Origin of the sequence: Proteus sp. PR00224 (assembly GCF_016238105.1) — a bacterium.
GTDB lineage: Bacteria > Pseudomonadota > Gammaproteobacteria > Enterobacterales > Enterobacteriaceae > Proteus.
In genome coordinates this window covers 57,672-115,342 of sequence record NZ_JAEHQU010000010.1, presented here as the reverse complement: position 1 = coordinate 115,342, position 57,671 = coordinate 57,672, and the positions used below count along the sequence as shown (strand labels likewise).

Sequence of the window (57,671 nt, the reverse complement as noted above, 5' to 3'; positions counted from 1 at the left end):
GAATTTGCTGTAACAGCATCGCCTCATTTAAACCAAGACGTACCGCTAATTCAGGAATAACGACTAAAGGGCGACTTTTTAGTAATAATAAACTCATCTTGCCACCTCATTACTTAATACGTGTGTACTTCTCTTTAAATCGTTGCAAGGGTTCACATTGCGGATCGTCACAACCATCCAGCATAAAAATGACTCGCTGTTTTTCTCTGTCATAACGAACAACATGAACAACGATACCCCTGTGATTTTTGTAGTAGCGATCAAGTTGGTTTGGGTTCTCATTGCTCATTGCCCCGCTCTCCACTTGAAAAATAAAAATCAGCCCATGCCTTTTTAAGAGACTGTCTATCTACCAAATATGCAGGTTTCTTGTAGTTGTCTGGTTGTTCGTCAGACGCTATGATTTCTACATAGCGAAATAACTGACTACCCGAGACAGGTAAACAACGGAATTGCTTTTTAGGTATTAAATGCGCTAATCTACTCATGCTAATTTCTCTTCACACAATTGAAATTTGCAAACCGAAGCCAGAGGCCGTACACCTTTGGCTTCACCCTTTCTGGATATAGCCATCTTTAATTTCTCTTTTGATGTAACGAAACAAACGCATTCATAAATGTGCGGATCTGCGAAATTAATCCATCCAGCATCATTTTTATTTTCTGTTCCTCTTCGTTATCAATAACGCCATCAGCCAAGCTATCTTTCATAAATAACGCTAAACGCCCCTGCATTTCGTCAACACCGCTACGCAGTACAAACAATTCCGTTTCGTCCAGTTCCGCAGGACTAATTCTGTCAACGAGTAAACGATTTGATTCACGAGCGACAAATTCAGCAAATAAAACGGTCTTAGAAATATCTTGCATCGCTAACAACTCGTTTAAATCAAATGAGCGACAACCGTTTTTCTCATAAAGCTTGTTGTTGAATGACGTTAAAGACAGACCAAGTGCTCCAGCCATTGCCTCGCGTCCACCAGCTGTTGCCTCACACATTTCTTTCACTACCTGTTTTATTGATTGGTTACTCATTTCCTACCACCATTGATAAATTCTTGTAGTTAACTGCTTTAAACGGTTTTGTTATTGTTTTGGTAGACCATCGGTTTTATTTGGGTAGAGATCAGGTCGTAGTTGATGCGGTGATACAACCCAACCACCTAATTCACATAGTTGGATCACTCGCTCTGCTGGTACTTTGTTATTTTTAATCCAGTTAAAAACTGACTGAGGGGAATTAAAGCCAAACATTCGAGATACAGCAGATGGCACCCCGATTGTTCTAATTGCTTTTTCTGTATAATTTTCTTGGTGCATAGATGCCTCTCCTTAAGTAATACACTAATACTACTTAAAGTAGACAAATAAAACAACTTAAAATAGAAATGACAAGGGTGAGATTGGTGGATAGAATTCTACTTATGGTAGAAAATAACAAATACGATAGTTTCGCTAAACGACTAACTCAGCGAATGAAAGAGGTTAATGTAGATATTCGGCAATTGTCCGAACAAGTTGGTGTGTCTTATGAAATGGCACGTCGATATACATTAGGCACAGCCAAACCTAGAGATGATAAGATGGAATTAGTTGCTAAAACCGTTTTTTCAACCCCCGCATATCTTGACTATGGTGTAGGTCTACAAGCTGATCCGCAAAACGAATTTAATAAAGATACAGCCACAGTTAGACAAATCGAGGCTTTTGCGTCAGCAGGAAATGGCTATATTAATAATCCATTTCCAGAAGTAGTTAGATCAATAGAAATACCACAAGAACGTATTTATGAGTTATTTGGTCGTAGTAATCTAGACGGCGTAATGATCATCAATGTGGATGGTGATAGCATGACTCCCACACTGAACCCTAAAGACTTACTTTTTATAGATACCAAAATAAATCAATTCAATGGTGATGGTATTTATATCTTTAACTTTGAAGATTCTACCTTTATTAAACGATTGCAACGCGTTAAAGGTAGGAAGTTAGCTGTAATATCAGATAATGATTTTTACCCTCCATTTTTTATTGATGATCATGAAATACATGAAGTTTATTTTCATGGAAAGCTTATAAGAAGCCTACCAATGTCATTTAAACAATTCGCATAAACATTAAAACCAACTAAAAGTTGGTTTTTTTACGCCTCTGCTTTCTACTTTTAGTTGTTGACAATATCTACTTTTAGTTGCATTCTATTTCTAAAGCGAAATATACTGTGTGAAGAGAAACAATGGCTGGCTGAGTCTTAAACCATTAACGGGGGTGTGGTGATAATGTTCTGCTCAGTCAGCCATTTTTATAAAGTTAGTTTTATAACCAAAGAGCATGGGCGTGAAAAAAAGTAACCTGCAGTCAGCTAGAAATCCGAATCCCAATCGGGCTGATGAAACCACAGGTGGTCCGCTCTTTTTGATTATGACTCTAACAATAAGTAAGGGTGCTGGCATTCATCCATGACAGTCCATATCAGGTATCTACTGTAGCTAGTGCCCTTTCTTATTGTGTGAAGTGTAAATCCATTTTTATTAGCAACACCAGGGAAATGTAATCTCGATTAATTCGAGAGGGATTTTTATTACCTAAAAATTGTGTGGAGAGAATAATGTCTTATATTGCAACAGCAACAAATAAACATTTCTATTACCTCGATGTACGGATCGAAGATATAGATATTCAAGATATTGCCAGTGGTCTTGCTAATGAATGTCGTTTTAATGGTCAGATTGATAATTTCTATTCTGTTGCTCAGCACTCGGTATATGCAAGTTATTTAGTTGCACCTGAATTTGCACTGGAGGCCCTACTTCATGATGCCAGCGAAGCTTATGTCAAAGACCTGTCATCACCACTTAAAAAGCTATTGCCTGAATATAAATTAATTGAATTACGTGTAGAAAAGATGATCCGCAAAAAGTTTGGATTACCCGAATCTATATCTGATGCAGTTCATTTTGCTGACTTAATGATGTTAGCCACAGAAAAGCGTGATTTAGAAATTGATGTAGGTAGTAACTGGTTAATGCTTGAAGGTATTCCACCAAGTGATTTTGTTGTTAATCCACTAACACCGCCACAAGCAAAAGCCTTATTCCTCCGCCGTTTTAATGAACTTTATAAGGGAACTGAAAATGGCTAACGGATCAGTAAACAAAGTAATTCTTATCGGCAATTTAGGGCGCGATCCTGAAATTCGCTACCTGCCTTCTGGTGGTGCTGTTGCCAATTTAGCTGTGGCCACATCAGAAAAGTGGAGAGATAAACAAACGGGTGACAACCGAGAAAAGACAGAATGGCACCGTGTCGTTCTGTTTGGAAAACTCGCTGATATCGCCAGTGGCTATTTGTGCAAAGGCTCTCAAATTTATATTGAGGGCCAACTACAAACGCGCGAATGGGATGATAACGGTGTTAAACGCTATACAACTGAAATTGTTGTAAAAGTTGGCGGTTCGATGCAGATGCTAGGTGGTGCAATTAAATCGACAGCTTCACAGACTACACCACTATCACAAACACCCGTAGGTTTTGATGATATTCCATTTTAAGTACAGTAAGTAAAAGCGATAACAAAGACAACGATGGTTACAATAAAAACTAGTGATATACCAACTACTAAATCAAGTAATGTACTAGATATTTTTTCTATTTTATCTAGCTCAAAATCATCATTTAAATCTTTGTTTTCTTTTCCATTACCAAACATATATAAATTTCAATTAGAGTTAAATTTACATTTTGTCTAAATATCTTAGTTAATCAAGCGAATTATTCACCTTAAATTAAATTATTAAGATATGTAAGCAACAAATAGCTACTAACTATTAGCATCAACTAATATCTATTTAAACTGTGTACGGACAGTGTGGAGAGAAAAATATGCAAATGTTGACTTTAGAGGAGTGGGCGCAAGAAAGATATAAAAGTCGCCCACCAAAGTTAGGAACGCTACAACGATATGCTCGTGGTGGCCTGTTCTACCCACCAGCAAGGAAAGAAGGTGGCATTTGGCGCGTGAGAGAAGATGCCGACCTTGTCGGTAATTTGACATCACCGGTTATCAATAACAACGATAACCCTATTTTACAAAGGATCCTCAAAGATGGCTGCCAGACCTCGTAAAAATAACGTCAATATCCCGAATCTTTACCCATTATTTAGTCGTAAAGCTAACAAGGTTTATTGGCGTTATCGCCATCCTGTAACAGGTAAATATCATGCCCTCGGTGATAATGAAGCCGAGGCGAAAGCAATCGCTATTGAGGCTAATACAAGGTTAGCGGAACAACGTAGCCGACAAGTTATGGCTATTGGTGATCGGGTGGCAAAAATAAAAGGTAAAGAAATCACGGTTAATACTTGGTTGGATAAATACTGGATTATTCAAGAAGAGCGTTTAAAAGAAGGTGATATAAAACCGAATACTTATAAACAAAAAAGGAAGCCAGTAGATTTAATGAGGCAAGCCTTATCCATGAAATCGTTACCTGCTGTTGATGCCAGAGATATTGCTGAAATTCTGGATGAATATAAATCTAATGGCCAACACAGAATGGCACAAGTTATTCGCTCTGTTTTAATTGATGTATTTAAAGAAGCGCAACATGCAGGTGAAGTTCCTCCCGGTTATAACCCTGCCCTCGCTACTAAACAGCCAAAACGAAAAGTAACTCGCCAACGTCTTAATTTTGATGAATGGAAAAAGATATTTGAGATTGCTGATAAACAACATCGTTATGTCGGAAATGCCATGTTGCTTGCACTTATTACAGGCCAACGATTAGGTGATATTTCGGCAATGAAGTTTAGTGATATTTGGGATGACCATTTGCATATTACTCAAGAAAAAACGGGTGCTAAATTAGCTATTCCATTATCACTACGTTCTGAACAATTAAATATGTCATTACGTGATGTCGTTGCTCGTTGTCGTGATCGCGTTATTAGCCCTTATCTTATTCATTATTTTCATACCACTTCACAATCTAAACGTGGCGAACAAGTTACTGCAAATACGCTAACGACTAACTTTAAAAAAGCGAGAAATAAAACGGATATTGATTGGGGAGAAGGAACACCTGCAACATTTCATGAACAGCGTTCTTTATCTGAAAGGTTATATAGAGCACAAGGTATAAACACTAAAGATTTACTCGGTCATAAGAACCAAATTCAAACAGATAAATACCATGATGATCGAGGGAAAGATTGGATAAAAATCGTGATTTAATTGCTCAAATTTCAGGTGGTTTTGATAATTCGTTTTGATAACTTTTTGATAACCGTTTCAAGATTGACAATAAAAAACGGGAACTAATAAGCTCCCGTTAACTATTTATCAAATCAACAATTACATATGTTTGATAATCGCGTCACCAAACTCGCTACATTTCAGCAGTTTAGCGCCTTCTAACTGACGTTCGAAATCATAAGTTACGGTCTTAGCGGCAATCGCGCCTTCCATACCTTTAATGATTAAGTCAGCGGCTTCTGTCCACCCCATGTGGCGTAGCATCATTTCTGCGGAAAGAATGATCGAACCTGGGTTAACTTTGTCTTGGCCTGCATATTTTGGTGCTGTGCCGTGTGTTGCTTCAAACAATGCACACTCATCACCAATATTTGCACCTGGTGCGATACCAATACCACCTACTTGAGCTGCTAATGCATCAGAAATATAGTCGCCATTTAGGTTCATACATGCGATAACATCATACTCTGCTGGGCGTAACAGAATTTGTTGTAAAAATGCGTCAGCGATAACGTCTTTAACGATAATCTCTTTACCTGATTTTGGATTCTTGATTTTGACCCAAGGACCGCCATCTAATAATTCACCACCGAACTCCTCGCGAGCTAACTCATAACCCCAGTCTTTAAAGGCACCTTCGGTAAATTTCATAATATTACCTTTGTGTACCAATGTGACTGAATCGCGATCATTATCAATAGTATATTCAATTGCTGCACGAACTAAACGCTTAGTACCTTCTTCTGAACAAGGCTTAATACCAATACCGCAATCTTGTGGGAAGCGGATTTTAGTAACACCCATTTCAGTTTGCAGGAATTTAATCACTTTATCTGCTTCTGCTGAGCCCGCTTTCCACTCAATACCAGCATAAATATCTTCTGAGTTTTCACGGAAGATAACCATATCGGTTAGTTCTGGCTGTTTAACAGGGCTTGGAGTGCCTTTGTAATAACGTACTGGGCGTAGGCAAATATAGAGGTCAAGTTGTTGGCGTAATGCAACATTTAATGAACGGATACCACCGCCAACTGGCGTAGTAAGAGGACCTTTAATAGAAACTCGATATTCACGGATAAGATCTAAGGTTTCTTCTGGTAACCAAACATCTTTACCATATACCTGCGTTGATTTTTCACCGGTGTAGACTTCCATCCACTCAATCTTACGTTCTTTGCCGTAAGCTTTCTCAACTGCTGCATCAACAACTTTTAACATTGCTGGCGTAACATCGATACCGATACCATCCCCTTCGATATAAGGGATAACCGGATTATTTGGAACAACAAGCTTACCTTTAGCATCTAGTGTAATTTTAGCGCCATTAGCCGGAACAACTACTTTGCTTTCCATTTACCTCTCCTTTCATGTAAGCGCACGCTTTGTTAATTTTTTGTAAGAGACCTGTCAATACTACTTGATTATTCAGCTAACGCCAATCGCTTCTCTTTTAAGGTATAATCAATCTCCCATTTTTTACAAAAATTAACTATGGCAAATCAACTTAAAAATAGCGCTAAATCGAGAAAACATCACACGCCACTCGCACAAAGAAAGCCAGTGCGCCCAAGAGGTGAGCGTAAAGTCGTTATCTTCAACAAGCCCTTCGATGTTCTTGTGCAATTTACAGACGAAAATGGCAGAAAAACACTAAAAGATTTTATTCCTATTCGTGATATTTATGCGGCAGGACGTTTAGATAGAGATAGTGAAGGACTTTTAGTCTTAACAAATGATGGGAAGCTACAAGCACAATTAACACAACCGGGTAAAAAAACAGGAAAAATCTACTATGCTCAGGTTGAAGGCATTCCAAGTGCTGCCTCATTACAACAATTTAGAAATGGATTAGAGCTTAAAGATGGCAAAACATTACCTGCACAAGTCGAAATAGTTGAACAACCCGAATGGCTATGGGAGAGAAATCCGCCTATTAGAGAACGTCAAACTATCCCGACAACTTGGTTAAAAATAACGTTATTTGAAGGTAAAAACCGTCAAGTGAGACGAATGACGGCGCATATCGGTTATCCAACATTGCGTTTGATCCGCTTTAGTATGGGAAATATTACATTGGATAATTTATTACCCGGTGAATGGAAGGAGATTGATTTTGTTTAAACCTAATGTGACTGTCGCGTGTATCGTTCATGCAAAAAATAAGTTTCTCGTTGTTGAAGAAACGGTCAATGGAAAAGCGACGTGGAATCAACCCGCTGGACACCTTGAAGCCAATGAAACACTTATTCAGGCGGTTCAACGTGAATTATGGGAAGAAACAGGGTTAACACTTCCTGTTCAACATTTTCTAAAATTACACCAATGGATTGCGCCTGATAAAACACCTTTTCTACGTTTTCTTTTTCTTATTGAAGCGCAAGAGCAATATGAAACTCATCCTCATGATAGTGATATTGATTGTTGTCACTGGGTCAGTGCCGATGAAATTATTCATAGCCAACAATTACGTTCACCTTTAGTCAGAGAAAGCCTGCTATGTTATCAACAAGGTGAACGTTATCCCCTATCTCTATTAAGCAGTTTTGGTGTTCCTTTTAATTAAATAATATTAAAGGAAAAACAAAGCATCAAAAACAGAGTAAGACATGATGCACCTGTGTCAGTGATATGGTAAAGTATGGCGCTTATTTTTCCGCAGTGAGATCCAGTCATGTCAGATAACAGCCAAAAAAAAGTCATCGTAGGAATGTCCGGTGGCGTAGATTCATCCGTCTCAGCCTATCTTCTTAAGGAACAGGGATATCAGGTCGTTGGTCTGTTTATGAAGAACTGGGAAGAAGACGACGATACAGAATATTGCTCAGCATCTACCGATCTTGCCGATGCGCAAGCTGTGTGCGATAAACTTGGCATTGAACTTTATACCATCAATTTTGCTGCTGAATATTGGGATAATGTTTTCGAACATTTTTTATCTGAATATAAAGCAGGTCGTACCCCTAACCCCGATATTCTTTGCAATAAAGAAATAAAATTTAAAGCATTTTTAGAATATGCAGCGGAAGATTTGGGTGCTGACTTTATCGCAACAGGTCACTATGTTCGTCGTCGTGATGTTGATGGCAAAAGCCAATTGCTTCGCGGTGTTGATAACAACAAAGACCAAAGCTACTTTTTATATACGTTAAGTCACGAGCAAATTGCACAAAGCCTTTTCCCTGTGGGTGAAATGGAAAAACCTGAAGTGAGAAAAATTGCTGAAAAACTTGATTTAGCGACAGCAAAGAAAAAAGACTCAACTGGTATTTGTTTTATTGGTGAACGTAAATTTACCGATTTCTTATCGCGTTATTTACCTGCTAAACCTGGTCCTATCATCACGGTTGATGGAGAAACCATTGGTGAACACCAAGGGTTGATGTATCACACATTAGGTCAACGTAAAGGGTTAGGTATTGGTGGAACGAAAGACGGTGGCGATGACCCTTGGTATGTTGTTGATAAAGATGTTGAAAACAATATTCTTATCGTTGCTCAAGGTCATGAACACCCAAGATTGATGTCTGTAGGTTTGATTGCTCAACAATTACATTGGGTATCAAGGGAACCTATTACTGAGGCTTTCCGCTGTACTGTTAAAACACGATATCGCCAACCTGATATTGCGTGTACAGTAACACCATTAGGTGAAGACAAAATTGAAGTCCGCTTTGATTATCCTGTTGCAGCAGTTACCCCGGGACAATCAGCCGTCTTTTATCAAGACGAAGTCTGTTTAGGTGGCGGTATTATTGAAACCCGTATTCAGGAGTAGACGTGGCTAAAGATTTTCGTGATATAACACTTGCATTGGCAGGCATCTGCCAAGCAAGTCGTCTTGTTCAACAAGTTGCTTACCAAGGCAATGCGAACGAGAATGATGTTGAAGTGATGGTTAACAGTGTTTTTAACCTCAATCCGACTTCAACACTTGATGTTTATGGTAATCAAATCAGTCACCTAAAATTAGGCTTTCAAACATTGAAAGCCATTCATCAAGCGGTAAGAAGAGAAAAGTTAACGCTTGAATTAATGACTTACCAACAAGGTTTAATCAACCTAGAGCGTATTATCAGCAGAAATGATAATTACAGCTTACATTTATCGCAAAAAATTTCTCAATTAGAGCGTCAAAAAAGTTATTTTGAACCCATGTCCGAAGGTGTATTTAATGCCCTTGCTGGCGTTTATGTTGATGCAGTTAGCCCTGTTGGCCCTCGCATTCAGGTTCATGGCTCGATTGATCTATTAAATACCCCTATTATTCAAGCTAAAGTTAGAGCGTTATTACTGACTGGCATTCGAAGTGCTGTGCTCTGGCGTCAAGTCGGTGGTCGTCGTTTTGATTTTTTACTGCATCAAAAGGCTATCCTACGACAAGCTGATGATTTTCTCGCTCAATGTTAATACTTTAAATTCAACCTGGGAGTTGCCAACAATGGAATTATCTTCGCTGACAGCGATTTCACCGATTGACGGTCGTTACGGAAGTAAAACCTCGTCGTTACGTTCTATTTTTAGTGAATTCGGTCTTCTGAAATTCCGTGTACAGGTAGAAGTTCGCTGGCTACAAAAGCTGGCATCTTGCGCCGACATTAAAGAAGTTCCAGCCTTTGAAAAAAACGCAAACGATTACCTTGATGCGATTGTTGCTAACTTCAATGAAGAAGATGCAGCACGTATTAAAACTATCGAACGTACCACTAACCATGATGTAAAAGCCGTAGAATATTTCTTAAAAGAAAAAGTGGCGACTATCCCTGCTTTACATCAGGTTTCTGAATTTATTCACTTCGCTTGTACTTCTGAAGACATTAATAACCTGTCTCATGCCATTATGCTGGAAACAGCACGCCAAGAGATCTTACTGCCTGCATGGCGTGAAATTATTGATACCATTAGCAAAATGGCTCAAGAATACCGTGATTTGCCATTACTTTCTCGCACACATGGTCAACCAGCAACACCATCTACAATTGGCAAAGAGTTTGCTAACGTTGCCTACCGTATGGAGCGCCAATATCGTCAACTAACACAAGTTGAGATCTTAGGTAAAATCAATGGTGCAGTAGGTAACTACAATGCACACTTAGCTGCATATCCTGAAGTAAACTGGCATCAATTTAGTGAAGAATTTGTAACTTCATTGGGTATTACATGGAACCCATACACAACTCAAATTGAACCACACGATTATATTGCGGAGCTTTTTGATTGCATTAGTCGCTTCAACACTATCTTGATCGATTTCGACCGCGATATTTGGGGTTACGTAGCACTGAACCACTTCAAGCAAAAAACAATTGCAGGTGAAATTGGTTCATCAACCATGCCTCATAAAGTGAATCCAATTGACTTTGAAAACTCTGAAGGCAACTTAGGGTTAGCAAATGCAGTAATGGGACACCTTTCTAGCAAGCTACCCGTTTCACGTTGGCAACGTGACTTAACAGACTCAACGGTACTGCGTAATTTAGGTGTTGGGATGGGTTATGCGCTGATTGCTTATCAATCAACTATGAAAGGTCTTAATAAACTTGAAGTGAATGAAAACCACCTTCGTGAAGAATTAGACTGTAACTGGGAAGTATTAGCCGAGCCCATTCAGACTGTAATGCGTCGTTATGGCATTGAAAAACCTTACGAAAAGCTAAAAGAGCTTACTCGCGGCAAACGAATCACTGAACAAGATATGGCAGTTTTCATTGATGGTTTAGAACTACCAGAAGATGAAAAAAAGCGCTTAAAAGCAATGAAACCTGAAAGCTATATTGGTTTTGCCACTCAACTTGTTGATAAATTAAACTAATTTATCTTTCTAAAAAGGCAGATAATCTCTGCCTTTTTTTATATCAAAAAATTAGAAAACTCTCTGTAACTTAAACACTTTACCCGCTACGGTATTTTTTAAGTGATAGATTGACTATGATAACAATATATTTTTTATCTTATAGGATGACATTCATTTCCTATATTTATTTTACAACAGTGAATTTTTGCTGATTGTACTCAAGGTGGAATAATGCGGATCTTAATTATTGAAGATAATATCCTACTTCGCCATCATTTATCTGTGCAATTTCGTGATGCTGGGCATCAGGTTGATGCGGCAGAAGATGCCAAAGAAGCAGATAATTTTATTGCAGAAGGTACACCTGATGTTGCCATTGTGGACTTAGGATTGCCGGATGAAGATGGCATTAGTCTTATTCGTAGATGGCGAGAAAATAATATTACCCTACCAATAATGGTCTTAACGGCACGAGAAAGTTGGCAAGAAAAAGTTTCAGCGTTAAATGCAGGCGCTGATGATTATGTGACAAAACCCTTTCATTTTGAGGAAATTGTCGCACGCATTCAGGCATTAATGCGAAGAAACATGGGAATTGCGTCACAAACACTCGTCATTGAACCTTTTGAGTTGGATTTGTCACGTAAAGAGTTCATGATTTCAGGAGAGCAAATTAAGTTAACTGCATTTGAATATACGATTTTAGAAACATTAATGCGCAATCAAAACAAAGTCGTTAGCAAAGATGCATTAATGCGCCAGCTATATCCTGATGCTGAACTCAAAGAAAGCCATACTATTGATGTACTTATGGGACGACTACGTAAAAAAATCTTAGAAAAATATCCTGATGATGTGGTGGTTACCGTACGTGGACAAGGCTATCGTTTCGATATGAAACCTTAATATGCAAAAAAAACAGCGCTCCCCATTCTCATTACGAACACGCTTTTTACTTGCTACCAGTGCCATTATTTTGGCACTCACACTCTCATATGGGTTAGTGGCAATTGTTGGTTCGATTGTGAGTATAGATAAAACCACATTTATGCTAATGCGTAGCCAAAGCAATCTTTATTACAGCTTAGCGCAGTGGAATAAGGGAAAGCTGAACATTGAATTTCCAACTAATCTCAATAACAACAATACCTCGCTGGTGATCATTTTTGATGATAAAGGCGGTGTATTGTGGATGCCTCCCGATCTCCCCAAAGCCATTCCCGATAGCATTAAACATAAATGGCGTCATGAAGAAGGCTTATTTGAGATCTCAGTTGATATCAAAACAACACGGTTAATGTTAAAGCAGTTACCGCAATATCGTGTTTATCTCAAACGTCTTGAGGAATACTCTAGTAATGAGTTTTTGACTCACTCAGTTGTGATTAATCATTATCCTGCGGCTGACAATATGCCTTATATGGCGATCGCGGTTATCGATCCTATTCCTCAGCGTATGCAAAAAGTCAGTCAAGTTTGGGATTGGTTCTTATATATCATTCTTGCAAATCTATTTTTGGTTATACCCTTAATTTGGTTAGCTGCACATTGGAGTTTAAGACCGATAAAACAAGTTATTGAACAAATTAGTGCATTAGAAAAAGGGACTCGCAATGATTTGGATGAAAACCCGCCAACCGAGCTAAAAGGCTTAGTCCGAAATTTAAATGTGTTATTGCGTAATGAACGCAGTCGTTATAGTAAATATCGCACAAGTTTATCTGATCTTACCCACAGCCTAAAAACACCACTTGCCGTGTTGCAATCAACATTACGCTCTTTACGTTCGGGCAAACAGATGACGATAGAGCAAGCTGAACCTATCATGCTCGATCAAATAGAACGAATTTCGCAACAAGTCGGTTATTATCTGCATCGAGCATCCATCCACGGTGATCACGATATTACCACGCGAAAACTTCATTCACTGTCAGGATTGCTAGATAATCTTTGCAGTGCATTGAGTAAAGTTTATCAGTCAAAAGGGGTTGATTTAACACTCAATGTTTCACCTGAAATCATGTGGTTAGGTGAGAAAAATGATTTTATGGAAGTGATGGGTAATATTCTTGATAACGCCTGTAAATACTGCTTAGAATTTGTTGAAATCAATGTTAGCAATAATGAAAGTAGTGTAATGATTATTGTTGATGATGACGGCCCAGGCGTCAGCCCTGAAAAAAGAGAGGCCATTTTCCAACGAGGAACAAGAGCAGATACTCTGCGTCCTGGGCAAGGTTTAGGATTATCTATCGCGGTAGATATTATTGAACAATACAGTGGTGAAATTACTATTACCGATAGCCCGTTAGGAGGCGCTCGCATCACTGTGACATTTGCTGAGCAACAACTCACTACAGAACGCGAATAACCCTTATTTATAAAAAAACCTCTCTTTTTAAAGTTATCGCCAAATATACGGCGTTATGTATGATATCTGTTCAGTTGTTATCGAGTTACTCGCTATTACTCACATTGCTCAAAGGAATGTTTAGCAGGAAGTTAGAATTCATTATACTATGGCTTCAGGCTTCCCGAATTCAGGATATACACAATGGACTATAAACTTAATTTAGATTGGCAATCATTCCTCGAAAGCCATTGGCAAAAACGCCCTTTATTAATTAAAAACGGCTTCTCTCGTTTTGTTGATCCTTTATCTCCTGACGAACTTGCTGGTCTTGCAATGGAAGATGAAGTAGATAGCCGTCTTGTTAGCTGTCAAGACGGACAATGGGGAGTCAAACACGGGCCTTTCGAGCACTTTGAAGGACTTGGTGATAAAGATTGGTCTTTACTTGTACAAGCCGTCGATCACTGGCATTTTCCTAGTGCGGCATTAATGAAGCCATTTCGTGTGTTACCCGATTGGCGCATTGATGATTTAATGATCTCTTATTCTGTTCCCGGTGGTGGTGTAGGCCCACATCTTGATCAATATGATGTCTTTATTATTCAGGGACAAGGTCGTCGTCGTTGGCGTGTGGGTGAAAAAATCCCAATGAAACAACACTGCCCTCACCCTGATCTGCTTCAAGTTGATCCTTTTGACGCAATTATTGATGAAGAATTAGAACCGGGTGATATTCTTTATATCCCACCTGGATTCCCACATGAAGGATATGCGATTGAAGAATCGCTAAACTACTCTGTTGGTTTCAGATCACCTAATGCTCGTGAACTTTTCAGTGGTTTCGCTGACTATGTGTTAGCAAATGATTTAGGCAGCTATCGTTATAGCGATCCTGATCTAACTCCGCGTGAAAACCCAGCATTAGTGCAACATCAAGAGTTAAATAAACTTCATGACATGATGGAAGATCTACTTGCTCAACCAGAAGTATTCCGTCATTGGTTTGGTGAGTTTATTTCTCAATCTCGTCATGAGCTTGATCTTGCAGTGCCAGAACCTTTATACGAAAACGCAGAAATTCATGATTTGCTGCAACAAGGTGAACAACTTCACCGCTTAAATGGTCTTCGTGCGCTACGTGTTGGTGATAGCTGTTTTGTTAATGGCGAGTTGATAGATACTGATTATATCGAAGCTGCTGATGCGCTTTGTCAATATGATTATATTGATAAACAACACTTAGGTGATGCATTAACCGATCCCAAATTTGTACGTTTATTAACACACTTGGTAAACCAAGGTTATTGGTATTTTGAAGATTAATTATCAATGATAATTTATAAAGCCCTGACATATTATTGCAGGGCTTTTTTATTACTAGAAATATTAAAATAAGTCTTATTTTAAAATCTAACGAATTAAATAAATTATCGACTCTTTTAAAAGTACTCTTGTATTACGAAAGAAAAAAGGAATCACAACAAAAAATGTACTTTGTAAGAAAAAAAGTAATAATGTATGTTTGCTATTTGTCACATAAAGAGAAAATGAGATTAAATAAGTGATTAGAAAATAACTAAAAATAATAATAAATGATTGTTGCTCAGATTTTTTAATCACTTTCTTTTTATGAGAGCTTAGTTGCTCTTCTATTACAGGTTTTAATAATTTTCCTGTTATGGTTTCCATTCAATATCCTTATATTATATTTATTTCTCTTTAATTATAAGGGAAATTCAGGAAACTCAATTTATCAAAGAGTTATTAATATTAAGCCTATATTAAAAGCTTAATAATAAACAATATGTTAGCCCATTATTATAAAATCACTCTATTTTTAATTAAGTAAATTTTTTCATTAATATCTCGTTTATTTTTCAGCCGTTTCTCCTATTTTATTTGATCAATTGCCCCTAAGATAAAATTAGATTTTTACTTCTTTTTTCGACAATGGAGTCGTCTATGAAAAAATTTATTGTTTTAATCGCTGCTTTTATTTTACCGACCGTGGTATTTGCAAAAACAGTAGAAACAGCAAATATGAAGGCACCACCAGCACAAACGGATATCATTTTTGTGTTAGATAAAAGTGGCTCAATGCAAGGGTATGAAAAAGATACTATTGGTGGATTTAATACTATTTTAGCAGAAAATAAAAATCGCCCTGAAAAAGTCTATATCACCACTATTTTATTTGATAGTCAGGCTAAAAAGTTACATAACCGTATTGATATTAATAAGATAGAGAATTTAACGACTAACGATTATTTTGCATCGGGTAATACTGCACTGTTAGATGCTGTGGGAAATGCGATCACTGAAGGAAATAAACCAAATTCACCCTATAAGAATGTCATGATGGTGATCATCACCGATGGCGAAGAAAATAGTAGCCGTGAATATTCGCTAGAAAAAGTAAAATCATTAATTAATTCAGCAGAAAAAGAGAAAGGTTGGGAATTTATCTTTTTAGGTGCCAACATTGACGCAATAAGTGCGGCTGAAAGTATTGGCATTAAATCATCCAACTCAACTCAATATATCCAAGATGCTAAAGGCTATGAAAATGCCTATGAGTCTGTTAATAAAGCCGTTCAATCTAAAATTGAAGGAAAAGAGTTAAATCAAGATTGGAAATCTTCTGTTGAACAAGATTACGAAAAACGTAAATAAACAAACTTAATATATTCTTTTTACTAAAAAATAATAGCCGAGATTTCGGCTATTATTTTTCATTTCGAAGCTCAATAAGCGATTAGCTAACTACTTTAGCCTTTTCTCTTTCAGCCGTTATTTCAGCAATGCGCATAATGACACTCACCGCCGCTTCCATGCCTTCTAAAGAGATAAATTCATGCTTACCATGGAAATTATAACCGCCTGTGAAAATATTAGGGCAAGGTAATCCACGGTAAGAAAGTTGAGCACCGTCTGTACCACCACGAATAGGCTTGATATTTGGCTCAATATCACAATCAATCATGGCTTGTTTGGCTATTTCAATGATGTGAGGGAATTGAACAACTTTATCATGCATATTGTAATAGCTATCATCAATCGTTAGCTCAATATAACAATCAGGATGCAGGCCTTTACCCACTCTCTCTGCAATCGCAATCATATTCTGTTTGCGTTTTTCAAATAAGTTACGATTAAAATCACGGATAATATAATGCATTTCCGCTCTTTCTACCGAGCCTTTGATACTTTGCAGATGGTAAAAACCTTCATAACCATCGGTATTTTCTGGTGTTTCGTCAACAGGTAATTCTTGATGAATACGTGTTGCTAATCCTAATGCATTAACCATCACCCCTTTTGCACTGCCTGGGTGAACATTGTTACCTACAATTTTGATATTCACGGATGCGGCATTGAAGTTTTCATATTCCAGTTCGCCAACACCACCACCATCAACGGTATAAGCCCAGCTTGCACCGAATGCTTTTAAGTCTACATAATGCGCGCCACGCCCGATTTCTTCATCAGGAGTGAAAGCAATGCGAATATCCCCATGAGGTCGATTCGTTTCTTTTAAGCGCACCATCGCAGTAATAATTTCAGCAATACCTGCTTTGTCGTCCGCACCCAGTAATGTTTTGCCATCAGTAGTAATTAATGTCTTACCAATCATTGAATGTAAGATTGGGAACATAACTGGCGATAACACTTCATCACCAATACCTAAAGCAATATCACCACCACGATAATCTTCAAGCACTTGTGGTTTTACATGTTTTCCTGAAAAGTCAGGAGATGTATCAAGATGCGAAATAAAGCCAATAACTGGCACTGGCCAAGATACATTGGATGGTAAACTTGCCATTACACATCCCTTGTCACTGAGCATTACATCGGAAAAACCCAGCTTTTTTAATTCTTGAGCCAATGCCTTGGCAAGTTTTAATTGTCCATCACTGCTTGGTGACATTTTTGAAGATGGTTTTGATTGTGTATCAAAATTAATATATTCAAAAAAACGTTCTAATAATTTATCCATTTTGCCCCCTAAGATCTCTCTAAGAACAATAATAGGGAACTCTATAAAATAATTATTGCGTCAAATCAGCTTTAGGATCATTAATTAATTCAAACAATTTATGAACATATTCATCAACTACCTGACTTGCAGGGCCATAATGTTTCTCTTCAAACTGACTTTCAACCAAACTGGGTTCAAGATTTAACTCAACAGTATGAGCGCCTGTTAATCGAGCTTCATGGACAAAACCAGCTGCTGGGTAAACATTTCCAGATGTACCGATAGAGATAAAAATATCAGCCTCAGCCAAAGCGTGATAAATCTCTTCCATACCAATTGGCATTTCACCAAACCAGACAATATGTGGGCGTAGTGGCGATGGGAATTGGCAGCAATGACAACGATCGGTTGTTTCTAAGTCCCCTTTCCACTCAAATACTTGACGAGATTGAGGGCAACGCACTTTTAGCAATTCACCATGCATATGCAAAATATGTTTACTACCTGCTTTTTCATGCAGATTATCAATATTTTGCGTAACGAGTAAAAAATTGTCTTTACCTAAACGTTGCTCTAGTTTCGCTAATGCATAATGCGCTTCATTAGGTTGAATAGAAGGTTGTTGCAATTGGCGGCGACGTTCATTGTAAAACTGCTGAACCAATTGGGGATTGCGTTGATAACCTTCAGGTGTTGCAACATCTTCAACGCGATGTTCTTCCCACAATCCATCTTCTGATCGGAATGTTTTAATTCCTGATTCAGCAGAAATGCCAGCCCCTGTTAATACGACAACTTTGGGTAAATTCATTTCATGTTCCGTTTTATGGGTGAGATGAAAATAACGACAACGTGAATGCTGCCTACGTAAATTTTTGATCTTACGAAACTTCCTAAGCCGACGATGACGAAGTTTAAGTTTCATCATTACAATCCTTGGTTTTCAAATTTAAATATCGCGTTTCTTATCTTCACTAGTTTAAGCGTTTTTTCTTCTTTGTATGTCAATAAACTTATTGTCCACTTAAAATTCTTGCAGGATCTAGTTTAGTGGCTCGGCGTGCAGGATACCAACTTGCAATCAGGCTTAAGATCACAGTGGTAATAAATACAGAGAAAACGTCAATTAAATGAACTTCTGAAGGTAGAAAGTCGACGAAATAAACATCGCCTGACAACACACTGTGTCCCGTTAATGATTCAATAACAGACACTAATGGCGTTAAATTATAAGCAACCAATACACCAAATATCACACCAGCGACACAACCAATCATGCCTGATAATAAACCGTACCATAAAAAGATATTACGAATATGGCTATCTCGTGCACCTAACGTTCGTAAAATAGCAATATCACTACTTTTATCTCTTACCGCCATAATCAGCGTTGAGACAATATTAAAACAAGCGACACCAATCACTAAGATCATCGATAAATACATAATGCTACGGATCATCTGAATATCGCTATACATATAGCCATAGTCACTTATCCAGCTTTTCGCATAAACATATTCTTTACTGTTTAAACCCGCATTATGAATAATTTCATTCGCGAAAAAAGGATCTACTGTTTTCACTTCAATCCCTGTAATGCCTTGCCCATAATCCATATATTGTTGAGCATCTGATAAAGGAATTAACGCTAATTGGTGATCAAGCATTCCACTGAGTTTAAAGATACCACTCACTTGTAAGCGAATACGTTTAGGCTGTAAAAGCTTAGTAGGATCATCATTATTAGGAATTAATACCGTCAGCCAATCACCTTGTTTTATTTTCAACGCATTGGCAACACCTTGTCCTATAATAATTTGTTGTTTACCTGCCTTAAAATTTTGCCATGCATTGTTTTGTACATATCGAGGCAACAGGCTGATATCACCTTGTTTTTCAGGTGAGACCCCCATCACTTGCACTGCCTTTAACTCTGTTCCTTTTTCTAACAATCCAGTGAGTAAAATATAAGGAGCAGCAGCGACAACACCTTGGGTATTTTCAATACGAGGTAATGCTGATTGCCATTGTACAAATGGCTGTTCTACTGAATAAATTTGTCCGTGAGGCACAACTGATAAAATACGGTTTTTTAATTCACGCTCAAAGCCATTCATGGCACTTAAGCCAATAATTAAGACAGCAACACCCAGCATAATGCCCAGTGTTGAAATAACTGAAATTAAAGAAACCATTCCCGCACGTTTTCGCCCTCTTGAAAAACGTAATGCGGTCACTAATGCAAGTGGCAATTGCGCCATTATTTCACTCCTGAAATTGCGTTTTGTGACTGTAGTTGACCATCTTTCATTTCAAGTTGGCGCTGAAAACGAGCCGCCAGTGACAAATCATGCGTTACGACCAGAAAAGCGGTTTGTTTTTCTTTGTTTAACTTAATCAACAATTCAAAAATCCCTTCTGCATTTTTCTGGTCAAGATTACCCGTTGGTTCATCAGCAAGGACTAATGCAGGATCGTTCACTAATGCTCTCGCAATCGCAACGCGTTGTCTCTCACCACCCGAAAGCTCTGAAGGACGGTGATGAGCGCGATCTTTTAACCCAACAGCTTCAAGTAAAGACATCGCTTTTTCTTTTGCAACAGAAGCGCTCGTGCCGCCAATCATCAGTGGCATAGCAACATTTTCAAGTGCGGTGAAATCAGGTAATAGATGATGAAATTGATAAATAAAACCCAATTGGCTATTACGTAGATCAGCCTTTTCAGAAGAGGATAATTTATTAAGTGATTGCCCTTTAAAAAAGACTTCACCTGATGTGGGAGAATCTAATCCACCCAGTAAATGTAATAAGGTACTTTTTCCTGAGCCAGAACTCCCCACGATGGCAAGAAAATCGCCCTTATCCATTTTAAAAGAGACTGATTTCAGCACTTGTGTGGAAATAGAACCATCTTGGTATTGTTTACATAGGGCGTGGCAATCCAATAAACCATCTTTATTAATGTGTATTTGTTTTTCTGATGCCATTGGTTGTTTATTCAAAGAAGAATTACTCATAACGTAGCGCCTCTGCTGGCTGAATAGCCGCGGCCCGCCAAGACGGGTATAAAGTGGATAAAAGGGAAATGATAATAGCGGAGAAACCAATCATAAAGACGCGTCCCCAATCAAGTGTTGCGGGCAATTCCACACCTTGAGGGATAAGTCCTACCGCTGGCATAATAACGTTTAATTGGCTTGAGAGTAATGCGCCTAACAAACCACCAGCTACCGCCCCTAAAATACCTGCACCTGCACCTTGTAGCATAAAAATGGACATAATCTGAGAGCGTTTTAAACCCATAGTTTGCAAAATAGCAACTTCACCTTGTTTTTCCATGACCAACAAAGAAAGTGAGGTAATAATATTAAAAGCTGCCACTGCTATAATTAAGCTTAATAATAATCCCATCATATTTTTTTCCATTTTTACAGCTTGGAAAAATTCACCTTTACGTTCGCGCCAATCTCTCCAACTTAGATTTTTATCTAAAGATTGTGCACTGTATTTTTCAATATTGAGAGGATCAGTAAAGAAAAGACGCCATCCTGTAATATTACCCGGCTGATAACGCATTAAACGTGCCGCATCTTGCTGATTAACTAAGATTTGTGAGGCATCTGCATCGCCACCACTTTGGAAAATACCTTTAACGGTAAATAACCGTTGGCTAGGTAATCTTCCCATTGGTGTTAATTGGCTTACGCTTGGCACAATAAGGCGGATGTTATCGCCTTCTTTTGCTTTTAACTGTTTAGCAAGGCCACTTCCTAAAATCACACCATAATCACCCGCTTTCAGCATAGAAAAATCGCCATAACGAATATGTTTCGTTAAAGGTTCATCTTGCTCTTTTTCTATACCCAACATGACACCAACGCTGATATTGTCTTTACTTTGCAAAACAACATCGCCTTCTACTAAAGGGGTAACGTTTATGATACCTTCACGCGTCAGTAATCTTTCAGCTATATTTGAATCTCGGGGTAATTGCCCGTTAGGTGATGTCACGATGGCTTGTGGAATATAAGCAAGAATGCTTTCTTGCAATGAACGTTCAAAGCCATTCATGACAGAAGTCACTGTAATCAGTGCCGCTACACCTAACATAATCCCTAAAGCGGATAGCCATGAGACGAAGCGACCGAATTTATCGACCGCACGACCCCGCATATAACGGAGCCCTATATAAAATGAGACAGAATTGTACATGAAATCTGTGCTGTTCCTGTTGCTAATGCGAAGTGTTCAGGGATAATAAAGGGTAGTCTTACTGAATGGAACCACTCTATTCCCAAACTGTGGTTTTTTCTTTTATCTTAACCTGCCCGCCAGTTTAAGCTTTAGCCATTAAGCTAAAGATGTGTTGGGAGTTAACTACAACAAAGAGTTCACATTACACGCTTATGTCCTCAGAATATCGTTATCAACTTCCTATAAAACAAGGGGATACTCGTCAGCTAGGTCAACTGACTGGTGCCGCTTGTGCTCTAGAATGTGCCGAGATCATCAAACGTCACTCTGGATTAGTCGTTCTTGTTACTCGTGATATGCAAAATGCATTGCGTTTACAAGATGAAATCCGTCAGTTTTGTGATTATCCAGTAGAGACATTATCGGATTGGGAAACGCTGCCATACGACAGTTTTTCACCTCACCAAGAAATCATCTCAAACCGCCTTTCTACGCTATACCGTATTCCATCACTTCTCAAGGGAATTTTAATCTTACCTGTCAATACGTTAATGCAGAAAGTCTGCCCAACGGATTATCTCGCAAGTCATGCGTTGGTAATGCAAAAAGGAGAGATACTTTCTCGTGATAATTTACGTAAAACATTAGATGAAGCGGGATATCGCCATGTCGAACAAGTATTAGAACATGGGGAATACGCAACGCGTGGTGCATTATTAGATTTATTTCCTATGGGAAGTGAATTTCCTTATCGTATTGATTTTTTCGATGACGAAATAGATAGCCTGCGTACTTTTGATGTCGATACACAACGGACATTAGCTGAAGTTGATCAAATTAATTTACTGCCTGCACATGAATTCCCAACAGATGCAAATGCGATAGAAACTTTCCGTAGCCAATGGCGTGAACGGTTTGATGTAAGACGTGATCCTGAACATATTTATCAGCAAGTAAGTAAACACATATTGCCAACGGGAATTGAATATTGGCAATCCCTGTTTTTTGAACAGCCTTTATCTAACTTATTTGCTTATTTCCCTAAAAACACATTGATAGTGACGCAAGATCTACAAGATTTTGCAGAAAAATTTTGGCAAGACATTAATCAACGTTTTGAAAGCCGTCGCGTTGATCCTATGCGACCACTGTTACCACCAGATGATATTTGGCTGAATGTTGATAAATTTAATAAAGAGTTAAAACAGTGGCCTCGTATTCAACTTAAAACAGAAACGTTGCCAGAAAAAGCGGGACAGACCAATTTAGGCTATCAACCTCTTCCTGATTTATCGATTAACGCTCAAAGCAAATCACCTTTAGATAACTTACGCCGATTCCAAGAACAATTTTCAGGTAGTGTTATTTTCTCTGTTGAAAGTGAAGGACGACGCGAAACCGTACAAGAGCTTTTATCGCGGATAAAAATAGCACCTAAGCAAATCATTGAATTATCTGATGCTCAAGAGAAAGGTTTTTACTTTATAATTGGTGCTGCTGAACATGGATTTATTGATAACCATCGTCAATTAGCCATGATCTGTGAAAGTGATATGTTAGGTGAACGCGTTAATCGTCGTCGCCAAGACAATCGTCGTGCTATTAATACAGATACCTTAATTCGCAACCTTGCTGAATTAAGCATAGGACAGCCCGTTGTTCATCTTCAACATGGTGTTGGTCGCTATCAAGGAATGACAACACTAGAAGCTGGTGGCGTTAAAGCTGAATATTTGATGTTAAGCTACGCGGGTAATGACAAGCTTTATGTTCCTGTTTCATCACTGCATTTAATCAGTCGTTATTCTGGTGGCGCAGATGAAAATGCCCCACTACATAAATTGGGTGGCGATGCATGGGTAAGAGCTCGCCAAAAAGCTGCTGAAAAAGTACGAGATGTCGCAGCAGAGTTATTAGATGTTTATGCTCAACGCGAAGTAAAAACAGGCTTCGCCTTTAAAATGGATAAAGAGCAATACCAATCATTCCGCCAAAGCTTTCCTTTTGAAACAACACCTGATCAAGAAATGGCTATCAATGCTGTGCTTAGCGATATGTGCCAAGCCATTTCAATGGATAGACTCGTCTGTGGCGATGTCGGATTTGGTAAAACAGAAGTGGCGATGCGCGCTGCATTTCTTGCCGTTAACAACAATAAACAAGTCGCTATTTTAGTACCAACCACCCTATTGGCTCAGCAACATTTTGATAATTTCCGTGATCGTTTTGCTAATTGGCCCGTTAACATTGAGATGATCTCACGTTTTCGTAGCGCAAAAGAGCAACAGCAAATCACAGAAAAACTGGCCGAAGGTACAGTTGATATTGTCATTGGCACACATAAATTGCTTCAACCAAATATTCAGTGGAAAGATTTGGGGCTATTAATTGTCGATGAAGAGCACCGCTTTGGTGTTCGCCATAAAGAGCGAATAAAAGCCATGCGTGCTAATGTCGATATATTAACGCTAACAGCAACGCCTATTCCTCGTACGTTGAATATGGCAATGAGCGGTATGCGTGATCTTTCTATTATTGCAACACCACCAGCACGTCGCTTATCGGTGAAAACCTTTGTGCGAGAATATGATGACTTAGTGGTGCGCGAAGCTATCTTGCGTGAAACATTGCGTGGCGGACAAGTTTATTACTTGTATAACGATGTTGAGAATATCGAAAAAGCCCGTGAGAGACTGGCTGCACTCGTTCCTGAAGCACGTATTGGTATTGGTCACGGACAAATGCGTGAGCGTGAACTTGAACGTGTGATGAATGATTTCCATCACCAACGTTTTAATGTGTTACTTTGCACCACAATTATTGAAACAGGTATCGATATACCAACCGCGAACACCATTATTATTGAACGTGCAGATCACTTTGGTTTAGCGCAATTGCATCAGTTACGTGGTCGCGTAGGTCGTTCTCATCATCAAGCTTATGCTTATTTGTTGACACCTCATCCTAAAGCAATGACAAAGGATGCTCATAAACGTTTAGAAGCGATTGCTTCACTGGAAGATCTGGGTGCTGGTTTTGCATTAGCCACTCATGATTTAGAAATTCGGGGCGCGGGAGAGCTATTAGGTGAAGAGCAGAGCGGTCAAATGAATACCGTTGGCTTCTCTCTTTATATGGAATTGCTAGAAAGTGCAGTAGAAGCGCTTAAAGAGGGTAGAGAGCCATCACTTGAAGATCTCACCAATCAACAAACTGAAATTGAATTAAGAATGCCAGTCTTGTTGCCTGATGATTACATTCCTGATGTAAATGTCAGACTTTCATTCTATAAACGAATTGCCAGTGCGATCGACTTAACAGAGCTTAATGATCTAAGAGCAGAGTTAATTGATAGATTTGGTAAGCTGCCTGATGCAGGGCGTTATCTACTGCGTAATGCTGCTATTCGCTTAAGTGCAATGAGCTTGGGTATCACTCGAATTGAAGCTCATGATAAAGGCGGATTTATTGAGTTTGGTGAAAAGAATAAGGTTGAACCAGGATATTTAATCAGCCTACTTCAAGAACAACCTGCTATTTTCCGTTTAGATGGTCCATCAAAACTGAAATTTATTACAGATCTCACTGAGCGTGAGAAACGACTCACCTTTATTGATGATATGTTAAGTGCGTTCGATGATCATAAGATCAAATAACCACATATTTATGATTTTTTGAATCAGTAAAAAGGCGTAATTGAAGTGGTTTCACTCCTTCATTACGCCTTTTTTATTCTTTAGATTTAATCTTTACGGCAAGGTACTTTTTCATTCATAGAACAATAAGGTTCTTGTTCTAAAATCAGCCTACCATCAGAATCTAATGCGATAATTTCACCAGGTTTAAACGTGGTACGTACTTTGCCCGGTGTTCCATCGATAGTATAAAGCACATCATAACCAACAATTCTACGCTCTTGACGATAAATCGGGATGCACTCTTTAAATTGAGGATAAGGGAAATTAGCAATATTGCTGTTATTGAGTGCTTCAATCATATAAAACACTCGACACTCTTGCTCTGCGGGATGAAATCGTGACAATTTTTCTGGTGTAAAAGGTGTAGGTAAGCCAATTCGATGACAATACTCTTCTGTTACAAAAACAGTCGATTTAATAGGTGTAGCCGAAACGACATGAGCGTATTGAGGCTGGGGAAATACCCACCTCCATGCAATAAATGAAAGAATAGCTAATACAATGATTAGTCCTATTAGTGTGTACTTTCTGACATTAACACCCACTTTTACCCCTTTTTATTTGTTTTATCCTTAATTGCCACAGATACGTAATAAAAGCCACGGTTTCACTCTAACTGGCTAATATATTTACTATTCAATAAATGAATTCTCTAATCTGATAGCTTAATTCAACATCCATGCTGATTAACATAATAAGTAAACCACGTATTTATGACATGTTAAATACACCACTTATTTCTGTTTTAATTACTTAATTAAATACTAACTACATTCTTAGGACTTACACATTATATTAAGATAGATCTTAATTTATTAAGCTGAAAAAATAAAAATCGTCATGCTACTTATGATACATCATTATGATAACACTAAGTTAACAAATGTCGCCTAAAAATAGACGATATTCCATATTTAACGCATATTATAAAATTTACTTTTAAGATTTGTAAAATTATTTTACCCATTTAAATACGAGTAAAAATAACAAGTTAAGCTTATTTCTAATAATTTTCACTTATTATCTTTCTAATACAAATCTACGAAACACCATAACATTTTATTTGATGAATTAATGAATTAAACATCATTTTTTATTTAAGAAAAGTCTTAAATAATTTAGCGTAATAAATAAAATAAATGTTATCTTTAATATTACAAGTTTAACCTTAATAATAAAATTATATTTATCATTACTCTATTGAGCTTTAGCGTTATCGGTTATTTCTGATATAGGCAGACAAATCATCTAGTGCTTTATGCTATGTTTATTTATTTTATTTGGATATTCTCATTTAATTATTTAATTTAAAATAAAAAATAGATAAAAAACCCTCATAAAATATGAGGGTTTAAAAAAGTAACTTTTGTCTTATCTGTAAAGCAAAAGATAAATTAATGAAGTTTTAGTTTAGGTCTAATTACTCGGTTGATTGATCCGACTAACATCATAAGTCCAGTTTTGATATAACCATGCAACGCTATTTGATGCATTCGATATAAAGAGATATAAACAATCCGCGCTATGCGCCCTTCGATCATCATGTCCCCCTTCATCAAATTCCCCATCAAACTCCCCACGGTACTAAATTTAGAGAGTGAAACTAATGAGCCGTGATCGGTAAACACATAATCTTTTAGCGGTTTATCTTTTAACATTGCTAAAATATTGCTGTAACAACGACTTGCCATTTGATGTGCGGATTGTGCTCTTGGTGGAACAAAACCGCCTTCTTTTCTTGGACAAGAAGAACAGTCACCAATTGCAAAGATAGACTCATCTAAGGTTGTTTGTAAGGTAGGTTTAACGACCAACTGATTAATACGGTTAGTTTCTAGGCCAGCAATCTCTTTCATAAAATCAGGCGCTTTAATACCTGCTGCCCACACCATTAAGTCAGCATCAATATGCTCACCATCTTTGGTGTTTAATCCACCTTCATCTGCGCTTGTGACCATGGTTTTGGTCATCACTCGCACACCTAATTTGGTTAATTCCTGATGTGCAGCACTAGAAATACGCACTGGTAATGCAGGTAAGATACGCTCTCCAGCTTCAACCAAAGTAATATTTAATGCTGAAGGTGCTAATTTTTTTAATCCATAACTATTAAGCTGACGTACTGCATTATGCAATTCAGCTGAAAGTTCAACACCCGTTGCACCACCACCCACAATCGCAATATTTACCTTACGATTTTCTTCTTGTGCATTGGTATCTGCTGAGTATTTTAAAAATAAATTTAACATTTCGTTATGGAAACGATGTGCTTGTTGAGGACTGTCCAAGAAAATACAGTTCTCTTTAATACCTGGTGTGCCAAAATCGTTTGATTTACTGCCTAACGCCATCACTAAAATATCGTAGTCTAATGTACGTTCAGGTACGAGCAATTCTTGCTCTTCATTATAAATAGCAGCCAATGTGATATTTTTTTGCTCACGATCAAGCCCTGTTAATGAGCCTAATTGGAAATTAAAATGATGGTTATAGCCGTGTGCTAGATAACTTAAAGCATCAACACCATCATCTAAAGAGCCCGTTGCTACTTCATGTAAAAGGGGTTTCCATAGATGACTGTTGTTGCGATCCACTAAGGTGATCTCTGCTTTTTTGCTGCGTCCTAATTTATTGCCTAATTTGGTCGCCAGTTCTAAACCACCAGCGCCGCCACCGACAATAACAATTTTTTTTAATGACATTTAACGTCACTCCATAAAGATATTTACTGTTGTTATTTAAATAGCCTTAGTGAAATCTACTTAAATAATGACAGTTAAATCGTTTCTGCTGTTATTTTTGTTCTTAAGCAAGTTAATTGGAAAGATGGTCATACCAAAGTTGATTTATATCAAAAATATTTGAATATTCATATCTATTTTTTGAAGAAAATAGTTGTTTTTGCCTTTTAGTGACAAATAAATCACCATTTAAAACATAGGGATATTGGTTTTATCAATTAATACAATGAACTAGAAAAATAAGCATAAAAGGATTGTTAAAATCAGTCGTGATCATTGAGGTGATAAAAATAAGGGGTCGGAAAAATGTTGAAAAGAGATAGATAGAGAGGACGGTATGAACGTTTTAACTACGTTAGATAAAAAAATGGATGGAACAAACACCATCCATTTTAAACATATGACTTTAGTCTTACTCTTTACGATTAAACGCTTTAATTTTAAATAGATGCTCAGAGAGGCTCTTAAATTTATGCGTTTGCACTTCATCCCAAATTACGGAGTAATAAGGTGATAATTCATCAGCAGAACGCTGATTATCTAAAACCTCATCATTACGAGATAAAATCACTAAAGCGTTATCTTTGTTTTTAGAACGAAAATCTTTAATGCATTTCGTTGAGATATCTAAATATTCTTCAGGTCTGTCGATTTTGTCTGTCATGTTTTCGTAAGGAAAAAGATTAGGATTAATCATTACCTGACGAATATTACATAAGAAACCAATACGCTCTGCCCAATATCCACCTAATCCTACGCCGCAAATTAATACTGGCTCTTTCGTGGATTTAATCACTTTATCCGTTTCTTTCAGTAAGTGTTGCATGTCATGACGAGGATGCAACGTACTGTAGCTTAAAAAGCGGACATCAGGATCAATAAACTGTAGCTGTAAAACTTTCTCATGATTTCCAGGACTTGTGGAATCAAAACCATGTAAATATATAATCATGCTCGCTCCTGCCATTGCTCCTGTAATTGGGTCAGCAACTGATTCGCTTTTTTCCAACGATCAGAGGTTTGTAGCTCACTCAATGTGTAACGACCTCGGTGATGGTACAATGTGGAAATGCGTTCTGCTTTGACAGAGGACAGGTTATCTAACACACTCACCGCCCCTTTTCGGTTATTACACACTAAAAGCATATCACAGCCAGCATCTAGCGAACGTTGTGCTCTTTCTGCGTAACTTCCCATAATAGCTGCCCCCTCCATCGATAAATCATCAGAGAAAATAACGCCTTGGAAGCCTAATTGTTCACGTAAGATGGATTTCAGCCAGTACGATGAGCCACTTGCCGGACGCTCATCAATCTGAGAATAAATGACATGAGCTGGCATAATGGCATCTAATAACTGGCGTTGAATAAAATCTTTAAAAATGGACATATCATGTTGGCGAATATCATCTAAAGAGCGATCATCACGAGGCGTTTCTTTATGAGAATCAGCCCTTACAGCACCATGTCCAGGGAAGTGTTTTCCTGTTGATTTCATGCCCGCAGAGCGCATACCTTTGATAAAGCTCTCAGCCATTGTCATGGCAATTTCAGGGGAATCATGGAAAGAACGCTCGCCAATGGCGATACAGTTATGACCTAGGTCGAGCACAGGTGCAAAACTGATATCAATATCCATGGCAATCATTTCTGATGCCATTAACCATCCCGCTTCTTGTGCTAAATGACTCGCTTGATAACCTTCATTTAGTGCCGCATAAGATTGAGCCGCAGGCAATCGTGTAAAACCATCACGGAAGCGCTGTACACGTCCCCCTTCTTGGTCTACTGCAATCACAAGGCGCTCATGAGATGCATCACGAATTTGGCGAACTAATTCATTTAATTGTTCAGCATCGTGGAAGTTGCGGGTAAAAAGGATTAATCCACCGACAAGAGGATGCTTTAAAATTTCACGCTCTTCACTATCGAGTTCATATCCTTCAACATCAAGCATTACCGGACCCATAACATTCCTCTCTTTGTAATTGTGACAAGATAATGTCTTTAATTCGTCAGACTGAAATAGCGACGTAAAGGTTCAGACATTATTAAAAATGATCCATCTTTTGTTTGTTGCCAACGGACTTCATACCACATTAGCATCATATAAAAAATGAATGGCTCTCTTGATAGAATACGCTTTCTCAATTCCTTCACAGAATAAACATCCGTCTCTTTGGATTGAGCATAATGACAATGATACGAATAATAATAATCCAAAAACGTATTTTGTTGCGCTTCATTGAGTTGGTTTGTTGCAAAGAACGTCATCAATGAATCCGCTGTATCAATATCGGCCGCATATTCCCAATCAATAAATTTTATACCCGAATCACTAAGAAGAATATTCTCAACATGTAAATCCATGTGAGCAGGCGCGTATTTTATGAAATTGCATCGCGGTTGGCGTAAAAAATGTTGTTGTAAGCGTAACCATTTAGCAGATAAACGTTTTCTATCAATACTCTGCCAATAAATTAATAATTCATGATTTAGGTTAAGAGGAAAACCTAACGGTGTGTGTTGATGAAGTATGGCTATTTTTTCAGCCAACGGTTTTAAATAAGTACTAAAAAGTGATTGGTGAGTAAGATGCTCGCCCTGTAACCAATAAAGAAAAAACCACTCTTTATAACGTGTGGCAACTTTAGGTGATAAATTAGATCCTGATAGCTGTTTTAAAATGGCGTATTCTTTTCTTCCATGTACATAAAGCGCTTTTTTTTCATCGCCATAATAGCGAGCAACCCAGTCAATATCTGCACATTGCACGCGAAAAGCACCACCGCCAGCGCCTTCTAATGCTGTGATTTTCCATTTGCTTAATGCCGTTGCAGGGAAAAGCGCTTGCAAGGCATTAAGCAAACTTGAGTAATGCAGATCACTCAACCTTATGGCGCCCGTTCCAAAGAATTTCACCAGAAGAAACCGACATTAACTGCATACTGATCACACGGTTATCTTTTTTACCATCAACGGTTGAGAATAAAATATAATCAGCTTTCAAATAGCGGGCCAAGCCAATCGCTGCACTACGAAGACCTAGGCTATCTTCACCAGATAAACCAAGGGCTTTTCGTGCTGACATCATTTGCGTGTAAGGCACGGTTTGTAACGCACTAATACTATTAACTGATTCGATAATCGTATTGGTTGCATTTACCGCTTGGATGTTTCCACCCGAATTATTTTTAACATTATCAACAACGATAAGCTTACCTGCCTCTAAATCACCAGTAACCGCCATTTCTCTAATTAAAGGAGTGACAGCAACATTCCAATTAATACTCGTGATTTTAGGTGGCGTTGGCACAACTTCAATTGGTGGCTCTATCGGTTTAGGTGGCTCTACTGGCTCTGTAGGTGTCACAGGCTCCACAGGTACAGGCGGTTGTTGTGGCAACATAGATGGACAACCCGCTAATAAAAATACAGACATCGCCACAAATAGAACTCTTTTCATGCTCGTGTTACCTTATCCTAAGTAAAGAGATAAACTCTGACATAACTAATGGTTTTATCTGGTATATCACCACTAATTTCGGCATCACCATCACCAAGAATAGTCACATCATTTACATTCCCAGCAGGAGAAACTTCAAGTCCTTGTTCGTTATACCAATAAAAACGATAGCGAATAGAAACAGGGTAAGATTGTGTATTTGATAACATGACTGTCGCTTTTGTGCCATTAGCATGGTGTTCAATGGTTGGCTGGCCAGCAACAACGCCTACAACTAATACCGAAGGCTCCATAATAATAGCCTGCTGACGATTGAAATAGAGTTTATTATCTGAATGAGATGATAAACATCCTGAAAGCAATGTCGTCATAAATACAGCGATAAGTAATGAACAAATGGCCTTACCTTGTCTTATCATGTATTACTTCCTGTTATCCTGCTGTTAGCATCACATCCATTACTGGCTTAATAATGGCCCTAATGGTTTTCCGCCAAGCAAATGCATATGAATATGGAAAACTTCTTGTCCACCATGTTTATTACAGTTCATCACTAAGCGGTAACCGTCTTCAGCAATGCCTTCTTGTTGTGCAATTTTTGCCGCAACTACAAAAAGGTGTCCTAATACTTGCTCATCTTCCGCAGTAACATCATTTACAGTAGGAATAAGTTTATTAGGAATAATTAAAATATGAGTGGGTGCTTGAGGTGAAATATCACGAAATGCAGTCACAGTATCATCTTGAAAAACGATATTGGCTGGGATTTCACCACGAATAATTTTACTGAAAATTGTTTCTTCTGCCATTTCCATCACCTTATTATTTATTTTAATTCCTGATTAATTCTATTAAGCAGGTAAGTTTTGAATATGAAAGAGCTTAGCAAAATTGCGTGTTGTTTGTTGCGCTAACTCTTCAACACTGACGCCTTTTAAGACAGCCATATATTCTGCAACATCACGGACATAAGCTGGTTGGTTTTCTTTTCCGCGATGAGGAACTGGCGCTAAATAAGGGGAGTCTGTTTCAACTAAAATTCTATCAAGAGGAACAATGCGAGCAGCTTCTCTAATTTGTTCAGCATTTCTAAATGTTACGATGCCAGAAAAAGAAATATACATTCCAAGATCAAGTAATGCTGTTGCAGTTTCTTTATCTTCAGTAAAGCAATGCAGAACACCGCCACAATCTTGAACTTTCTCTTCTTTTAAAATGGATAAAGTATCTTCTCGAGCACTGCGTGTATGCACAATAACGGGTTTATTAACTTGGCGTCCAATACGAATATGCTCACGGAAAATTTCACGCTGTAAAGCCGCATTTTCTTGTTGGTAATAGTAATCTAGCCCTGTTTCACCTAAAGCCACAACATCAGGGGCAGCGGCTAAACGTGCTAATTCTTCAATATCATGACCTTCATCTAAATTTAAAGGATGGATCCCACAAGAAAAGGCGATATTGTCACGTTTACCGATTAGCTCACGCATACTCTTAAAGCCCGGTAATGTGGTTGCCACTGCTAACATATATTGAACATCACGCTGCTGTGCTTTTTCGACAACATCATCAATATTTTCATGTAATTTTTCATAATCTAAGCAGTCGAGATGGCAGTGTGAATCAACTAAAAACATAACTTACTCTCATTTATCTGGTACGACTTATATACTCGTCATCCTTCAAGTTGCAGGGGTGTTGGCTACGCTCAGCTACCCGAATCACACACATGAGTATGCTCATCGGGATATCTTTGCTTGCCCCCTACCTACAACTCGAATGATTTAGAATATAGGTGTTTTTTATTACAGCTAAATCATAATTAATATATAGCTAATTAATTTTTTGTGGCTAGCTGATTTTCCCAATCTAGCAGTTGCTCTGCCAGTAATAATTCTTTATTTAAGGCTGGAATAGTCATTAACTGATAGCGACACTGTTTCCATCCATCAATAGTGGATAATAAAATATCCGAAGGCCATTGTGATAACGCCATAATCAATGCTTGCTGGTCTTGATTCACACAATACACTTGTGCATTGGTTTGGTATTTTAATGCATCAAGCAGTAGTGATAATAACCAATACAAGCGGCGTTCTGCATTATCTTGATTTAATTGTGGTAAAAATGCATATAAATCACGTTGTTGGATGCTTGCATATAAAGCTTGGCAAAAAGCCTCTCTTTCTTTCCACTCATCTTTCAATAATGAAAGCGCTAAAACGGGGGCATTCTGAGATAAATTTAATGCTGTCACACTATTTGCATAAGGTATGTTTGGTAATTGTTGCTGTAACCAGTGCGTTGCGTGTTGGATATCTGGCGTTGCCAAATGGTAATAAAAACAACGGCTACGCAATGTCGCTAATAAAACCTCTGGTTGCTGACAATTCAGTAAAAAATAGGTGTTTTTAGGCGGCTCTTCTAACGTTTTAAGCAATGCATTGGCTGCCGCTTCAGTTAATGCTTCAACGTCTTTTATCCAAACAACTCTAAAACCACTTTGCTGAGCATGATGCTCCAGCTTTTCAGTCACTTTTCTTACTGCTTCAATACCAATCGAGGACTTACCCTTTTCACTCTGCAAAACATGCCAATCAGGATGTGTTTCAGCAAGCATCAATCGACAGCTATGGCATTCATTACAACTTTTTAATCCCTGTTTATTCTGGCACATTAACCAACGACTTAACCCATAAGAGAGTGCTTCTCCTCCCATGCCTTCTATCGCATGTAAAAGCAAAGCATGATGACCTCGCCCTTCTTGATACATGCTAATAAGTTGTCGATATGCCTGATTTAGCCAAGGATACCAATTCATAGTGATTTATTTTCCTGCTGAACTAGCCACGTTGTTAATGTTTGACGGATATCTGCTTGTACTTTTTCAATAGCTTGAGATGCATCTATTGTGATAATAGAGTCATCACCTTTGGCTAAGGCCTGATAACGTTCACGAGTACGATAAAAGAAATCCATTGATTCTTTTTCAATTCGGTCTAATTCGCCTCTAGCACGCGCTCTGGCAAGACCAATAGCCGGATCTAAATCAAGATATAAGGTTAAATCAGGGCGAAAATCACCAAGAACCGTATTACGAAGTGACAACATAAGATCTTTATCTAAGCCGCGTCCACCACCTTGATAAGCTTGTGAAGAGAGATCGTGTCTATCCCCAATCACCCATTTACCTTCTGCAAGCGCAGGTTTTATCACGTTCTCAACAAGCTGAACACGCGCTGCATATAGCATTAAGAGCTCTGCTTTATCTGTCACTTTTTCGCCATCAATACCTTGCTTGATGAGTTCACGTAGTTTTTCAGCAAGCGGTGTGCCACCCGGTTCACGGGTAAAAGCCAGATTGGTGATACCTTGTTCTTTTAATGTATCAATAACCGTTTGAATTGCGCTGGTTTTTCCAGCGCCTTCTAATCCTTCAATTACAATAAATTTGCTGTTGTTCATAATTATCTTTGTTGTAAGCGTCGGTATTGCGCGACGGCCTTATTGTGTTCATTGAGTGTGGTTGAAAATTTATGACCACCCGTTCCATCCGCAACAAAATAGAGATAACGTGTATCCGCTGGATGTGCAGCAGCTCTAATTGAAGCAACACCAGGCATTGCTATTGGTGTTGGTGGTAAGCCATCAATTTGATACGTGTTATAAGGTGTATAGCCATTTAAATCACTACGGTAAATCGTGCCTCTATATTTATCACCTAAACCATAGATGACTGTTGGATCAGTCTGTAATCGCATATTAGTTTTTAATCGATTGACAAAAACAGACGCAACCTTTGTTCTTTCAGCATCAATACCCGTCTCTTTTTCAATAATTGATGCCATGATAAGCATTTCATAAGCCGATTTATACGGTAAGTCACTATCGCGTTTAATCCACTCTTCTTCTAATGTTTTTTCCATTTGTTGGTAGGCACGCTTTAAAATTGCGACATCGGTCGTACCCGCAGTGTAATGGTATGTATCTGGCGCGAACCAACCTTCTAGATTAGTAATTTCAGGTTTTATTCCTATTTCTTGGCGTAATTTATCAGCGTCCAGAGTATGTGCAACAGTTGTTAGTTGAGGCGCTTGCTCAAAAATAGATTGCCAATCTTTTAAACGGCTTCCTTCAATAAAACGGATTGTAAACTGTGCCTCTTTACCACTTTTGATAAGCAGTAAAACATCACGTAACGTCATACCCTTTGTTAAGCGATAAGTCCCCGCTTTAAATTGGCTTAGCTCTGGCTTTGCTTTTAGCAAAATTTGGAAATAATCTCCTTCATTAAGCAGATTATTTTTTATTAGCAGTTGCTCCATGGCAACACGCCCCGTTCCTGCTGGAACAGTAAGTAACATTTCATCTTGTTTTACAATAACATTTTCTTCTAAGCCTCGAATATGCTGCATCACATACAACGCCATTGCACCAAGGCTAATTAATAAGGCAAAAAAAACTATCCATACTATTTTTTTTATCTTCATTTATAACTCATTAAATTCTATTTAAGTGACAAACTGTGTTGTAAAACAACATGATAATAATCCCTACTAGGATATTGATAGCACTTATCATCTGAAAAAGTGATTTGTGAAACGGGGATCACTGGCATCAACGCATTTGTTAACCATATTTCATCAGCTTGATAAAGTGTTTCAGGTTTTTCTCTCACAATATCAATTTCCCAATAATTTTTTTGAGCTAATTGAAAAATGGATTGACGCATAATGCCATTTACCCCTGAATTAGTCAGATTTGGTGTAAAAAGCCTATTTCCTTTGCGCCAAAAAAGATTTGCTGCATTAGCTTCAACTAAATATCCTTCATTATCACACACTAAAACATCATCAAATTCTGTTTTTTCTAAATGATATTTGATAAGGACTTGTTCTAAGCGATTGAGATGTTTTATCCCTGCCAACAAAGGATTTTGCCCTAAGGTAACAGGACTTATACCAAGCGATACACCTTCACTTTGCTGGTGGAGATAATGGGTAGGATAAGATGATAGTGATATTATTACTGTCGGCGTTATAAATCCATTGGAGGAATATCCTCGTCCACCATAGCCACGACTAATGATAACCTTAATAACACCTTTCGTTTGAGTGTCTGAGGCAATATCTATAATGTGCCTTTCTAAGTCAGACCAATTTGGATGTGGTAGAAAAAGCGCATCACAACCTTGTTTTAAGCGATTGATGTGGGCAGGTAACAAAATAGGGTTGCCATACTCAACGGCAAGCGTAGTAAAACAACCATCACCAAACTGTATTGCGCGGTCGCTTGCATCGACATTTTGTTGCTGTTGTCCATTTACCCAATACATCTAACACACCCTACATCTATGTTATTGATATCAATCTGTACATGATAAAACAACTGGCAGTAAAAGGACAAAATAAAAGACCCAGAATAATCCTGGGCCTTTAGGTATTTTTCAGTTTTCTACAAAAAACGGGTTATACGCGCTTAAAGAGAATTGAACCGTTAGTACCACCAAAGCCGAATGAGTTACACAGAGCATATTCCATGTTCTCAACTTTACGTGCTTTATGTGGAACGAAATCAAGATGGCAGTTTTCGTCTTGATTATCTAGGTTTATTGTTGGAGGTACAATTTGGTCACGTAACGAAAGGATTGTAAAGATAGACTCAATTGCACCCGCAGCACCTAATAAGTGACCTGTCATAGATTTTGTTGAGCTAACTAATACATCAGTGCCTTTGCCAAATACGTTTTCCACTGCTTGTGCTTCAGCAACATCGCCTGCATTTGTTGATGTACCGTGTGCGTTGATATAACCCACTTCTGATGAGGCAATACCCGCATCTTTCAGTGCATTTGTCATAGCCAGCGCACCGCCTTCGCCATTTTCTGCCGGTGAAGTCATGTGATAAGCATCACTGCTCATACCAAAACCAACCACTTCAGCATAAATTTTAGCGCCACGGTTTTTAGCGTGTTCGTACTCTTCAAGAACAAGAACACCCGCACCATCACCTAATACAAAACCATCACGATCTTTATCCCATGGGCGACTAGCCGCTTGAGGATTATCGTTACGTGTTGATAATGCACGAACAGCACCAAAGCCACCCAAACCTAATGGTGTGGTTGCTTTTTCGGCACCACCTGCCAGCATTGCATCTGCATCACCATAAGCAATAATACGAGCAGCATGTCCAATATTATGAACACCTGAAGTACACGCTGTTGCAATAGAGATTGTAGGGCCACGAAGACCATACATAATGCTTAAATGCCCTGCAACCATGTTAATGATGGTTGAAGGTACAAAGAATGGGCTAATTTTACGAGGACCACCATTCATCATAGATGTATGGTTTTCTTCGATAAGGCCTAAGCCACCAATACCAGAACCAATAGCAGCTCCGATACGACTTGCATTGGCTTCTGTTACTTCAAGACCTGAATCCGCAATGGCCTGCACACCTGCTGCAATACCATATTGAATGAAAAGATCCATCTTACGCGCGTCTTTACGCGAAAGATTATAATCTTCGTGATTGAAATCTTTTACCAATCCAGCGAATTTAGTCGCATGATGACTGGTGTCAAAATCTTCGATAAGGCCGATACCACTCTGTCCGGCACACACTGCTTCCCAAGAAGCTTCTGCGTTATTACCGACAGGAGATAACATGCCTAGTCCGGTCACAACTACACGACGCTTAGACACGCTTATCCTCCAAGGAGGGAAAAAGTTTAGGATTAAAAATATAGGCGGTCGAGTGACCGCCTAGATTAGCAAGCTTATTTACCTGCGTTTTCAACGTAATCAATAGCAGCTTGAACTGTAGTAATTTTTTCTGCTTCTTCGTCTGGGATTTCGATATCGAATTCTTCTTCCAGAGCCATTACCAGCTCAACTGTGTCAAGAGAATCAGCGCCTAAGTCATCAACAAATGAAGCTGAATTTACAACTTCTTCCTCTTTAACACCCAGTTGTTCAACAATGATTTTCTTAACGCGTTCGTCGATAGTGCTCATACTATTAAATTTCCTATCAAAACTCGCTTGCGCGATGATTTTCTTAGTTTATAAATACAGGAAAAGATCTAACCAATCCCGACTGTGTGGACTACTTTATTTGCTATATTTTGCATTATATTGTACGCAAAAAGCAAATATAAAGACGTCCCCATAATTAGATCATGTACATGCCACCATTGACATGCAATGTTTCACCCGTGATATAGCTTGCTTCATCAGAAGCTAAGAAAGCTACAGCACTGGCAATCTCTTTGGCATCACCTAAACGGTTAGCAGGGACTTGAGATAAAATACCTGCTCTTTGGTCGTCTGTTAATGCTCTAGTCATATCAGTTTCGATAAAACCTGGAGCAACAACATTCACCGTAATGCCACGGGAAGCAACTTCGCGTGCTAATGATTTACTAAAACCAATCACACCCGCTTTCGCCGCCGCGTAGTTTGCCTGTCCTGCGTTACCCATGGTTCCAACAACAGAACCAATCGTAATTATACGACCATAACGTTTTTTCATCATAGCACGCATAACTGCTTTAGACAGACGGAAGACTGATGAAAGATTAGTGTCAATGATATCTTGCCACTCATCATCTTTCATGCGCATCAACAGGTTATCACGAGTAATACCTGCATTATTGACCAAAATATCAATTTCGCCAAATTCAGCGCGCACATCGGCTAAAAATTTTTCGATAGAGTCGTTTTCTGTGACATTTAACACAAAACCCTTACCCTTACCGTTTAAATATTCGCTGATAGCTTTCGCACCGTTTTCACTCGTTGCTGTACCAATTACTGTCGCACCGCGTGCAACTAAATCTTCTGCAATCGCACGGCCAATACCACGGCTTGCACCAGTAACTAGCGCTATTTTTCCGTCAAATCCCATGAGATCCCTCAGTCATTTCCTAATGCAACATCTAATGATGCAATATCATTAACTGCTGCAGCGTTCATTTCTTTAGAAATACGTTTTGTTAAGCCAGTTAATACTTTTCCTGGCCCGATTTCTAATAATTGTGTGATACCTTTTTCAGCAATAAGTTCAACCGTTTCAGTCCAGCGAACTGGATTATAAAGCTGGCGAACTAATGCATCACGGATTGCATTTGCATCAGTTTGTGCTATCACATCAACGTTATTAACGACCTGAATTTCAGGTTGTTTAAATTCGATTTCTTGTAATGCAACCGCTAGCTTATCAGCAGCCGGTTTCATTAAAGCACAGTGAGAAGGCACGCTTACTGCTAGTGGTAAAGCACGTTTAGCACCCGCTTCTTTACATAACACACCAGCACGTTCTACGGCTTCTTTGTTACCCGCAATAACAACTTGACCCGGTGAGTTAAAGTTTACAGGTGAGACAACTTGTCCTTGCGCTGCTTCTTCACAGGCTTTTGCAATAGCGTCATTATCTAAGCCGATAATCGCATACATTGCCCCCGTACCCGCAGGTACGGCTTCTTGCATCAGTTGACCACGTAATTCTACTAATTTAATTGCCGCAGCGAAATCAATAACTCCCGCACACACTAAAGCAGAATACTCGCCAAGACTGTGACCTGCCATCATTTGTGGCATTTTGCCTTGTTTTTCTTGCCATACACGCCAGATAGCAACAGAAGCTGCTAATAATGCTGGCTGTGTTTTCCATGTTTTGTTTAGCTCTTCTTCTGGTCCATTCTGAACTAAGTCCCAAAGAGAGTAACCCAATACATCAGATGCTTGAGCAAATGTTTCAGTCACTATTGGATATTGCTCTGCAAGTTCTGCAAGCATTCCAACAGATTGTGATCCCTGTCCGGGAAAAACCATTGCAAAATCAGTCATGTTTATTTTCCTGATAATATTAAAAACGGATAAGTGCAGAACCCCAAGTAAAACCGCCACCAAACGCTTCCAGTAAGATTAACTGACCACGTTGAATGCGATTATCTCTTACAGCTTCATCTAATGCTGTTGGGACTGATGCTGCTGACGTATTGCCGTGGCGATCTAATGTCACCACTACTTTATCCATTGTCATATCCAGCTTTTTCGCTGTCGCTGAAATAATTCTTAAATTTGCCTGATGAGGCACAAGCCAGTCCAGTTCAGATTTATCAATTTTGTTAGCTTCAAGTGTCTCATCCACAATGTGGGCAAGCTCACGAACTGCGACTTTAAAAACTTCATTTCCTGCCATAGTCACGTAAGCAGGTAAATCGTCATTTTCTCTACTCTGATAAGGTAGTGCTAATAGATCACCAAAACGGCCATCAGAATGTAAATGGGTAGAGATAATGCCTTCTTCTTCTGATGCGCCAACAACCACAGCACCTGCCGCATCACCAAATAGGATAATCGTGCCACGATCTTCTGGATCTAAAGCGTGAGATAATCTGTCAGCACCAATAACCAGTGCTTTTTTAACAGTGCCCGCTTTAATAAATTGATCCGCAATACTTAATGCATAAACAAAACCTGAACATGCAGCCGCAACATCAAAAGCAATACAATCACTAATACCTAATGCATTTTGAATTTGGCAAGCCGCACTTGGAAATGCATGAGAGCCAGATGTAGTTGCAACAATAATCAATCCAATGTCTTGCTTATCAATACCTGACATTTCTAATGCTTTTTCGCCAGCACCCGCACCCATCACGGCAACAGTTTCTTCTTCTGCTGCAATTCGACGTTCATGGATACCCGTTCTGGTAACAATCCACTCGTCAGATGTTTCAACCATTTTTTCTAAATCGGCATTAGTTCGCACTTGTACAGGCAAGTAACTACCAGTACCTAAGATTTTTGTATACATTCTATCAATCGCTCTTGGGTAATACTGTTGTCAGTCGTGAAGCAATTCGCTCTGGAATTTTTCGCTCAACGGCATGAACAGCCTGTTCTATTGCTGCTGTAAACGCGCTTTCATTTGCGCCACCATGGCTTTTAATGACGATACCGCGTAATCCTAACAGAGAAGCACCGTTATACTGGTCGGGGTTCATATGTCCAAAACGCTTAATTAGCCGCTTTTGTAACCACTTCTTCAATATTTTCATCCACCACGACGTTTTTTTATTTTCGGTAGTAGAAGATTTAATCAATGAAAGGAAAACTCTAATAACCCCTTCCATCGTTTTAAGGGAGACATTACCTGCGAAGCCGTCACACACCAATACATCAGTTTTGCCTGTCAGTAATTCATTACCTTCAACATAACCAATATAATTAATATTCGGTGTCGATTTTAATACCGTAGCAGCTTCGCGGATATTATCTAATCCTTTGCTCTCTTCTTCACCAATATTTAAAAGCGCCACTTTCGGTGAATCAATCTCTGCTATCTCTTCGGCCATAACTGCGCCCATTACCGCAAACTGCACCAGCATTTTGCTATCACAGTTAACGTTAGCGCCTAAATCAAGAACAACCGTCTTGCCTTTTTTCTGATTAGGTAATACCGAAACCAGTGCAGGACGTTCAATTCCATCAATCGCATTAAGTCGAAGTTTTGCTAATCCCATTAATACGCCAGTATTCCCTGCACTTACACAAGCCTGTGCTTCCCCTGTTTTCACGAGATCAAGTGCCACTCGCATTGATGTACCTTTACTTGCTCTAATAGCTTGTGAAGGTTTGGCATCATTGGCGACAATATGTTCTGCGGGTATAACTTGTAAACGGGAGATTAGCTCAGCATTTTGATTTGCAAGCAGAGGAGATATAGAGTCTGGTTGACCTACCAGCAATATTTTTAAATGAGGATTAGATGCCAGCGCCCGCAAACAAGCAGGCACTGTGATGCGAGGACCGAAGTCCCCGCCCATCGCATCTAACGCTATGGTTAGATTTGTCAAGGTATCAACGAGCTATAAAGCTAATTACTTGTTGATAACCTTGCGGCCACGGTAGTAACCGTCAGCAGTTACATGGTGACGCAGGTGAGTTTCACCAGAAGTTTTGTCAACAGAAACTTGAGTTACTGTCAGCGCGTCATGAGAGCGACGCATACCGCGTTTAGAACGAGTTGGTTTGTTTTGTTGTACGGCCATTGACCTTACTCCTTAGTACTTTTCTTTAAACTGGCTAATACGGCAAATGGATTTGGCTTCTCTGATAATTCTTCAGGGAGTTCACCAAACACCATATCCGCGTCGGACACTTCACAGTGTTCAAAATCATGTACCGGAACCACCGGCAAGTTGAGGATTATTTCATCTTCAATCATTGCCAGCAAATCTATTTCACCAAATTCGTTTACATAAACTGGTTCATATTCTTCCGGTAATGTCTCGGCCCGTTCATCACTGACAACAGGGCTAAAACAATATGTTGCGTGAACATGATACGGAAAATGGCCACCACAACGTTGACATTCTAAAGTCACATCCACATCGGAATGTCCTTTAATCACGGCAAGACGTTGATGGTCAATATCAAATGATAAAGCCACATCAATATTACTGTCCACACTGACCACCGATTCAGCTAAGCGGCTTACTTGCTCTGGAGAATAATGACCGTCATAGTCTAAATTCTTTTGAGCTGCTCGCAGCGCATCAATGGTCAGGGGTAATTTTACCTTTTGCATAAGGCGCGCATATTATCTTTGTAATGGAATATAGTCAAAGAAAAAGGCGGGTTATCTACACCTTTCCACCAAAATTCGCTTTATCAGCGGCGCATAGTTTAGAATGTCAGGCATCATTTTGCTACGGATTTTAAAAAAAATATGTTGCCACTCGTCCTTGCGTCTACTTCACCCTTTCGAGCTCAGTTGCTGAAAAAGCTTGGAATGCCCTTTATACAGGCATCTCCAGAGATTGACGAAACCCCGATGCCCACAGAGTACGCTCAAGATCTTGTCAGTCGCTTATCCTATGAAAAAGCCAGCGCTTTACAAGCAAAATTTCCACATCACCTTATAATTGGCTCTGATCAAGTTTGTGTACTGAATAAAAAGATCACGGGAAAACCCCATAATTTTGATAATGCCTTTGCACAATTAAAACAAGCTTCAGGACAATGTGTCTCGTTTTACACCGGATTAACTGTATATAATAGTCTAACGTTAGAACATCAAACTCATTGTGAATTATTTCAAGTTTACTTTCGTCATTTAACTGATGAAGAAATTATCAGTTATTTAAATAAAGAAATGCCTTTCAATTGTGCTGGAAGTTTTAAATCTGAGGGACTAGGCATCACTCTATTTGATAAACTTGTCGGCGATGATCCAAATTCTTTAATTGGTTTACCACTTATCCGATTGAATAAAATGTTACTCTCGCAAAGAATAAACCCATTATTTTTCTCTGATGATCACAAATGAATCTGGTCATCTTATTTTTTAATCTTATGTAGCGATAAAGCGTATTATGAATAAATTAGCATCAGTCTTAACAGCTTTAGTGATGGCAACAGCATTAGTGGGTTGTTCTGATGAAAAAGACACTGAAATTTCAACAACAAAAGCAACTAACACGACAAATACTATCCAAGACGGTGTGATTTCAGACAAAAAAGATGACAGCAAATCCTTATTTAAAAAGAATTTCGTCAGTAGCTGCATATTAGGTTCGGGCATTACTGATGATGCGCTAATTCCTCAAATTGCCGAAGTGTGTGAATGTACTTACGACGGCATTATTAAAAATTACGGAATTAACGAATTTATCCGTGTAGATATGGAAATGCGCAAAAACGGTTCAATATCACTGCCTAAAGAGTGGGATATTGATAAAATTGTTGAGCAATGCATGACAAAAGTGGAAGGTTAATTCTATTTTCCACTCACTTTCTTAGTGGTTTAAGAAAAGCAATACGCCCAACAAACTGGGCGTATTGAGTATTCGGATTTTCTGTTGAAATAAAAATTTTCGACTTAAGATTTTTGACTACGTAATACTTGCAAACAATGGCGTAACTGATTATCCATTGGCGCTTCAATTCGCATTTGTTCACCCGTTGAAGGATGAGTAAATGTCAAAGAACTAGCATGTAAAAATAGGCGATTAAGTTTAGTTCCTACCAATTGTGAATCAAAATCACGATCACCATAACGATCATCAAATGCAATAGGATGACCTGCATGTAATGTATGCACACGAATTTGGTGTGTTCTTCCTGTCACAGGGCTTGCTTTCACTAATGTGGCAAATTCAAAGCGCTCTTCCACTTTAAAACGCGTTTCAGAAGGCTTTCCTTCATTGCTTACTTTAACCACTCGCTCACCACTTTGAAGAATATTTTTCAACAACGGTGCCTGAACAACTTTAGTGTGAGATTGCCATTGACCACGCACTAAGGCTAAATAATCTTTTTGCATCTGTTTTAAGCGTAATTGCTCATGCAAAGCACGTAATGCTGAACGTTTTTTTGCAATTAGTAAAACACCCGATGTATCTCTATCAAGACGATGTACAAGCTCTAAAAAACGCGCTTCTGGGCGCAATGCACGTAAACCTTCAATCACACCAAAACTTAACCCACTTCCCCCATGTACAGCCGTACCAGAAGGTTTATTGATGAGCATTAAATGGTCGTCTTCATATAAAATACAATTTGACAATGCAGCGACTTTATCAAGCTTTGGTGATACCGCGACTTCTTCTTTTTCCGATACTCGCACAGGAGGTATACGGATGCTGTCACCCGCATTGAGTTTGTATTCAGGTTTAATTCGCCCTTTGTTAACTCGAACTTCCCCTTTACGGATAATTCGGTAAATCATACTTTTTGGTACACCTTTTAAGCGTGCCAGTAAAAAATTATCGATACGCTGGCCTGCTTCATCGCCATCAATGGTGACGAACTGAACTTGATTAAATGATTTCATAGTGGCGATTCTTTGGCTCTCTTAAAATAAAAATAACAAACAACTTTGTGGTGTACAAAATAACATCAAATCTGTCGTCTATTTTAACCTGAATAATGGGAAAAAGACGAAACATTAGCTAATCTCTCATATTTATACAGAAAAAGTCACCAAAGCAGAAAAGTCATCTTGCTATAACCCTAACACCAATGGAATAATGCAGACTCTCCTGATTATGTTTATCAGGTATATTTATGAAAATTTTGTTTGTTTGATTTTCAAAATGCAGCAATGGCGTAAGACATAGTCGAAAATCAAACAATTTAGTATGCCATAAATACATCGCTTATTGAGTTGAAACATCGTGTTCAATTAAAGAGTGCTGAATTTTTGAACTAAAAATCAGACTCACCGACATATTGCACCTCTATACAATCGACAACCGTGAGGTTGACGCATTTGTAAAAGACACGAGGTCATCGGTTATCAATAGTGTAATTACGTATGTTAGTGGCACATTATAAAACGTGAAAATAACGAGTAAGTCACAATATGAAAAGAATGTTAATTAACGCAACTCAGCAGGAAGAGTTGCGTGTTGCCCTTGTCGATGGGCAACGCTTGTACGATCTGGATATCGAAAGCCCCGGTCATGAACAGAAAAAAGCGAATATCTATAAAGGTAAAATCACTAGAATTGAACCCAGCTTAGAAGCCGCTTTTGTTGATTATGGTGCGGAACGCCACGGTTTCCTTCCTATCAAAGAAATAGCCCGCGAATACTTTCCTAGTAATTATCACTCCCATGGTCGTCCTAACATCAAAGATGTCTTAAAAGAAGGCCAGGAAGTTATTGTTCAAGTTGATAAAGAAGAGCGTGGTAATAAAGGTGCAGCATTAACCACTTTTATCAGCCTTGCAGGAAGTTATTTGGTATTAATGCCAAATAATCCTCGTGCAGGTGGTATTTCTCGCCGTATTGAAGGTGAAGACCGTACTGAACTCAAAGAAGCTTTATCAAGCCTTGAAATCCCAGATGGTATGGGTCTGATTGTACGTACAGCAGGTGTTGGTAAATCTGCCGAAGCACTACAACAAGACTTAAGCTATCGTCTAAGACACTGGGATGCTATTAAGAAAGCGGCTGAGAATCGCCCTGCGCCATTCTTAATTCATCAGGAAAGTAACGTAATTGTTCGCGCATTCCGCGACTACTTACGTCCTGATATTGGCGAAATTTTAATTGATAACGCAAAAGTCGTTGAAATGGCGCGTAGCCATATTGAAGCGATTGGTCGTGGTGATTTTGCTAGCAAAATTCGCCATTATACAGGTGCAGTACCTCTATTTAGCCATTACCAGATTGAATCACAGATTGAATCTGCTTTTCAGCGTGAAGTTCGCCTTCCTTCTGGTGGCGCTTTAGTTATTGATACAACTGAAGCATTAACAGCGATTGATATCAACTCTTCACGCTCAACCCGTGGCGGTGATATCGAAGAAACTGCGTTCAATACTAACTTAGAAGCGGCTGACGAAATCGCACGCCAATTACGTTTACGCGACTTAGGTGGTTTAATTGTTATCGACTTTATCGATATGACGCCTGTGCGCCATCAGCGTGAAGTTGAAAACAGAATGCGCGAAGCTGTTCGCCAAGATCGTGCTCGCATTCAAATTGGACGCATCTCTCGCTTTGGTTTATTAGAGATGTCTCGTCAACGTTTAAGCCCTTCATTAGGTGAATCTAGCCATCACGTTTGTCCGCGTTGCTTAGGTACAGGTACTATTCGTGATAACGAATCACTGTCACTTTCTGTGTTACGTCTTATCGAAGAAGAAGCACTTAAAGAAAACACACATGAAGTACATGCGATTGTACCTGTTCAAATCGCCTCTTATTTGCTTAATGAAAAACGTAAAGCAGTGACTGACATTGAATTACGTCAATCTAATGTCAAAGTGGTTATTGTTCCTAATGACCAAATGCAAACGCCTCATTTCTCTGTTATTCGTGTGCGTAAAGGCGAAGAAATTACCTCTCTGAGCTACAACTTAGCGCAATTCCATGAGAGCCAGCTAAATGAAGCTGAGGACGATGTTGTTACAGAGCGTAAAGCGCCTGAACAACCCGCTATTTCAGCCTTTGGATTGCAAGAAGAAGAGCCGATTGAAGCGACGAAAAGCAAAAAAGCACCTCAGCCTCAAGCTAAACCTGTTAAATCAGAACAAGCTCAAGGTACAGGTTTCTTTGCCTCTATCGCAAAATTCTTCTCTAACTTATTTAGTAGTGAACCAAAGCCTGTGGTAACACCAGAAAAACCACAGGAAAATAAGAAAGAGAATAACGACAATCGTCGTGATCGTCGTAATAACAATAATCGACGTAACAACAATAATCGCCGTGACCGTGATAACGATCGTAATCGTGATAACGCAAATAGCGAAGACAATCGCAAAAATCGCAATCAAAAACCACAAACAACGCCAACAACTGAAGTTAGTAGTGAGCAAGAGATTGCAGAACGCGAAGCTCGTCGCCAACAGCGTCGTGAACAACGTGCGGAACAGCGTCGTCGTCAAGAAGAAAAACGTCAACAGCAACAAGAAGCGGCTAAAGCACAAGCGGCTCTTGCTGAAAATGATACCGTTGCAAAAGATAGTGCTGATGAGAAGAAAGAAGAACCTCGTCGCCCTGCTATGCAACGCCGCAATCGTCGTCAATTAGCACAATCTGTACGCGTAACTGACAATGATAATGCATTGGCTGTTGTACCCGTTGTGACTGAAAAAGCCGTTTCTGAGCCTCCTGTTGCAACAACACAAACTAAAGTTGCGCCAACAGAAAAATCAGCACCTAAAGCAGTCGCTGTTGCGAAAGTTGAAGCGAATGAAGCACAAGCTGTAAAAGCATTACCTGATGCAACTAAATCACAAGATGACAATAAAAACGAAGATAATAACGGGCAAGATAATGTTATGCCACGTCGTTCTCGCCGTTCACCTCGTCATTTACGTGTAAGTGGTCAACGTCGTCGTCGCTATCGTGATGAGCGTACCTTAACAGTATCACCAATGCCTCTGGCAATGGCGGTGGCTTCTCCTGAACTTGCTTCAGGTAAAGTTTTCATTCGCTATCCAATCACACCAATAAGTGATGCACCATTTATTGAGAATAATGCTGAAAACAACAATGACGTTTCTGTTGAAAACCACATTATTACTCATCAAGATCCACAAATGGTCGCTATCGCACCAGAGGTTTCAGAAACCATTGTTGCTGATATTGCACAGGTAAGATCGACTGAATCAACTTATTCTGTCACGGTTAGTACTGAATCAACCACAGAGGCTGTTGCTGAAATTATTGCAGTAGAGCCACAGGCTGTGCCTGTTGAAACTAACGACATTATTGAAAACAACGTTATCAGTGATGTCATTAATGAAGTGAATACAGAAGAGCATGTTACTCGTAAAGAGAACATTTCAGCGGTATTAAATACCACTGAAGCTTATATGCATGAAACTTCACAACAGGCTGAAACAAACATCGCACCAGAAGAAGTTGCACAAGATACAGTTGCACCAGTAGAGAGTGAAATATCAACGCCTGAGCCTCAGCCTGTTGAAGCAGTAATAGTAGCTACAGAAGAAACTGTTGAACAACACAAAGAAATTACGACTGAAACCGTTGTTGAAGCTGTTATTGAAACGGTTATTGAAGACCAGCCAAAAGAAAGCGCAATCTCTGCGGTGGAAATTGAAACGGTAACAGAAAGCAAACCAACTGAAGTCGTTATTCGTCAAGAGCCTGTTGCAGTTGCACGCCAACTACATGCAAGCTCACCAATGACAAAAGCGCCAGCCGCTGATGAAACACCTGTGGCAATTGAAATCAAAGCATGGGAAACACGTCCAGCTTTTGATAAGAAAGGCCGCACAGGTGCGGGTGGACATTGTTCTACTAATCACGCTTCTTCAGAAATGACTAAAGCTGAAAGTCAAAACTGATAATAAGGTGTTATTAAGAATATCTTGATAATACTTCTAAATTAAGAGCCCACTTTTTAGTGGGTTCTTTTTTTTGGGTAACTATTAGCAAATTAACTGAGTATTTATTAAGCCAACATAAAAAAGCCCCTGAATATTCAATTCAGAGGCCTTCGATTTCTTATTCTTAGTAAAACAATCAGTCTTTTAGATCAGGAAGATTTTTAATTTCACCCATCGCTTTTAACTGCTTAGATAATTCACGGCGCTCTTTAGACAGATCGGCATTTTTAATAATGTAATCGTCAACACGATCGTCATAGTCACTACGCATATTAGCAATAATACCCAATACATCTTCAATCGACATACCCGGTTTAATGTATTCACTTAAGTTGTCTAACAAAAGAACACGTTTTTGGTTATCACGGATCTTTTTCTCATTGTCAGTGATCTCACGACGGATTTTGTTTTTACGACGATACATACGCACAAACTCCAGTACGTTTTGGAAAGACGGCTTGTTTGCGTTATCCATTTCCTACACCTTTACAATTGATATTTAAGATAAATAGTTCTGTTTAAGATTATCGCTTAATCGTGTCAATAAACAAGCAAAGTTTACAAATTTAATTGATTTTGCTTAATTAACAATTAATTAGGATGATATACATTAATAAATATAGTCAACATTCTTTAACCCGTAAATGTTCACTTAATTAATGATAAAAAAATGGCTACACATTTTTACTGGTAGCCCAAATCGATACTACAAAGGATAAATTAATCAGCGATTAAATAGGCTGTGCTTTATTTTGATCTTCATGTTGTAAGCCATCAAGTGGCAGTAATGCTTTCGCGTCTGAACGTAAAAACACTGCTGAGAAAAGTGTTGTCCCTATCACAATACATCCCATCACCATATAGGTTGGTGCAAAACCATAATGATCATAACCATAACCCGCTAATGGAGATAATAATGTAGCAACAATAGAGCTAACACATTGAAAACCGACTAAATAGAGTGTTGAAGATAAACGTTTGTCAAAGTGTTGACTGTTATATTTAAAAATTGAAATTAATAAAATAGGTAACTCAACAGCATGTAATAATTTCATACAAGAGATCAAGACTGGACCTTCGACTAGTCCTGAGCCAATAATACGTGCCGCCATAACACTGCTTGCCAGTAATAAGCCGTTTTTAGCACCTATTCTATTGACCAGAAAAGGTGCGACAAACATACCACCAGCTTCTAAGAATACCTGCAATGAATTCAGATATCCGTACATCTCATTACCCTGCTGTAAGGTTGCAAATTGCGATGAGAAAAAGACGGGAAACTGTTGGTCATAAACTCCATAAACACAGGTACCAATAACAAATAAAATAAGCGCCCAAAAACGAGGCAATGAAAGTAAATTCAGTGCGTCTTTTATGGTAATAGCCGATGTTTTCCCATGCTCTAATTGATTAAATGCGTCTGATTTATCTGTTTTTAAAAGTGTTAAAAGAATTAAGAACACAACACCAGAAATAGAAGCCATCACAAAATTATAATTAGGATCGATGTTTATATTGTGTCCTGCAATAAATGTTGCAGATGCCCAACCTAGCGATCCCCACATTCTCGCCCTACCGTATTCAAAACCACGAATACGACTAACACGCTCTGTATATGACTCTAATACACCAATCCCCGCATTAAATGTCATACCTACATATAAACCTCCCAAAATGGAGCCAACAAAAATATTCCAGCGAAGTATTGATGCGAAACCTAGAAAAAATGGTCCAGAAAGAATAAGTAATACTGCAATCACTAATAATAAATTCTTTCTTAGTCCTAATTTATCTTGAATAAAGCCATATAGAGGTTGAGCACATAACGCAATCAGAGAAATTGCAGAGAATATCAATCCAGTATCTGTCGCTTTTAATCCTACATACTGATTTAACCAAATAGAAACTAATGAAAAGGATGAAGACCAGGTAAAAAAGAAGAAAAACAACAGCGCACTTAAGATCGCATAGTATTTTTTTGAGTCTTTGTTCATTGGTTGAGCGCCTTATAAAGTCATTTCACCCTTAAATGTTAACGTTAACTTTTAAGTTCACAAACAATTATATCGCTTTAATGTGACATAAGGCACATAAGTTAACGTTAACAACTTGAATTATGTGCTCTAGATCTACCTTTATCTTTTATTGCCATTACTGACAGTAAAACGCACGAAAAGGCATCATATAATCCCTTTTCTTTAATCTCCTTTGTTAAAATAACAGTGTCCTCCATAATTCGCTTAAAACTATCTAAGACAATACTATGGATATACTTGGTTTTATTATTACGTTACTGCCGATAATTATCTCACCGGGTGCAAGTTTTACAATTGCTTTAGATAACACCTTAACCTATGGCATAAAAGGGTTATTGATCACGATTATAGGCACCGCATTAGGCATTATTACTCACGGGCTTTTGGTCGGATTAGGAATAACAAAATTATTAGTTTCGTCCCCTTCTACTTTTATGGTATTAACTATTCTTGGTAACTTGTATTTAATTTATCTTGGAATTTCTTTGATACGTTCTGGATTAAAAGCCTCCAAAAACACCACAATTATTCATCAAAAAGTCTCTATCAAAACAGCTTATATTGCTAATGTGCTTAATCCTAAAGCAATTATGTTATATCTTGTGGTTGTTTCTAGTTATGCTGGTGCGACGCCAACACTAGGTAATTATCTTGCTTTATCTTCTATTCATATTTTCATGATGAGTATCTGGCTAATTGCTTGCTGTAGTTTTATTTTATTGTCATCACAAAAAATCAATATTGTTACTATGAAAAAAGTAATCAATATTAGCGGGGGTACGCTCCTACTTATTCTCACAGCAACACCTTATATTAAACACTACATAAGCACGCTTTGATCTGACATTTCACGTTTACCGCATTATGGTTTACCATGGTCTTAATTAAACCCAATACAACTCATTGAGTAATGATTTAAAAAAAATCATCAATAACTTTACGGTAGGAAACCTTGTCTAATTCAGCGAAAACGCCCACATTTTACGTTCATGACTACGAAACCTTTGGCACGCACCCAGCACTTGATCGCCCTGCGCAATTTGCGGGTGTAAGAACCGATATGGATTTCAATATTATTGAAGATCCTCTCGTTATTTATTGCAAGCCTAATGATGATTATCTGCCTCACCCAGAAGCAGTGATGATCACAGGAATAACGCCACAAGTTGCGGCAAAAAATGGGGTGATTGAAGCCGAATTTACTCGTCAAATTCATCAAGCTTTTAGCCAACCTAATAGTTGTATTATGGGCTATAACAACCTTCGATTTGATGATGAAGTCACACGAAATATCCTTTATCGTAATTTTTATGATCCTTATGCTTATAGTTGGCAAAAAGGAAATTCACGTTGGGATTTACTTGATGTTTTACGTGCCTGTTATGCACTGCGCCCTGAAGGTATTGTTTGGCCTGAAAATGAAGACGGTTTTCCAAGCTTCCGTTTGGAGTTATTAACCAAAGCAAATGGTATTTCTCATGAGAATGCGCATGATGCGATGTCTGATGTTTATGCCACCATTGCGATGGCAAAAAAATTAAAACAAGCTCAACCGCGCATGTTTGATTATTTCTTTAATTTACGCGATAAACGCAAAGTACAGGCGCTAATTGATATTCCAGCAATGACACCGATTGTGCATGTTTCAGGTATGTTTGGTGCCGCACGTTCTAATTTAAGCCTTGTTGCACCATTAGCGTGGCATCCTGATAATCGCAATGCAGTTATTGTTTGCGACTTAGCCGCAGATATATCGCCTTTATTAACACTCGATTCAGACCAATTGCGTGAACGTTTATATACACCACGTAGTGAATTATCAGTCGATGAGCCACCAGTTCCAATTAAATTACTGCATATTAATAAATGCCCCATTGTGGCACCGCAAAATACATTAAGACAGCAAGATGCAGATAGAATTGGTTTAGATGTTGATACTTGTTTAAAAAACCAAGCACTATTGTTTTCTCATCCTGAAATACGCAATAAAGTCGTGGAAATATTTGCACAACAAACACCTTTTGTTGTCTCTGATAATGTTGATTCACAAATTTATAATGGTTTTTTCAGTGAAAATGATCGTAGTGCGATGGAGATTATTCGCTCAACGCAACCACAGAATTTACCCGCTTTAGACTTAACATTTGAAGATGCGAGAATGGAACCTCTGTTTTTCCGTTATCGTGCAAGAAATTATCCTTCAACGCTTAATTATGACGAACAACAACGTTGGTTGGCGCATAGAAAAGAGATGTTAACGCCAGAAAAACTAACCGAATATATTAATACTATTCAGTTATTAGCTGAAGAACATGCCGATAACGAGGAAAAATTAAAACAGCTACAAGAGCTTTATTTATATGCTCAAGAGATTGCGAGCTAATTGATAAAATAAAAGGCAGGTTTTATCCTGCCTTTATTCTTTAATTTAATAAACACAATCTACAACAATTATTTTTTATTCTCTGTATTAGCATCATTATGAGCATGTCCACAGCCACACTCTTCTCCCCAATATTTTAGTTTTGAGGTTTTACCAATACCTGGGTTCATGCTATTGGTTGGATCGTTATGCTTATAGAATGCTTTTAATTGAGGTTTAGCATAATACATATGACCCACGTTATGCTCTGCGGGATATTCAGCTCCACGCTGATCTAATAGCGCCAGCATTTCTGCTTTTAATGCTTTAGCATCAACACCTTTTTTAATAATATAATCTTGATGCATAACGTGACACATAAAATGCCCACAATAGAGTTTATAAAGTAATTTACTCTCTATTTCAGGTGGTAGCTTTTCAAACCAATCTTTGTCATTACGGCGCAATGCAATATCTAATGGCAACACATCTTCTACATCATTAACATGAACGGCATGATAACGCACAGCAGCACCTGCGGCAGCAAAACGATGCAAAAAGGCTTTATTTCCCTCTTCTTCAGTACATTCAAAATAATCGCCTGATGCTAGCTTAAAGTATTCTTTTAAATAAGTTGCGGCTTCTTCAATTCCATCATCTGCCATTCTTAACATAAGATGATGTTCATATTTGTCACGAAAATCAGTCATACGCTCTGGTAAATGAGCTGGCCATAGTTTGCTCATAAACTGCATGGTTCTGTCCACCATGTTTTTAGGTAAGAAAGGCACTTTATTTAATACCGCATCTACTCGCCCTTTTACGGCAAATAATATTGGCATTTTATCTGTACCTAATTTATCAATCACCAAAAATGTGTCTTTTCCATACACTTCAGCCATTTTATAATAGCTTCTATGCATATATTCCCCAGCAACAGGCAACTTTTTAAAATGGCTTAAAATATGACGACGAATATCTTCAAGTTCGTCCGGATTATTAGTACCAATATAAAAAACCTGAGTGCGATGATCTGCTGGGAAAGTATCTAATCTCACAGCAAATACCGATAATTTTCCTGCACTCCCTGCTGCTTCATATAAACGCCGTTCATCATTGTTAAAACGAGAAGGTGTATTAGCATCGACATCACGTATACGCTCATGATATTCATGATCAGAGGCTAGTTTTTCTGTCGTTTGTATCTGTTTTTCGTGATAATGACGATTATCTAAATTAGTTAATATTTCTTCTGGTGTTTCACCTAAATCAATACCTAAATGGTTAACTAATTCAGCTTCACCTTTTTCATTAACGCGAGCATAAAGCGATAATTCGGTATAAGCAGGCCCGCGGCGAACTAAAGCACCGCCCGAGTTATTACAAATTCCCCCTATCACCGACGCACCAATACAAGAAGATCCAATAACAGAATGAGGTTCTCGCCCTAATGGCTTTAATACTTTTTCTAAATGCCATAACGTACTACCAGGAAAAGCAATAACTTGATTATGCTCTGAAAGAACCTGTATTTTATCTTGGCGTAATGTACTAATAATCACGATATCTCTATCATAATCATCACCATTAGGCGTTGAGCCCTCTGTTAATCCAGTATTCGCCGCTTGCATAATAATAATTTTATCGGCTTCGACACAGGTTTTAAAAACTCGCCACTGTTCTAATAGATTAGCGGGAAATACAACAGCCAACGCCTTACCTTGCCCTGAACGAAAACCTTTGCGATAACGTTCTGTTTTATGTGCTTGTGTTAATACTTGTTTTTTACCAACGATACCTTCAAGTTTGCGAATAAAATGTTGATTTACAGAACTATTACTCTCATTCATTTTCCCTATCCTATTCCTGTCTTGTCTGATTAATCTTTTATTTGCCCATTTTTATTATTACTCATAAGGCTATGTGCAAAATATAAACTTATCATTTATATAACTGCTTTTATACTGCTATCCGCATTTCTTAAAAAATAACATTTATTGATTTATAATCACTTTTATTATTTATAAGATAATTGCGATATTTATTTCTTAAATAGAATATAAATAAGTATTATTTTAATATTTTATTCTATTGTTAGCTTTTCTCTTGCTAACTGATCCCATGCTTGGCAACTTCGGCTTTTATAGCCATTTTTATTATTTGCTAGTGCTATTTGATATGACAATGTAGGTTCCACTACAGGAAGAACAACCAAATCATCAATAGGATTTTTATTACACATACTCTTGGGTAAAAGTGTTACTCCTACACCAGCTTTCACCATGGCAATAATTAAATCTAAATGATTACTACGTCCCGCAATAATAGGCACTGTATTGTAAATACCACAAGCACTATAAATTAAATCATTAATACGAAAATCTTCAGAAAAGAAGATAAAAGGTTCATTAATCAACTCTTTGAAATGAATTTCCTTTTTTATAGCTAAAGAATGAGATGGTGACATTAATAGCATTAAGTGATCTTCTGAAAAAGGTGTTAATTCAAAAATATCTTCATTAAAAGGCAATACGACGGCAGCAGTTTCAACTCTGCCTTCTCTCATGGCATCAGCCATTTGCTTAGTACCCAATTCAAATATTTTTAGTTCAACCAGAGGATGGCGAGAGCTAAATTCCATAATAATATCAGCAAAATACGTCGAAGCTATTACAGGAGGTAATCCAACATTTAATGTCCCTGTTAATGGCCCAGACTTGTCCTGTAATGCTTTATTTATATTATTAAATTGTGCAAGTATTTGTTTTGCATGTTCAAACAATATTGCACCATCATCTGTTAATCTAACGCCATCAATTTCTCTCACTAATAAAGTAACACCCAATTCATCTTCTAATTTTTTAATACTACGACTAATTGCAGGTTGAGTGATAAATAGCGCATCAGCGGCTCGGCTAAAACCATTTAATTGAACAACCTCAACAAAATAGCGCAATGTGCGAATATCCATTAGCAATGCTTACCTTATTACATTTAGTTATACCCTCAATGATAATAAACCATTTCATATCAGATAATATCCACGATAAAACATTAAGCATAATGTAAAAGCATTCCTCTACTTTCACAGACTATTATTCGGTTTTTTTGGAGATGATATGAGTAAGACTGTCGTTGAGTATATGTTAACCCGCTTATATGACTTAGGAATAAGTGATGTTTTTGGTGTTGCGGGTGATTATGCGTTTCCCATAGAAGATACTATTTGTAATAGCAATCATATGCGCTGGATTGGTAACTGCAATGAATTAAATGCAGCTTACGCTGCTGATGGTTATGCCCGAATTAAAGGTATGGCAGCATTATCGACAACATTTGGTGTTGGTGAGTTAAGTGCAATTAATGCTATTGCTGGATCTTATGCAGAAAACCTACCTATTTTCCATTTAGTTGGTATGCCAGCAAGTGGTGTACAAAAAAGTAAGCGCCTTGTTCATCACACATTAGGTAATGGTGATTTTGATATTTTTTATCAATTAGGCCAACGCCTTGCTTGTGCTCACGCAATATTAACACCTGAAAATTGCATTACAGAAATGGAACGTTTAATTGCTACTGCATTAAAAGAACGTCGCCCAGTTTATATTGGCCTACCTTCTGATAATGCCACTATGCAAGTGATAGAACATTCACCTGTTACCTCCCCGAAAAAACCAGTGAGTGATAAAGAAATACTAGAAAAAGTGGTATCACTCATTATTGAAAAGCTTATACACAGCAATAATATCTGCGTATTACCAGGTATTTTATCCGCACGTTTAGGGTTATCAGATAATGTCCAAGCTTTTATCGATAAAACGGGCTTACCTTATGCCACTATGTTTATGGATAAAAGTATTTTGAGTGAATCTCATCCCCAATATGTTGGTATGTATGATGGCAAATTAATG

Annotated in this window: 60 protein-coding genes (2 of these 60 cut by a window edge); 21 read left to right on the top strand and 39 right to left on the bottom strand. The window is 38.4% G+C overall.

Annotated features, from left to right (window positions below; all coding sequences use genetic code 11):
* The 5 genes from JEP71_RS15700 to JEP71_RS15680 form a co-directional block, all read right to left on the bottom strand.
* Window positions 1-97 carry the beginning of a replication protein gene (locus tag JEP71_RS15700; RefSeq protein WP_198626545.1) on the bottom strand. It extends 995 nt beyond the left edge of the window, so only the first 97 of its 1,092 coding nucleotides appear in the window; the start codon lies at window positions 95-97; its stop codon lies beyond the left edge, outside the window.
* Between the two features lie 12 nt (window positions 98-109).
* The gene (locus tag JEP71_RS15695; RefSeq protein ID WP_099659597.1) at window positions 110-289 is read right to left on the bottom strand and encodes a DUF4222 domain-containing protein; all 180 of its coding nucleotides are present in this window, start codon (window positions 287-289) and stop codon (window positions 110-112) included.
* Window positions 279-488 carry a hypothetical protein gene (locus JEP71_RS15690; protein WP_198626544.1) on the bottom strand — a complete coding sequence of 70 codons (210 nt, stop codon included), beginning with the start codon at window positions 486-488 and terminating at the stop codon, window positions 279-281. The genes JEP71_RS15695 and JEP71_RS15690 overlap by 11 nt, the downstream gene beginning before the upstream one ends.
* A gap of 88 nt (window positions 489-576) precedes the next feature.
* Window positions 577-1,035, bottom strand: coding sequence for a YmfL family putative regulatory protein (locus JEP71_RS15685; RefSeq protein WP_099659595.1), 459 nt, complete (start codon window positions 1,033-1,035; stop codon window positions 577-579).
* A 51-nt stretch (window positions 1,036-1,086) separates the two neighbouring features.
* Window positions 1,087-1,320: a transcriptional regulator gene (locus tag JEP71_RS15680; RefSeq protein WP_006533952.1), complete on the bottom strand. Its 234-nt coding sequence runs from the start codon at window positions 1,318-1,320 to the stop codon at window positions 1,087-1,089.
* Window positions 1,321-1,406: 86 nt separating this feature from the next.
* Between JEP71_RS15680 and JEP71_RS15675 the strand changes: the two genes are divergently transcribed.
* The 3 genes from JEP71_RS15675 (at window position 1,407) to ssb (ending at window position 3,551) form a co-directional block, all read left to right on the top strand.
* Window positions 1,407-2,114 carry a LexA family transcriptional regulator gene (locus JEP71_RS15675; protein ID WP_234566516.1) on the top strand — a complete coding sequence of 236 codons (708 nt, stop codon included), beginning with the start codon at window positions 1,407-1,409 and terminating at the stop codon, window positions 2,112-2,114.
* Window positions 2,115-2,608: 494 nt separating this feature from the next.
* On the top strand, window positions 2,609-3,142 hold the full coding sequence (locus tag JEP71_RS15670) for an HD family hydrolase (protein WP_198626543.1): 534 nt from the start codon (window positions 2,609-2,611) through the stop codon (window positions 3,140-3,142).
* The gene (gene ssb, locus JEP71_RS15665; RefSeq protein ID WP_198626542.1) at window positions 3,135-3,551 is read left to right on the top strand and encodes a single-stranded DNA-binding protein; all 417 of its coding nucleotides are present in this window, start codon (window positions 3,135-3,137) and stop codon (window positions 3,549-3,551) included. Before JEP71_RS15670 ends, ssb begins: the two co-directional genes overlap by 8 nt.
* Here ssb and JEP71_RS15660 read toward each other — a convergent pair.
* Window positions 3,548-3,709: a hypothetical protein gene (locus JEP71_RS15660; protein ID WP_162556659.1), complete on the bottom strand. Its 162-nt coding sequence runs from the start codon at window positions 3,707-3,709 to the stop codon at window positions 3,548-3,550. The two genes, ssb and JEP71_RS15660, sit on opposite strands and share 4 nt — an antisense overlap.
* Window positions 3,710-3,882: 173 nt before the next feature.
* Between JEP71_RS15660 and JEP71_RS15655 the strand changes: the two genes are divergently transcribed.
* Window positions 3,883-4,125, top strand: a complete 243-nt coding sequence (locus tag JEP71_RS15655; protein ID WP_036894694.1) for an excisionase — start codon at window positions 3,883-3,885, stop codon at window positions 4,123-4,125.
* Window positions 4,106-5,233, top strand: a complete 1,128-nt coding sequence (locus JEP71_RS15650) for a site-specific integrase (RefSeq protein WP_198626541.1) — start codon at window positions 4,106-4,108, stop codon at window positions 5,231-5,233. The genes JEP71_RS15655 and JEP71_RS15650 overlap by 20 nt, the downstream gene beginning before the upstream one ends.
* Before the next feature lie 120 nt (window positions 5,234-5,353).
* Here JEP71_RS15650 and icd read toward each other — a convergent pair whose 3' ends face one another.
* The gene (gene icd, locus JEP71_RS15645) at window positions 5,354-6,607 is read right to left on the bottom strand and encodes an NADP-dependent isocitrate dehydrogenase (protein ID WP_198626540.1); all 1,254 of its coding nucleotides are present in this window, start codon (window positions 6,605-6,607) and stop codon (window positions 5,354-5,356) included.
* Window positions 6,608-6,745: 138 nt separating this feature from the next.
* Here icd and rluE point away from each other — a divergent pair, with 138 nt between their 5' ends.
* The 8 genes from rluE to JEP71_RS15605 all read left to right on the top strand — a co-directional run bounded on the left by rluE (window position 6,746) and on the right by JEP71_RS15605 (window position 14,721).
* Complete coding sequence (gene rluE, locus JEP71_RS15640; RefSeq protein ID WP_196533145.1) at window positions 6,746-7,375, top strand: 23S rRNA pseudouridine(2457) synthase RluE; 630 nt, start codon at window positions 6,746-6,748, stop codon at window positions 7,373-7,375.
* Window positions 7,368-7,817, top strand: coding sequence for an NUDIX hydrolase (locus JEP71_RS15635; RefSeq protein ID WP_198626539.1), 450 nt, complete (start codon window positions 7,368-7,370; stop codon window positions 7,815-7,817). Before rluE ends, JEP71_RS15635 begins: the two co-directional genes overlap by 8 nt.
* 108 nt (window positions 7,818-7,925) lie before the next feature.
* Window positions 7,926-9,029 (top strand): tRNA 2-thiouridine(34) synthase MnmA, encoded by a 1,104-nt coding sequence (mnmA, locus tag JEP71_RS15630; protein WP_198626538.1) that lies wholly within the window; start codon window positions 7,926-7,928, stop codon window positions 9,027-9,029.
* A 2-nt stretch (window positions 9,030-9,031) separates the two neighbouring features.
* Window positions 9,032-9,661, top strand: a complete 630-nt coding sequence (hflD, locus tag JEP71_RS15625) for a high frequency lysogenization protein HflD (protein ID WP_198626537.1) — start codon at window positions 9,032-9,034, stop codon at window positions 9,659-9,661.
* A gap of 31 nt (window positions 9,662-9,692) precedes the next feature.
* Window positions 9,693-11,063, top strand: coding sequence for an adenylosuccinate lyase (purB, locus tag JEP71_RS15620; protein ID WP_198626536.1), 1,371 nt, complete (start codon window positions 9,693-9,695; stop codon window positions 11,061-11,063).
* Between the two features lie 213 nt (window positions 11,064-11,276).
* Complete coding sequence (gene phoP / locus JEP71_RS15615) at window positions 11,277-11,951, top strand: two-component system response regulator PhoP (RefSeq protein ID WP_198620637.1); 675 nt, start codon at window positions 11,277-11,279, stop codon at window positions 11,949-11,951.
* A gap of 1 nt (window position 11,952) precedes the next feature.
* Window positions 11,953-13,416, top strand: coding sequence for a two-component system sensor histidine kinase PhoQ (gene phoQ / locus JEP71_RS15610; protein ID WP_198620638.1), 1,464 nt, complete (start codon window positions 11,953-11,955; stop codon window positions 13,414-13,416).
* A gap of 183 nt (window positions 13,417-13,599) precedes the next feature.
* Window positions 13,600-14,721: a ribosomal protein uL16 3-hydroxylase gene (locus JEP71_RS15605; protein ID WP_198620639.1), complete on the top strand. Its 1,122-nt coding sequence runs from the start codon at window positions 13,600-13,602 to the stop codon at window positions 14,719-14,721.
* 87 nt (window positions 14,722-14,808) lie between these two features.
* Here the strand turns inward: JEP71_RS15605 and JEP71_RS15600 are convergent, their stop codons facing one another.
* Window positions 14,809-15,087, bottom strand: coding sequence for a hypothetical protein (locus JEP71_RS15600; protein WP_198620640.1), 279 nt, complete (start codon window positions 15,085-15,087; stop codon window positions 14,809-14,811).
* Between the two features lie 261 nt (window positions 15,088-15,348).
* Here JEP71_RS15600 and JEP71_RS15595 point away from each other — a divergent pair, with 261 nt between their 5' ends.
* A complete protein-coding gene (locus tag JEP71_RS15595) occupies window positions 15,349-16,071 on the top strand; it encodes a vWA domain-containing protein (protein WP_269812697.1) in 723 nt (240 codons plus the stop codon).
* 82 nt (window positions 16,072-16,153) lie between these two features.
* On the opposite strand, the gene pepT is transcribed toward JEP71_RS15595, so the two are convergent.
* From pepT to lolC, 5 genes are all read right to left on the bottom strand, one after another.
* Window positions 16,154-17,398 carry a peptidase T gene (pepT, locus tag JEP71_RS15590; protein WP_109372899.1) on the bottom strand — a complete coding sequence of 415 codons (1,245 nt, stop codon included), beginning with the start codon at window positions 17,396-17,398 and terminating at the stop codon, window positions 16,154-16,156.
* A 52-nt stretch (window positions 17,399-17,450) separates the two neighbouring features.
* Window positions 17,451-18,308, bottom strand: a complete 858-nt coding sequence (gene cobB / locus JEP71_RS15585; protein WP_196736451.1) for a Sir2 family NAD+-dependent deacetylase — start codon at window positions 18,306-18,308, stop codon at window positions 17,451-17,453.
* 85 nt (window positions 18,309-18,393) lie between these two features.
* Window positions 18,394-19,641: a lipoprotein-releasing ABC transporter permease subunit LolE gene (gene lolE / locus JEP71_RS15580; RefSeq protein ID WP_198626535.1), complete on the bottom strand. Its 1,248-nt coding sequence runs from the start codon at window positions 19,639-19,641 to the stop codon at window positions 18,394-18,396.
* On the bottom strand, window positions 19,641-20,369 hold the full coding sequence (lolD, locus tag JEP71_RS15575) for a lipoprotein-releasing ABC transporter ATP-binding protein LolD (RefSeq protein ID WP_416304767.1): 729 nt from the start codon (window positions 20,367-20,369) through the stop codon (window positions 19,641-19,643). The genes lolE and lolD overlap by 1 nt, the downstream gene beginning before the upstream one ends.
* A 22-nt stretch (window positions 20,370-20,391) precedes the next feature.
* Complete coding sequence (gene lolC, locus JEP71_RS15570; RefSeq protein ID WP_198626534.1) at window positions 20,392-21,594, bottom strand: lipoprotein-releasing ABC transporter permease subunit LolC; 1,203 nt, start codon at window positions 21,592-21,594, stop codon at window positions 20,392-20,394.
* A 194-nt stretch (window positions 21,595-21,788) separates the two neighbouring features.
* Between lolC and mfd the strand changes: the two genes are divergently transcribed.
* Window positions 21,789-25,232, top strand: a complete 3,444-nt coding sequence (gene mfd / locus JEP71_RS15565; RefSeq protein WP_198620643.1) for a transcription-repair coupling factor — start codon at window positions 21,789-21,791, stop codon at window positions 25,230-25,232.
* 86 nt (window positions 25,233-25,318) lie between these two features.
* Here mfd and umoD read toward each other — a convergent pair whose 3' ends face one another.
* From umoD to yceD, 21 genes are all read right to left on the bottom strand, one after another.
* Window positions 25,319-25,819 carry a flagellar biogenesis regulator UmoD gene (gene umoD, locus JEP71_RS15560; RefSeq protein WP_109372894.1) on the bottom strand — a complete coding sequence of 167 codons (501 nt, stop codon included), beginning with the start codon at window positions 25,817-25,819 and terminating at the stop codon, window positions 25,319-25,321.
* A gap of 849 nt (window positions 25,820-26,668) precedes the next feature.
* On the bottom strand, window positions 26,669-27,976 hold the full coding sequence (locus tag JEP71_RS15555) for an NAD(P)/FAD-dependent oxidoreductase (protein ID WP_109372893.1): 1,308 nt from the start codon (window positions 27,974-27,976) through the stop codon (window positions 26,669-26,671).
* A gap of 451 nt (window positions 27,977-28,427) precedes the next feature.
* On the bottom strand, window positions 28,428-28,967 hold the full coding sequence (gene ycfP, locus JEP71_RS15550) for an alpha/beta hydrolase YcfP (protein ID WP_109372892.1): 540 nt from the start codon (window positions 28,965-28,967) through the stop codon (window positions 28,428-28,430).
* Window positions 28,964-29,983: a beta-N-acetylhexosaminidase gene (nagZ, locus tag JEP71_RS15545; RefSeq protein ID WP_109372891.1), complete on the bottom strand. Its 1,020-nt coding sequence runs from the start codon at window positions 29,981-29,983 to the stop codon at window positions 28,964-28,966. The genes ycfP and nagZ overlap by 4 nt, the downstream gene beginning before the upstream one ends.
* 38 nt (window positions 29,984-30,021) lie before the next feature.
* Window positions 30,022-30,906 carry a phosphotransferase gene (locus JEP71_RS15540; RefSeq protein WP_198620644.1) on the bottom strand — a complete coding sequence of 295 codons (885 nt, stop codon included), beginning with the start codon at window positions 30,904-30,906 and terminating at the stop codon, window positions 30,022-30,024.
* On the bottom strand, window positions 30,899-31,480 hold the full coding sequence (locus JEP71_RS15535) for a penicillin-binding protein activator LpoB (RefSeq protein ID WP_198626533.1): 582 nt from the start codon (window positions 31,478-31,480) through the stop codon (window positions 30,899-30,901). Before JEP71_RS15535 ends, JEP71_RS15540 begins: the two co-directional genes overlap by 8 nt.
* A 17-nt stretch (window positions 31,481-31,497) precedes the next feature.
* Window positions 31,498-31,899 carry a YcfL family protein gene (locus tag JEP71_RS15530; protein ID WP_109372888.1) on the bottom strand — a complete coding sequence of 134 codons (402 nt, stop codon included), beginning with the start codon at window positions 31,897-31,899 and terminating at the stop codon, window positions 31,498-31,500.
* A 39-nt stretch (window positions 31,900-31,938) separates the two neighbouring features.
* Window positions 31,939-32,289, bottom strand: a complete 351-nt coding sequence (gene hinT / locus JEP71_RS15525) for a purine nucleoside phosphoramidase (RefSeq protein WP_036913377.1) — start codon at window positions 32,287-32,289, stop codon at window positions 31,939-31,941.
* Between the two features lie 42 nt (window positions 32,290-32,331).
* Complete coding sequence (locus JEP71_RS15520) at window positions 32,332-33,117, bottom strand: metal-dependent hydrolase (protein ID WP_196533132.1); 786 nt, start codon at window positions 33,115-33,117, stop codon at window positions 32,332-32,334.
* A gap of 200 nt (window positions 33,118-33,317) precedes the next feature.
* Window positions 33,318-34,301, bottom strand: coding sequence for a DNA polymerase III subunit delta' (gene holB / locus JEP71_RS15515; protein ID WP_198620645.1), 984 nt, complete (start codon window positions 34,299-34,301; stop codon window positions 33,318-33,320).
* A complete protein-coding gene (gene tmk, locus JEP71_RS15510) occupies window positions 34,298-34,945 on the bottom strand; it encodes a dTMP kinase (RefSeq protein WP_109372884.1) in 648 nt (215 codons plus the stop codon). Before tmk ends, holB begins: the two co-directional genes overlap by 4 nt.
* Window positions 34,946-34,947: 2 nt before the next feature.
* Complete coding sequence (gene mltG / locus JEP71_RS15505; protein ID WP_198620646.1) at window positions 34,948-35,970, bottom strand: endolytic transglycosylase MltG; 1,023 nt, start codon at window positions 35,968-35,970, stop codon at window positions 34,948-34,950.
* A gap of 17 nt (window positions 35,971-35,987) precedes the next feature.
* A complete protein-coding gene (gene pabC / locus JEP71_RS15500) occupies window positions 35,988-36,815 on the bottom strand; it encodes an aminodeoxychorismate lyase (protein ID WP_198620647.1) in 828 nt (275 codons plus the stop codon).
* A gap of 133 nt (window positions 36,816-36,948) precedes the next feature.
* Entirely contained in the window at window positions 36,949-38,190 is a 1,242-nt protein-coding gene (gene fabF / locus JEP71_RS15495; protein ID WP_099076186.1) for a beta-ketoacyl-ACP synthase II, read from the bottom strand.
* Window positions 38,191-38,264: 74 nt separating this feature from the next.
* Window positions 38,265-38,501, bottom strand: coding sequence for an acyl carrier protein (gene acpP / locus JEP71_RS15490; protein ID WP_004247087.1), 237 nt, complete (start codon window positions 38,499-38,501; stop codon window positions 38,265-38,267).
* Window positions 38,502-38,658: 157 nt separating this feature from the next.
* Window positions 38,659-39,393 (bottom strand): 3-oxoacyl-ACP reductase FabG, encoded by a 735-nt coding sequence (fabG, locus tag JEP71_RS15485; RefSeq protein ID WP_196533127.1) that lies wholly within the window; start codon window positions 39,391-39,393, stop codon window positions 38,659-38,661.
* 8 nt (window positions 39,394-39,401) lie between these two features.
* Window positions 39,402-40,334 (bottom strand): ACP S-malonyltransferase, encoded by a 933-nt coding sequence (gene fabD / locus JEP71_RS15480; RefSeq protein ID WP_151434798.1) that lies wholly within the window; start codon window positions 40,332-40,334, stop codon window positions 39,402-39,404.
* A 19-nt stretch (window positions 40,335-40,353) separates the two neighbouring features.
* On the bottom strand, window positions 40,354-41,307 hold the full coding sequence (locus JEP71_RS15475) for a beta-ketoacyl-ACP synthase III (protein WP_198620648.1): 954 nt from the start codon (window positions 41,305-41,307) through the stop codon (window positions 40,354-40,356).
* A gap of 4 nt (window positions 41,308-41,311) precedes the next feature.
* Window positions 41,312-42,349, bottom strand: a complete 1,038-nt coding sequence (gene plsX, locus JEP71_RS15470; protein WP_088493193.1) for a phosphate acyltransferase PlsX — start codon at window positions 42,347-42,349, stop codon at window positions 41,312-41,314.
* 24 nt (window positions 42,350-42,373) lie between these two features.
* Window positions 42,374-42,544 (bottom strand): 50S ribosomal protein L32, encoded by a 171-nt coding sequence (rpmF, locus tag JEP71_RS15465; RefSeq protein WP_006537252.1) that lies wholly within the window; start codon window positions 42,542-42,544, stop codon window positions 42,374-42,376.
* 5 nt (window positions 42,545-42,549) lie between these two features.
* A complete protein-coding gene (gene yceD, locus JEP71_RS15460) occupies window positions 42,550-43,083 on the bottom strand; it encodes a 23S rRNA accumulation protein YceD (RefSeq protein ID WP_023582576.1) in 534 nt (177 codons plus the stop codon).
* A 141-nt stretch (window positions 43,084-43,224) separates the two neighbouring features.
* On the opposite strand from yceD, the gene JEP71_RS15455 reads away from it, so the two are divergent.
* Together JEP71_RS15455 and JEP71_RS15450 are read left to right on the top strand one after the other, a co-directional pair.
* Window positions 43,225-43,824, top strand: a complete 600-nt coding sequence (locus tag JEP71_RS15455) for a Maf family protein (RefSeq protein ID WP_196533125.1) — start codon at window positions 43,225-43,227, stop codon at window positions 43,822-43,824.
* 46 nt (window positions 43,825-43,870) lie between these two features.
* On the top strand, window positions 43,871-44,272 hold the full coding sequence (locus JEP71_RS15450) for a hypothetical protein (protein ID WP_198620649.1): 402 nt from the start codon (window positions 43,871-43,873) through the stop codon (window positions 44,270-44,272).
* 104 nt (window positions 44,273-44,376) lie between these two features.
* Here JEP71_RS15450 and rluC read toward each other — a convergent pair whose 3' ends face one another.
* Window positions 44,377-45,330, bottom strand: coding sequence for a 23S rRNA pseudouridine(955/2504/2580) synthase RluC (gene rluC / locus JEP71_RS15445; protein WP_099076193.1), 954 nt, complete (start codon window positions 45,328-45,330; stop codon window positions 44,377-44,379).
* Window positions 45,331-45,861: 531 nt separating this feature from the next.
* On the opposite strand from rluC, the gene rne reads away from it, so the two are divergent.
* Complete coding sequence (gene rne, locus JEP71_RS15440; RefSeq protein ID WP_198626532.1) at window positions 45,862-49,320, top strand: ribonuclease E; 3,459 nt, start codon at window positions 45,862-45,864, stop codon at window positions 49,318-49,320.
* Window positions 49,321-49,498: 178 nt separating this feature from the next.
* On the opposite strand, the gene tmaR is transcribed toward rne, so the two are convergent.
* A complete protein-coding gene (gene tmaR / locus JEP71_RS15435) occupies window positions 49,499-49,837 on the bottom strand; it encodes a PTS system regulator TmaR (protein ID WP_036937771.1) in 339 nt (112 codons plus the stop codon).
* Window positions 49,838-50,093: 256 nt separating this feature from the next.
* Window positions 50,094-51,356 carry an MFS transporter gene (locus JEP71_RS15430; protein WP_196533121.1) on the bottom strand — a complete coding sequence of 421 codons (1,263 nt, stop codon included), beginning with the start codon at window positions 51,354-51,356 and terminating at the stop codon, window positions 50,094-50,096.
* 269 nt (window positions 51,357-51,625) lie between these two features.
* Here JEP71_RS15430 and JEP71_RS15425 point away from each other — a divergent pair, with 269 nt between their 5' ends.
* Both JEP71_RS15425 and sbcB read left to right on the top strand, forming a co-directional pair.
* Window positions 51,626-52,237 carry a LysE family translocator gene (locus tag JEP71_RS15425; protein WP_198626531.1) on the top strand — a complete coding sequence of 204 codons (612 nt, stop codon included), beginning with the start codon at window positions 51,626-51,628 and terminating at the stop codon, window positions 52,235-52,237.
* 113 nt (window positions 52,238-52,350) lie between these two features.
* Complete coding sequence (gene sbcB / locus JEP71_RS15420; RefSeq protein WP_109372871.1) at window positions 52,351-53,781, top strand: exodeoxyribonuclease I; 1,431 nt, start codon at window positions 52,351-52,353, stop codon at window positions 53,779-53,781.
* 68 nt (window positions 53,782-53,849) lie between these two features.
* Here the strand turns inward: sbcB and dld are convergent, their stop codons facing one another.
* Together dld and JEP71_RS15410 are read right to left on the bottom strand one after the other, a co-directional pair.
* The gene (gene dld, locus JEP71_RS15415) at window positions 53,850-55,610 is read right to left on the bottom strand and encodes a D-lactate dehydrogenase (RefSeq protein ID WP_198620653.1); all 1,761 of its coding nucleotides are present in this window, start codon (window positions 55,608-55,610) and stop codon (window positions 53,850-53,852) included.
* Window positions 55,611-55,843: 233 nt separating this feature from the next.
* On the bottom strand, window positions 55,844-56,731 hold the full coding sequence (locus JEP71_RS15410; protein WP_198626530.1) for a LysR family transcriptional regulator: 888 nt from the start codon (window positions 56,729-56,731) through the stop codon (window positions 55,844-55,846).
* A 148-nt stretch (window positions 56,732-56,879) separates the two neighbouring features.
* Here JEP71_RS15410 and JEP71_RS15405 point away from each other — a divergent pair, with 148 nt between their 5' ends.
* Window positions 56,880-57,671: the 5' portion of an alpha-keto acid decarboxylase family protein gene (locus JEP71_RS15405; protein WP_198626529.1), read on the top strand. Its footprint extends 858 nt past the window's final position; the window shows 792 of its 1,650 coding nt (coding positions 1-792); it begins with the start codon at window positions 56,880-56,882; its stop codon lies beyond the right edge, outside the window.

Coding starts and splice junctions, on each gene's coding strand:
- JEP71_RS15475 (WP_198620648.1), bottom strand. CDS start 41,307: ATGTATACAAAAATCTTAGGTACTGGTAGTTACTTGCCTGTACAAGTG.
- pepT (WP_109372899.1), bottom strand. CDS start 17,398: ATGGATAAATTATTAGAACGTTTTTTTGAATATATTAATTTTGATACA.
- JEP71_RS15685 (WP_099659595.1), bottom strand. CDS start 1,035: ATGAGTAACCAATCAATAAAACAGGTAGTGAAAGAAATGTGTGAGGCA.
- JEP71_RS15655 (WP_036894694.1), top strand. CDS start 3,883: ATGCAAATGTTGACTTTAGAGGAGTGGGCGCAAGAAAGATATAAAAGT.
- JEP71_RS15600 (WP_198620640.1), bottom strand. CDS start 15,087: ATGGAAACCATAACAGGAAAATTATTAAAACCTGTAATAGAAGAGCAA.
- JEP71_RS15605 (WP_198620639.1), top strand. CDS start 13,600: ATGGACTATAAACTTAATTTAGATTGGCAATCATTCCTCGAAAGCCAT.
- rpmF (WP_006537252.1), bottom strand. CDS start 42,544: ATGGCCGTACAACAAAACAAACCAACTCGTTCTAAACGCGGTATGCGT.
- lolC (WP_198626534.1), bottom strand. CDS start 21,594: ATGTACAATTCTGTCTCATTTTATATAGGGCTCCGTTATATGCGGGGT.
- yceD (WP_023582576.1), bottom strand. CDS start 43,083: ATGCAAAAGGTAAAATTACCCCTGACCATTGATGCGCTGCGAGCAGCT.
- phoP (WP_198620637.1), top strand. CDS start 11,277: ATGCGGATCTTAATTATTGAAGATAATATCCTACTTCGCCATCATTTA.
- JEP71_RS15670 (WP_198626543.1), top strand. CDS start 2,609: ATGTCTTATATTGCAACAGCAACAAATAAACATTTCTATTACCTCGAT.
- JEP71_RS15450 (WP_198620649.1), top strand. CDS start 43,871: ATGAATAAATTAGCATCAGTCTTAACAGCTTTAGTGATGGCAACAGCA.
- phoQ (WP_198620638.1), top strand. CDS start 11,953: ATGCAAAAAAAACAGCGCTCCCCATTCTCATTACGAACACGCTTTTTA.
- JEP71_RS15530 (WP_109372888.1), bottom strand. CDS start 31,899: ATGATAAGACAAGGTAAGGCCATTTGTTCATTACTTATCGCTGTATTT.
- JEP71_RS15425 (WP_198626531.1), top strand. CDS start 51,626: ATGGATATACTTGGTTTTATTATTACGTTACTGCCGATAATTATCTCA.
- JEP71_RS15595 (WP_269812697.1), top strand. CDS start 15,349: ATGGAGTCGTCTATGAAAAAATTTATTGTTTTAATCGCTGCTTTTATT.
- JEP71_RS15410 (WP_198626530.1), bottom strand. CDS start 56,731: ATGGATATTCGCACATTGCGCTATTTTGTTGAGGTTGTTCAATTAAAT.
- hinT (WP_036913377.1), bottom strand. CDS start 32,289: ATGGCAGAAGAAACAATTTTCAGTAAAATTATTCGTGGTGAAATCCCA.
- fabG (WP_196533127.1), bottom strand. CDS start 39,393: ATGGGATTTGACGGAAAAATAGCGCTAGTTACTGGTGCAAGCCGTGGT.
- purB (WP_198626536.1), top strand. CDS start 9,693: ATGGAATTATCTTCGCTGACAGCGATTTCACCGATTGACGGTCGTTAC.
- mnmA (WP_198626538.1), top strand. CDS start 7,926: ATGTCAGATAACAGCCAAAAAAAAGTCATCGTAGGAATGTCCGGTGGC.
- rluE (WP_196533145.1), top strand. CDS start 6,746: ATGGCAAATCAACTTAAAAATAGCGCTAAATCGAGAAAACATCACACG.
- tmaR (WP_036937771.1), bottom strand. CDS start 49,837: ATGGATAACGCAAACAAGCCGTCTTTCCAAAACGTACTGGAGTTTGTG.
- acpP (WP_004247087.1), bottom strand. CDS start 38,501: ATGAGCACTATCGACGAACGCGTTAAGAAAATCATTGTTGAACAACTG.
- lolD (WP_416304767.1), bottom strand. CDS start 20,369: ATGGCATCAGAAAAACAAATACACATTAATAAAGATGGTTTATTGGAT.
- cobB (WP_196736451.1), bottom strand. CDS start 18,308: ATGATGAAACTTAAACTTCGTCATCGTCGGCTTAGGAAGTTTCGTAAG.
- dld (WP_198620653.1), bottom strand. CDS start 55,610: ATGAATGAGAGTAATAGTTCTGTAAATCAACATTTTATTCGCAAACTT.
- ssb (WP_198626542.1), top strand. CDS start 3,135: ATGGCTAACGGATCAGTAAACAAAGTAATTCTTATCGGCAATTTAGGG.
- JEP71_RS15650 (WP_198626541.1), top strand. CDS start 4,106: ATGGCTGCCAGACCTCGTAAAAATAACGTCAATATCCCGAATCTTTAC.
- lolE (WP_198626535.1), bottom strand. CDS start 19,641: ATGGCGCAATTGCCACTTGCATTAGTGACCGCATTACGTTTTTCAAGA.
- holB (WP_198620645.1), bottom strand. CDS start 34,301: ATGAATTGGTATCCTTGGCTAAATCAGGCATATCGACAACTTATTAGC.
- icd (WP_198626540.1), bottom strand. CDS start 6,607: ATGGAAAGCAAAGTAGTTGTTCCGGCTAATGGCGCTAAAATTACACTA.
- JEP71_RS15660 (WP_162556659.1), bottom strand. CDS start 3,709: ATGTTTGGTAATGGAAAAGAAAACAAAGATTTAAATGATGATTTTGAG.
- JEP71_RS15535 (WP_198626533.1), bottom strand. CDS start 31,480: ATGAAAAGAGTTCTATTTGTGGCGATGTCTGTATTTTTATTAGCGGGT.
- JEP71_RS15690 (WP_198626544.1), bottom strand. CDS start 488: ATGAGTAGATTAGCGCATTTAATACCTAAAAAGCAATTCCGTTGTTTA.
- JEP71_RS15520 (WP_196533132.1), bottom strand. CDS start 33,117: ATGTTTTTAGTTGATTCACACTGCCATCTCGACTGCTTAGATTATGAA.
- JEP71_RS15430 (WP_196533121.1), bottom strand. CDS start 51,356: ATGAACAAAGACTCAAAAAAATACTATGCGATCTTAAGTGCGCTGTTG.
- fabD (WP_151434798.1), bottom strand. CDS start 40,334: ATGACTGATTTTGCAATGGTTTTTCCCGGACAGGGATCACAATCTGTT.
- mltG (WP_198620646.1), bottom strand. CDS start 35,970: ATGAAGATAAAAAAAATAGTATGGATAGTTTTTTTTGCCTTATTAATT.
- mfd (WP_198620643.1), top strand. CDS start 21,789: ATGTCCTCAGAATATCGTTATCAACTTCCTATAAAACAAGGGGATACT.
- JEP71_RS15555 (WP_109372893.1), bottom strand. CDS start 27,976: ATGTCATTAAAAAAAATTGTTATTGTCGGTGGCGGCGCTGGTGGTTTA.
- JEP71_RS15680 (WP_006533952.1), bottom strand. CDS start 1,320: ATGCACCAAGAAAATTATACAGAAAAAGCAATTAGAACAATCGGGGTG.
- ycfP (WP_109372892.1), bottom strand. CDS start 28,967: ATGATTATATATTTACATGGTTTTGATTCCACAAGTCCTGGAAATCAT.
- rluC (WP_099076193.1), bottom strand. CDS start 45,330: ATGAAATCATTTAATCAAGTTCAGTTCGTCACCATTGATGGCGATGAA.
- nagZ (WP_109372891.1), bottom strand. CDS start 29,983: ATGGGTCCGGTAATGCTTGATGTTGAAGGATATGAACTCGATAGTGAA.
- JEP71_RS15695 (WP_099659597.1), bottom strand. CDS start 289: ATGAGCAATGAGAACCCAAACCAACTTGATCGCTACTACAAAAATCAC.
- pabC (WP_198620647.1), bottom strand. CDS start 36,815: ATGTATTGGGTAAATGGACAACAGCAACAAAATGTCGATGCAAGCGAC.
- tmk (WP_109372884.1), bottom strand. CDS start 34,945: ATGAACAACAGCAAATTTATTGTAATTGAAGGATTAGAAGGCGCTGGA.
- rne (WP_198626532.1), top strand. CDS start 45,862: ATGAAAAGAATGTTAATTAACGCAACTCAGCAGGAAGAGTTGCGTGTT.
- JEP71_RS15455 (WP_196533125.1), top strand. CDS start 43,225: ATGTTGCCACTCGTCCTTGCGTCTACTTCACCCTTTCGAGCTCAGTTG.